Here is a 57,671-nt window from a genome sequence, read left to right on the forward strand (position 1 = left end):
TTATTATTAGGGGTCAAGTAGTCGATGCCTTGACACCCCCGAATCATACCAAGGGGACTTTTCTATTTCAATAGGGCTCCACTAACCAAACAGGAATGCTCTGGGAGGATCAGCCCGATCAGGTAAGACCACTAAAGGCGCGCAGCGACTAGGGGGCTTACCGCGGGCCCTCCAGAACGCGTCCCCTCCGAAGTGCCAATCCCCTACCGCAACACCTCGTCAGCCTATTCTATATAATGCTGGCTATTGTTACGGAGAGAATCAGCCCGAATAATTGAGACAACTATAGGAACGAGATCCGTCACGAAGAACTGTTTTTGCGAGTAAAAATGAAGCGTCAGGAGCATATCTTTGCACTAGCGAACAGTAGGCTTACCGCGTCCCCTCCGAAGCGTAAATCCCCACCCCAACACTACTGCCAGCCTATCCATTCCATAAAAAAACCACACCATATAAAACGGTGTGGTTGATGTATTCTATTAACGTACGCCTAGTGCAATCTTGGCATAACGTGACATGTTATCGCGGGACCATGGTGGATTCCAAATGATATCTACCACTGTATCCTTGACCTCTGGAAGTTCCATTAGCTCTTGTTCAATATTCGCTACAATTTGTGGACCCATTGGGCAACCCATTGATGTCAGCGTCATTGTCACTTTCGCGACTCCTTCGTCGAGCAACTCTGCATTGTAAACCAATCCAAGATTGACGATATCAATACCTAATTCAGGGTCGATGACGTTTTCCAACGCACCAAATAAATACTGCTTGATTTCTTCTTCTGTGTTCATCGGAATGCTCCTCTCTGCTGTGTAGTAATCTTATCTTACCAACATACTACCTTGCACGCAAATGGTGTGCAAGCCAATCGACTGATGCAAGCATTCCTGGACGTGAAACGGAGTGGCCTGCATTTTCGTCAGGCATCCACTTCAAAAGCTCTGGCTGCTCTACGTAATCCTTTTGAATTTCCTCGTGAAATTCTTTCGTAAACTCAAACGGTACCATCGAATCTTGTTCTCCGTGCCAAATGAAAAGTGGACGCTGATGTAGTCTGCCTGGATTTTGTGATAGATCTACTTGATCAAGCGCTGCGAATAGTTGCTCGCGTTCTTCTTGAGACACCGGGATTTCCCTACCGCCACGCTCTGCGTAAGAAATTTGTCCTTTCGCTAAGCGCGTGAATGCAGGTGAACCCATCATGACGGAAGCTGCGTCGATCCAATCATAATTCGCGAGGCAGCCGAATGTCGTGATTCCACCCATTGAAGTACCACCCATGCCGATTAATGTTTCGTCATCGATCAATTCTCTTTTATATAGTTCATCATGTAAAACATCTGCTTCTTTAATAGAAGTTAACACGATGTCCCAAAAGCTTAAGGCTAGTTGAAACTCATCGAGTGATTTTGAACGTTCCCCATGCAGTTTAGCTTCGGGTAATATCACACGAATTCCTTGTTTTGCTAGATTATAGGCGTAGTGTAAATTATGTTCTTTCGCACTAGTAAATCCATGAAAAAATAGTACAACAGGAATGCGTTCTTTCTCTTTTGACTCTTCCACGATATGAAGTACCGGGATCTCTTGCCATTTTTCTGAACGAATAATCATGACGATTCCTCTTTTCCTACAATCATTTACTGTTATGTTAGAATAGCAACATGTAACAGATAAGACAATACCTTCGCCTTATCACTCATTTTTTTGACTTACTTACACCGTTAACGATAAACTATAAAGACATAACAATCTGAAAGTATTAGCACTAGTAGGAGAGGATTTTTTTGAAACCACATTTGATTGTTTTAGATTTAGATGGAACATTATTGACGGATGAAAAAATCATTTCACCCAAAACAGAACAGACACTTCGTAAGGCTGTTTCGCAAGGCCACCACGTCATGATTGCGACTGGTCGACCATACCGCGCTAGTGAAGTCTATTACCAGCAGCTTGATCTGACCACACCCATCGTCAACTTTAACGGTGCCTTTGTTCACCACCCTACCGATCGTTCATGGCAAACTATTCACGAAACGATTGCGTTACCAGTTGTCAATGAAGTAGTAGATGCCATGCAGAACTTCCCAGTTAAAAATATCATAGCGGAAGTCATGGATGACGTCTATGCGCAGTATCATGATGAACGATTTTTAGACATTTTAAACTTTGGTAATCCACTCATCACTGCTGGTGATATTCGGAATTCATTAAGAACCGATCCAACTAGCTTGTTAATTCAAGCCGACCCGTTAACAGTTGATCCGATTCGACAGCATCTTGAAGACTTGCATGCAGAAGTCATCGATCATCGGCGTTGGGGGACTCCATTTAACATCGTGGAAATAGTTCGTCACGGCCTCAATAAAGCAGTAGGCATTGACGCGGTTGCGAAATGGATGAACGTACCGGTTGACCGAATCATCGCATTTGGAGACGAAGACAACGACCTCGAAATGATCGACTATGCGGGGGTAGGTGTCGCAATGGGGAATGCGATCGACCGTTTGAAATCCATTGCAGACGAAATAACCGATACGAATAATGAAGACGGAATTTCACGCATACTAGAAGAGCGATTATCCTTACAGAAAAACATCGTCATATAAGGGGGAAAAGAAATGAAAATTTTTGCGGATAGCGCTTGTGATTTACCTTTAGACTTCTTTACAGATAACGAAGTAGAACTATTCCCGTTAAGCGTTCTTCTAGACGGGAAAGAATACGAAGATATCGTCGAGATCAACTCCAAGGAAGTTTTCGATGCGATTCGCGAGGGACAACAACCAAAGACATCCCAAGCTTCACCCGATAAAATGATGACCAGCTGGAAAGACCTTGCAGCGTCCGGTGAAGACGGTATGTACATCGCCTTCTCCTCCCAGCTGTCAGGAACATACCAAACAGCCGTTATGACGAGTGACCTAGTAAAAGGTGACAACCCTTCCATGAACTTGGCAGTCATCGACACACACTGCGCTTCACTTGGCATTGGTCTACTTGTAAAAGAAGCGGTCCGTCTGCGCAACGAAGGCCTCGGCATGCGAGAAATTGAACAAGAAATTCGCACCATGGCGATGCATATGGAACATCTATTCACAGTAGAAGACCTGGACTACTTGGCAAAAGGTGGTCGTGTATCTAAAGCGAGCGCATTTTTCGGCGGACTGCTCAACATTAAACCACTGCTTCACGTAGAAGACGGAAAACTCGTCCCAATCGAAAAACATCGGGGACGCAAAAAAGTCCTACGTCGTATGATTGAAGTGATGGAAGAACGCGGCAGTAATCTTCAACAACAAACCATCGCCATCAGCCACGGGGATGACCTGACCACTGCCAAAGAGTTTCAGGAAATGATCCAAGAAGTCATTCAACCAAAAGCAATCGAAATCCACCAAATAGGCTCCGTCATCGGTTCACACGCCGGTCCCGGAACCATCGCCCTATTCTTCCTCAATCACACAAAAAACGAATAAAAAAACAGCCTGCATACACCGCAGACTGTCTAGAACCCAAGATGAATTCCAAACTAGGAACTGATCTTGGGTTTTCTTCTTTATGAATTAACGCATTAAGTTTAATGTGCTAGCCTAGTTGATCGTAAGTGCAGGGCGGTGACCGATGGATCAGCCCGATCAGGTGAGACAACTGAAGGAACGTAGTGACTAGTTGGCTCACCGCGGGCCCATGGGATAGCGTCCGCCCGGAACGTCGATCAACGGTGCCTTACCCCTTACTTCTTCTCTCTAACAGCTTCCTCAGTCCGACCCTGCTTACCCTTGCGTATAACCATATACAAGAACAAGACAAACAGAACAACGACCATAATCGAAGCAATCAGATAAGGCGTATTAAACCCTTTATCCTCCTCGACGATATATACCTCCGCCAACTCACGATCAAGGACCACGTGATACTTATTATCCTTCGTCTCTTTAATCAAATCTTGACCAAGCACGCCACGAAGTTTCTTATTCTCTCCAAGCTCAGCAGGATCAAGCTCCAAGCTTTGCACTTTCGACGTATTATTGAGCGCAATGATCCACTTCTCATCTTCAGAAGATCGTTCAAATACGACAAATCCGTCTTTATTATGCAAAATCTTGAAATCACCTGTACGAAGTGTTTCCGAATCATTTCGAAGAGTGTTTAGATCACCAATCCACTCATGTAACTCCATATCGGTTTTAAAATTAAAGAACGGATGAGATTCCGGTGCTTCTTTACCATTCACGGCTATTTCCGTTGCGTAAGGAACTAGTGGAACTCCAGGAAGCATGAATTGTGCAACCGTTGCGACTTTCCAACGTGTCGGCGGGAATTGACGAAGTTCCACCATTTTATATGTAAAACGCGGTCCAGTTAAATCATCAAGTTGCAGTAATTTACCTGCATCGTCATTACTAAACTGATCCAATGAAGAAGTATCTGGATCTACTTGCACGAATGATTCCTGAATGGCTGCACTTTGTTTTTCAGCCGGTACACTGTCAAATGACGCATCACTCTGTTCATTTGTAATCACGTATAACCCCTTGTTCGCATCCTTCACGGCTTCAATCATGTTGTTTAGGAACTCCGTATTCGCATGATCAAGTAATGTCAAACGAAGCCCGTCCAACTCATAATCGGAAACAAATTGTACAGCAGCATCCGTCAGTTCTTGCTGTATAGCAGGATCGCTAACATCACCTACTAAAGGAAAATCCGCCATAATTTTTAAATCATTCGCATGCATCTCTTCAATTAATGCGATGAACTCTTCCGCTGTACCGAAGTGCGGCTCAATCTCATCATAATCAAGAACTTCATTTCCATCATATGAAGCTGTTTTGAAAACCGGTCCGACAGAAATCATCGTAAAGTGCATGTCGATCAAGTGTTGTAATCGATTGCTGATTCCGGCAAAGTCGCCACCGTTAAACGCAGCTGGATCTTGTGCGTTGACTTCGATATCATTTGATTCGATCCCATTATTGAAACGGTCGACAAGTAAATCATAGATACTTTCGTCGCTGAAAGCCCGGTCAGTATCTGCAAAAGCAGGTAGTGCTATCGAAAGGGCAAGCATACACGTTGCCAGTAGTCCGATTATTCGTTTCACTTTAGTATATCCTCCTCATACAAACTCTTCTTTTAGTTTATCAAACGGCTACGGACCATGCCATTCTTTCTCAGAAAAACCTGTGACGCATTCTGTAAATACGGCAATCTTGTGAAAGTATAGTTTCTGAACCAAAAAAAACAGTGGAGGAAAGATCCCCCACTGCTTGCGCACATTAGTTATCGTCTTCAGCAAAGAAGTCCGGATCCCGTTGTTTACGCGCACTGACCAAAACGGAGACAGCAAACAGTGCCATCAGTAACAGGATCACAATCAAAAATATCCAGCCAACCTGTGTGGCCATTGGCTCATCTCCTATACTAGTCAGTAATTATTATGCGAAAAAGTTGAAACCTACCGGTAATTTGAAACCTACGAACATCGTTGCAAGTAATGCGATGATGAAGAGAATCCACATAAGACCTGTGTTCTTCCCTTTACTACCGCGAACCAGAACCATTTCCATAAATCCGATTGTCAGAATACCTAGGACAAATTTGATGCCATATAGCATAGAATCAATACTCATATGCTTAAAGAATAGCGCAGCTCCCGTGATGATGATCAATACATAGAACAGACGCAAAATCATATGTGTAATCTTTTTTCCTTTTGTTCCATTTGCCATGCTTGCTGTAACTAAAAAAAGTACAATGCCTACTACCCATGTAAAAATATGCATATGAGTTGTATCAGTTAAAAATCCCATTTCTTCCACCTCGTTATTTGTCTAGTCGATTAATATCCTACCATATCTTTCAAACTACGACTATTCTGAAGCTTATTTCATAGACCTGCCTATTATTCAAAACGGTTAACTAGTGTACCAATGCCTTCGATGGATACCTTTACCGTATCGCCCTTTTTTAAGTAGGTTGGTGGTGTCATACCTTTACCAACACCCGCTGGCGTACCTGTCAAGATGACATCACCTGGCTCTAATGTGACATACTTAGAGATTTCAGCGATCAACTCATCAATTTTGAAAATCATATTGGACGTATTGCCGTTTTGGCGCACTTCGTCATTCACTTTCGTAACGACTGATAAATTTTGCGGATTGGGAATTTCGTCTTTCGTCACCACATAAGGACCCATCGGACAAGAATCGTCTAAACTCTTTCCTAGGAAGAACTGTTTGTGCTCTGTTTGAATATTGCGCGCAGTAATATCATTACCAATTGTGTAACCAAACACGTAATCATACGCCAGCTGCTTAGGAATATTTTTGCCTGTCTTACTAATAACGACAGCCAATTCCCCTTCATAATCCAATGAATCCGTCACGTCACTATGGATCGATAATGTTTGCTCGTCTCCTGCGATTGCTGTTGGAGACTTAGTGAATAGCATTAATTTCTCAGGTACTTTGGATCCAAGTTCCTCTGCATGGTCAAGATAGTTCTTACCAACACACAAGACATTTTTCGGTGTGCGTGGAATTGGAGACAACCATTCGATGTCAGTGAACGCATGCTTGAACTGCTCTACATTGCCTTCAACTTCAGTTTTCTCTACCAATTTACGAACTTCCTCCACAAAATCCATCCCATGTGAAACGCCTTCAATCATCGTTTTGGGGAAATCAGTTTGTTCCAAAGCTTCCGCCATAGCGAGTAGATCCCATACAGCTTCCTCACGTTTAACTTTTGGTCCGAATAAAGTCTGTCCCTCGTAACGGAATGACAATAATTTCATTTGAATACCCAACCCTTTCCATGTGAATTCACATATTCCTATGTTACGACAAAATCTACTTTTTTTCCTCTTTAACGACGAAATTCTTTCCGTAAGACCACTTCCGCCACACAGCTTCTAGTGGCCCCATTCGGAATTTCGCCAACCATACCTGCGCTATAATGAGCTGAATCGCAAAAATCCCGAGTGCCAGCCACGTGCCGGTCACTATATCTACTTTACCATACAGACCTACTCCATATGAATAAAATATCATCGTCGCAATGATTGACTGCATAATATACGTCGTAAACGCCATTCTGCCTACATTCGCAAACGGTTGTGTCATTCTTTTCAAAAACGGAACTTGAAACAGCAATAAAAATAATGCTGCGTAGCCAAGCGTCAGAACGGGGCCACCCACTATGGATTGAATGAGTAAGATATTCTCAAATTTCGGCCCGTCCCAGCTTGGAATGTTTTTCAAGGTTATGCCAATCGGAATGAATACTAGCATCGCAAGAAATAACTTTCCTTTCAACGCATACATACGCTCAATCATCTTGAATTTCGATAATGCTGCACCGAACATAATCAAAGGCAATATGATAAAGACTGCTGTGATCGAACCGACGATTTCAAAAGTAATGAATTCATTCAAACGGAAAGCTAGGATTTCTCTGAACGTTCCGTTTCCATAGGAGGAAATCGCACGTTCGATCTGTTGTGTATCCACGAATCCATCCAACATACTCGAAGTGGACTTACTGCGAGTCAGCGCCAATATACCGTACAACAATAGCGTGGGCACAAAATAAATCACGAGTGAAAGTGTCAATAACCACTTTTTTGGAATACGGATCACCGCAATCATGATGAATCCCATCAACGCATAGGTGAACAAAATATCCCCTGACCAAATGAGCAACGCATGCAGCACACCAAAAATCAGTAAAATCCCCATACGGCGTGCCATGAATGGCGCGAACTGTGTATGATTTCTCCATGATTTCTCATACTGCATATTCACGCCATAGCCAAATAACATGGCGAATAGCGGATAGAAACTAGCTTCTATAAACACATCGATAAAATGAAACATCGACTGCTCATGCGGAGTGGTATACCACGAATACGGATCCATATACGCATACGGTGAGTGGAAATGAAGCATATTTGCAATCAATATCCCGAGTAACGCAATACCTCTCAAATAATCAAGTGCTTCCACTCGTTCTGTTAAAGATGTAGGAGTCAACTTCAAACATATTCCTCCTGTAAGCGAATCATTTTTGCTCCACTGAATAAGTACAGCACCATTTCTTTAATTTCGATGGAAAGAATGGATTCCAACACATTCTTATACAAATTTAACTGAGTGCCATACCGAACTTGCATTTCTTTGGCAATTGCCGCATCAGAACGAAACTTACTGACATCGTCCGTTTTATAATCCACGAGTACCCACTCGCCGTTTTCATGAAATAGACAATCGGCAATACCTTGTAGCAACTGAAATTCACCTTCAACAGCTGGCAGCGCATAAGTAAACGGCATTTCACGCAACACCTCATCGGCTTGCTTCATCCGTTTGCCTAGTGACGTCTCGAAAAATGCTACAATCGCCTGAACGTCAATCGCAGCTGCTTCTTCTTTTGTCAGCAGTTCACGTGTTTCAAGCTGCTTGACAAATTTTTTGGCACTCGTTTGATCGAGTCTCTCTTTCAAATCCAGATGCTGCATGACGGTATGCATCGCGGTTCCAATTTCCGCAGTCGTCAATGAACGTTTCTGTAAAAACGATGGTCGTGCATGAAGGTTGGAGATGCGTTTCGTGGCGCCTTGTTCCATTTTTTCAAACGGATCCGCGTCTCCTCGTTCTAACTCAAGCAACGCAATCCGCTTTAACTCACTGACAGATTGTTTCGAAGATAATTCCACCGCAAATTCAAACGGATAATGCGCATCAAAACGGCTTCGCACTTCTTCCACCAACTCGGGATCCGCCATGGCATTTTCCTGATCGACAGGTATCCAGTCCTCGATCTCCACTTCATTCGTATGATGAAAAGCAGAAAATGGCAAAGCATTGACTTCCCATGATGAAGAATCCGCGATTAGTTCCCCGCCTGTCGTCTTACCAAACTTACCAAAATCCATATGACGCGCAACGGCTGGTCCTATCCAGTCGAGGTAACCGGTTGCCCGTGAACGTGTGTATTCCGGCAAAGGATCCTCTTCATCCAATAACTGTGCTTCTTGCCACTTGTTTATCGTCTTTTCGATATCTTTAACAGAGGCAATCAATTCCAAATGCTCTTTAGCACGTGTCATGGCTACGTAGAGTACGCGCATTTCCTCTGCTCGCATCTCTAGCTCCTTTTTCTCTTTAATCGCTAGAAACGGTAGTGACGTGAACATGATCCGTTTATCCGGATCGATCGCTTTGACGGCGAGTCCGAAATGCTGATCAAACAAATACGGATTATGGAAATCCATTTTATTAAACGGACGTCCCATTCCCGCTAAAAATACATACGGGAATTCTAGACCTTTCGATGAATGAATGGTCATGATCCGCACGACGTTTTCCTTTTCGCTCAAGAACCGCGCTTCCCCAAGATCATCTCCGCGTTTACGCATGCGGTCGATAAATCGAAGGAAACGGAACAATCCACGGAACGACGTCTTCTCGTAGGCCATCGCCCGGTCATGTAATGCACGCAGATTGGCTTGGCGCTGTTTACCGTTTGGCAAAATCCCGACCATTTCGTAGTAATGCGTATCTTGATAAACTTGCCAGATCAATTCGGATAACGAACCGTGCCGCGCCATATTCCGCCAATCTTCAAGTAATAGGAAAAACCGTTGAAGCTTTTGCTGTGTAGCTGGATTCACTCCCGCACCACCTGTCTGCATGAATACTTGCAGTGCTTCATAAAACGTCGCATTGCGATTGACGAGGCGAATTTGCGCGAGTTCATTTTCAGTCATGCCAACAAATGGCGCACGCAACACCGACACGAGCGGAATGTCTTGGTATGGATTATCAATGACACGCAATGTATTAAGCATAATCATCACTTCAATCGCGTCAAAATAGCCCGAAGATAAAGATACATAGACAGGAATCCCAGCGGCTTTTAGTTCATCCGCAATTTCACTCGACCACGTCATCGACCGCATGAGTATGACAATATCCCGGTATTCGAGCGGACGTTGTGTACCACTAAATGCATCCGCTACTTGCGCCTGTTGATCTTTCCACGCCTTGATCTTCTGTGCAATACACCGCGCTTCCACTTGGGATTTCTTCAGCTCTTGCTGGGCTTCTTCCTCTTGCGACTTGTCATCTTCTTCATTCTCATACAAAATCGTCAAGCCCGCAGATACGTCTTTTTCGGGATATTGCGCACCGTATTTTAACGCGGCCGCGTCATCATACTCTATTTCTCCCACACGCGTTCCCATGATTTGCCTAAAAATATAGTTCGTTGCATCGAGCACTTCTTTACGGCTCCGGAAGTTGGCATTCAAGTCAATTTTCAATCCTTGATCTCCTACTTCAGATGTAAAGCGATCATACTTCCCTAAAAATAAACCTGGTTCTGCCAAACGGAATCGATATATTGATTGTTTGACGTCCCCTACCATAAATAAATTGCCATCTACTTCTCCGCCTTGCTTCACTAACTGCAAAATAGCTTCTTGTAAGAAGTTTGTATCTTGATACTCGTCTACCAATACTTCCGCAAATCGATTTCGGTAATCGTTCGCAATATCAGAAGGTACTCGCTCCCCGTCGACTTCTTCGGATAAGATCTGTAACGCATAATGTTCGAGATCCGAGAAATCCACTAAGCCGCGTTCTTCTTTCAACGTTTGGTAACGCGCCGCAAAATCCTCTACCAATCCGACGAGCGTGTGCATAAGTGGTGCCATCAAACGAATTTCTTCTAATAATCTGGCAGGTGTGCGAGTAAAGTACGTATCTTTTAATGCAGTGACCATTTTCTTCACTTGATCACGCATCGTCTTACCACGTGCAGCCAAGTCTTCATCACATGTACCTTTACGAATCGTACCTGCTTTGACCCACTTCAACGTCTGGAAATACGCAAAGGCATCTTCCCACTTCCCGTGAAGCATATAGTCGAGCGCTCCGTCAATCCATGCTTCATCAGCTTTCGCGGTTTCAAGCAAAGGTGCCGGTCCATCACTCATGTCTGCTACTCGCTGCAAATCGCGCGCAACCGTCTTAGCTTCTTCAAGCGTATGCTGAATCGATACTTTCAGCGATTCGATGAACGACAATTCGTCAATCGTCGCATCCTCACCAATTTCATATTGCTGTGGAATGAGTTCTAGCCACTGCGATGGGTTCGGATGTACACGGGAATAATCATAGAGTTTATCAATCAGCGTCTCGATCGCCTGATCATTCCGGTCTGCTGTGAAACTATCACTCAAACGATAAATGGCTTCCGGATCGGGCTGACTGTAGGCATCTTCCAACACAAGGGCAATCGTGTCATCACGTAAAATCGCCGCCTCTGTTGCATCGGCAATACGGAATCCGGGGTCTATATCCAATACATATGAATACTGCCGAACGACTTGCAGACAAAATGAATGCAACGATGAAATCTGTGCTTTATTCAGTAAATTCAACTGTCTGCGCAAATGGACGGAAGAAGGATCCTTGACGATTGCTTCTTCGAGTGCACTAGCCATACGGTGACGCATTTCGGCAGCCGCCGCATTTGTGAATGTCACAACGAGTAGCTGATCCACGTCTATCGGGTGTTCCGTGTTCAATACTTTTTCAATCATCCGCGTGATGAGGACTTTCGTTTTCCCTGAACCTGCTGCGGCAGATACGAGAATATCTTTACCGGATGCATGGATTGCTTTCCATTGATCGTCCGTAAATGTCTCATGTGGCGGCTTATCTGGAATTCGCATCTATATCGATCTCCTTCCTCATCATTTCTAGTGATTCTTCCGGCTTATAGGCCGAATAGTTCCGTGTAGGCTGTGTCGGATCTGTACTATCAAACTGACAAATTGACTGATACGAACAGAACGTGCACGGCATATGTTCTTTTAGGCGGTACGGATAGACACGTGTATCACCTGACAGCATGCCGTCTCCTGCCTGCTGATGTTTCTTGCGGACAAATGAACGTAAGATATTAATATCTTCAGGAGGCACGACTTTCGAATTCGAATAAAACGAGCCGTCTTTCTTTAATCGTGCTGGAATAATTAACGACTCACTTTCAATATGGTCATCCATCGCCAGTGCAACGTCCGCATCTTCCACTATATAGCCTTGCATTTTATAGGATTTCAATAACTCTTTTTCCACAGCCTCTTCGTTTAACTCTTTTGTCAAACGCAACATCGGATTGTGAACATACATATAGAGCACACCTGCGGGATTTGCGTAAACACCGAGCCAATCTTCCGCATGCTCGAGTGCAACATCTAAATACGTCAGCATTTGTAGCGATAAGCCATAATACACTTCGGTCAAATCAAGCGCACGAGCTGACGATTTGTAATCGACTACTCGCAAATACGTCTGATCGTCTTTTTTCATCGTATCAATTCGGTCGATTCGTCCTCTAATATGCATCTGTTGACCATTTTTCAAATTGATTTCAAGCGGTGCGATTTCTTCATCCGGACCAAAACCTGCCTCAATCGCAATCGGCGTAAAGCTTGAATTACGCGCCTGCGACTGTAGTGCACGGATCGTCCGTTGAATAATTTGCATCAACTTTCGTTGAATATACGCATAGCGTGGACTCGACAATAAAATTCTATGGAAGAACTTCGGCGCTAGTGCATCGATCGCTTCACGACCTAACTGCCAGCACTGTTCTTTCGTCAACGCAGCCCAGGACAAACCTTGGCGCATCACTTCGTCAGATACCCATTTCAATGCCGCATGGAATAAATCCCCGATATCCGGTGCTTCCAGCTGGAATTCAAAACGCTCTTGCAAATTCAGACCATATGTCGTGAAATGTTGGAACGGACAACTGTAATACGATTCTATCCTGGATACACTCGTTGTAAAGGACGAACCATACAAGCCCGTCGTCAATTCGGTATCGAGCAACTCGGTCTTCTGTCGCTTCAATGCGGGTTGAACGATGGACTCTATAACTGAAGACCACAGTGGATCTTCCTTATAATACGCTAGAACCGCTTGCCATTCAGGTGCGATTTCTTCCTGTGTTGAAGCTTGTCGCATCATACGAATCGCATAGGACAGCGACACGTCCGGGTGTTCGATATACGTAAGCTTGTCTTCAACCTCGGATAATTCCGTTGGTTCCATAACGGCGATCTCCGTTGGTATATTCGATACGATTTGCTGTAATCTAGGAATGTAAAGTGATGGAATTAACGCTTTCCCTTCTTCATCCGCAATGGGATAGCTGACAGTCAAATGCGCACTCGCTCCGGTAAACGCTCGATACACCATATACGATTCCCGCATGAGCTGAAGCTTGGTGGTAGGTGCGAGAGTCATGCCGATTTCACTAAACAACTCACGGTCACTGTCCGATAGCAACCCTTCATGATCATTACGCAAAGGCAATATCCCTTCATTCGCACCGAGTACAAACACCGCTTCAACATCCATCGCATTGAATAACTCTATCGTCGTCACAGTGACTTGATCGAGCGAAGGCGGAATCAATTTGAATTCTAGCGTATCGAATCCTTCATCCAATATTTTAATAGCTTCTGCAATCGGCAGTTCTTTCTCCCCGAACATCAGTACAAACTGTTCCAGCACATTAATCCAACTCGTCCACGCTTGTTCATGTTCCGCTGCTGCTTGCAAACGATTTGTTGTATGTTCCGTTTGCTGCAATTCTATTATTTTATCGTAAATACGAAGAGATTCTATTGTGTAAAACAGCGCTTCTGCCACGTCTTGACCGGTACGAGCAGACGTTAACTTCTGCTGTAACTGCTCAATTGGTTCGCGAATCCTATCGCGGGTCTCAGCAAACTCTGCTTGAGTCGCGAGTTCTTCATCCGTCTGTACGGTACGGACTTTTTCCAGACCTCTATAGCGACTGACCTTCCAACGCTCTTCATCTTGCCAGCGAGATTTACCATGGATTCCTTTAGCCAGTACGAAATTCTCCAAACGGTCTGCCCGCTCTCTCCACACTTGTTTGCTTTCATTGATCGGAAAAAACAAATCCGTCTTCACTGCCCTAAACACCGCTTCATACGACCAATCTGTCCGCACCGCTTCAAGCAATGAACGCACAAATTCAATCAACGGATGATGAAGCATCGGTTTCTTTTGACTAATGAACACAGGAATATCATATTGCGTGAAGATGTTCTGGATCAATTCGTTATAGACATCCGGTTGACGATTGACAACCGTCATCCCTCGGTAACGCTTGCCTTCACGCATCATCTTGCGAATCGAACGCGCCACTGCATGAACTTCCGCGCGGCGATTCGACGCTTCAATTAGTTGGATTGCGCCTTCCGATTCAAACGATTCAGGAGGATAGTGATCAAACTGCTCTTCCAAATGCGCCAATTCTTTACTGGAAAAGCGTTTCAACTCTGTCAAATGAATACGTTCTTCACGATCGACTGATTCACTATAAGCCAGCTGCTGAAGCGTTTCGTACTGTTGCTGTGCTGTATGGAATAATTCATGCTCGCTGTTATGCACTTTTTCTTCCATTGGTAACACGACCGTAACGCGTTTCGTATATTTCATTAATTGCGTAATAATCGTGTATTCCTGTGTCGTGAAATCGCCGAATCCATCGATGTAGATCGACGCATCCTGCAGCCACTCCGAATGCGCTAACTGTTCAGCTAACGCATTTAGTTGCCCTTCACTGTCCATATAGGTCGTTCCGAGACGTTCTTCTATTTTCTCAAGCAACAAGTGCAAGTCATGCGCTTTATCTTGCAAAATTCGAGGAGCTTGCTGATCGGCAAGCGAAGTCATCAATTCGGAAAATGCTTGCTGATCGATACAATATTTACTAAATTCCTTCATGATGTCACTAATTTGCTCAGCGAACCCGTGCTTCGAAGCAGCTTGCTTAAATAGCTTGAACGATTCCTTATTGTCTTCTAGCACACTGCGTACGAGCATGCGATAGCCGAAACTATCTACCTCTTCACGTGTAATGCCGCCGACTTCCTGCAGGACCCGCCATGCAAGACGCTTGAATGTAAGTACTTGCGCACGGATCATACCAGTCAATCCAGATTTGACGGATAAGCTATATTCCATCGAGTACGATAGCTGATCGGGTACGATGACGATAATAGGCGCTCCCATCGGCCGTTCTTTCAATTCTTGTGCAATTTCTCGTTCAATAAAAGTAGTCTTTCCTGTTCCAGAGCGACCTGTAACAAAGCGCAGTGACATAGTACTCTCCCCTTTCGTTGGAAGTTGGATTTATATAAGGTAAGTTACGTTGTAGGATCGTTTTTAATATAGTGCCTACTGAATTACGGCTCTGGTAGGAGTGCGTAATAAACAGCGTTGAGTTGCCATTCTTGCACGTGCTTTTTACTGTTAGCGTTTGGGCATAAGATTGTGGATTTGCTGACAATGTAAGTGGGATGCTCATTGGCTCCACTCCGGCGCTGGTGGATGGCTTTCGCAAGGAGCCTACCACAGCAGGCGCCTTCGTTAGGTGATGTGTAGAGCAATTCATACACTTCACTCGCAAGAAATAAGTGATAGGTACCACAATTCCGCTGGTTTTCTTTCCGTTAGAAACACAAACTAATTTATTTCCCCACAGTAGCGCAGGCACAACTGCGGGGTAGGCCGTGGCCATGAGACAACTGGCAGCCCTATCGCCAGCTGGCTCAGGGCTGGAGGCAATCCCCCACGTGCCTGCGCGGGTCCGGAAAGCATACACTCGCTGATTTTAGTACCCGACAATCCGTCGAGCCACGACCCAACACATTTTTATCTAACACTTAAAAATTTTGACAGTAAGTTTTATTCACGTCACAACAATCAGAACCACAAACTAGTTGATCGGAGTGGAAGGCGGCGACTCCCGATGGATCAGCCCGATCAGGTGAGACAACCAAAAGAGAGCGTAGCGAACTGGTTGGCTCACCGCGGGCCCATGGGAAAGCGTCCGCCTGGAACGCAGATCAACGGTGCCCTCCCCATCACCTCTCTCTATTTTAGAAAGAAAAAAATCCTATCGCTCTTTCTTCCATTGTACCGAAAGAAAAGAGAGACAGGAACCGTTAACCTTTATTCTTTTTTACGATCACCATGGACACTAGAAAAACTCCTGAAATCCTCTTCGACTTTCCGCGTCAACCTGCGCTCAAACCATTTCCCCACCAACCACAGCAAGAAAATAACGACAAACATAATCAACGTCCGAATCGGCTGCGTAACGAGCGCTCGCACATCATACCCAATAAACGTAATCATCATAATCATCACCAACTTACCAAGCATCAGCACAAACAAATAATTCTTCTTATTCATATTCGACAAGCCCGCCACAAGATTCACCAAAGCAGAAGGCGTAAACGGAAAACAAATTAAGACAAACAACGGACCAAAACCATTACGCTCGACCCATTGAATTAACTGTTGCACCTTTTTAGGACGGGTCAGGAACGAGAAAAACTTGTTGCCGCCAAATCTACGGACGAGCAAGAACACCACATACGAACCCGCTACCGTTCCAGCCCAAGAAAGCAGAAAGCCTAGCCAAAAGCCGAATGCGATGGCATTGGCGATAACAAATACGAAGAGTGGCAGAAATGGAAGGAATGCTTCCAAAAACGTTGGAATTAATCCCATGAAAAAACCTAGTGCCTCATACTGCTCTGCCAAATCCTCCACTTTATCAATTGATAGCCATTCATTCATCGCCAACACCCTCACTGATTTTCATAATTTTTAGTCATAACGCTGTGGAATTTGTTGAATTATAGTATACTAGCTTCTAGATTGGTAAAAGAAAGATGGGCTGCCTAGTGAATACAACCTTTTTTCATGGCCTGAAAGCAGGATCAAGCATTGCCATTGGCTACTTTCCCGTTGCGCTGACATTCGGACTGCTCGCTAAAACGACTGGCCTCTCGATTATCGAAGCAACCGCAATGAGTTTATTCGTCTACGCGGGAGCCGCTCAATATATGTCACTTAGCTTACTTGCGACCGGTGTTGCACCGTGGCTCATCGTGACGAATACATTTATCGTCAATATTAGGCACTTTCTCATGACGGCTGCGCTAAGTGAAAAAGTGGAGCCTGCGCCAAAATGGAAGAAAGCCATCTATGCATTTGGAATCACGGATGAAACCTTTTCCGTTCTTGCTACGCAGAAGAATCGGCAAGTCACGACCGCCTTTACGTTTGGCGTTGCCTTGATTGCCTATAGTAGTTGGGTGATCTTTACAGCAGTTGGTCACGTCATCGGAGCCAACTTACCACAATTTCTGCAAAAAGCGATGTCCGTTGCGCTCTATGCGATGTTCATCGGCCTGCTTGTCCCGTCCATGAAAGGCAATCGCAAAGTGGTGTTGCTCGCCGTGATTGCAGCAGCCATTCACTGCGCACTGTTTTACACGCAGTTACTATCTACTGGATGGTCGATCTTGGTCGCGACGCTCGCCTCCGCTATATTTGTTGAGATTCTTTATGTAAAGAGTAATAAGAACGTCGAACGCTTTATTAAACGGAAGGAGGCAAACTGATGGGATCTATGTATTGGTGGATGTTGCTTGGCATGGCCGTTGCTACATATGTACCCCGAATGATTCCGTTGACCATTCTTGACGGCAAGGAATTACCGCCAATCGTCAGTGGTGTGTTGCGCAATATTCCATATGCAGTGCTCGGTGCACTTATTTTCCCGGCTATTTTACATATCCAAGATGATATTCTTTTCGGTGTAATAGGTGCGATCACAGCGTTTACACTAGCTTTCCTCGGCTTCGACGTAATGTTTGTCGTGATTGGTACCATTGCAGCGCTCGCCGTGTACAGTTTATTTTAACTCTTAGTCTCACTATTCCCCACTGTGGATACAATTAAAACAGGTACTAGCTAGTATTCGAGACAAAAAAGCGGTTTTCAAAGCATATACGCTCTTTGAAAACCGCTTTTTCACTCCTCGGTTTGATTCAGTCGTGCATTCTTCACCATGCGCGATGCAAACCAAAAACCTACTGTCAAAGACACCGCATCCGCTACATACAACATCCAGTTATGCGTATAGCCCGCATAGACCGATGCTGCGATAAGCGACAATGTCAAAATTAATCCAACGACGTGATGAAATGTCACGCGCGTAAAAAATACAACTAAAATCCCTGGCAACAACATCGCAAATAGTAACTTCGTATCGAAATCATGCATATTGTTCTCCCCTTTTAACGCACAACCACAATACCTAGACGGAAGTGGTCATGACGGAACAGCACTTGTTGCTTTAAACGGACCTCTTGATCACGGCCGATTACTTGTAAACGACAGTGTGCGGCATTGACTTGGATCGCATCGTATAATTCATCTTCATTATGAATCGAGATCCCGTTTACCGACTTGATCAAATCACCCGGCACTATGCCCATTTTCTCTGCTGGTGAATCGCTAAGAACCGCTACTACATACACACCTTCTGATTGAGGCACTAACAACACTTGCTTATTGCGTTCTGATAGTGAAATCATAGCACTCAACAAGATACGGCATAGAACCCCGGCGAGCAATGCTGCCCAACCAAGTACCGGCATCCAAATTGCACCAATACCTACCACCGCGACAGCTACACCGAGCCAAGCGATCGCTTTTCCCATTTTAGGAAGTAGCACGTCCGGGAACGTAGAACGAATCCATTGCGAGAATCCGATGACTACAGGAACCGGAATGAATGAAAATTGTTCTGAGCCTAGTGTGAATTGCGGCCAGTATGGAGCAAATTCCGCTACCATATGTCCAGGTACTATAAATACCACCGGCACGAGCCATAGTAACTTCGACTGATAAATTGCACCACGCATTCCGCGCTGAGTCGGAACGAACGATGGAGACGTATGACGCGCCGCGTGACGACGAACCAACAAGCCTTCTGAAATTAACAACAATCCTGCAATAATCGGTACCGTAATCGCTAATGTACCGAAGAAGTCTAGGTCTTCCTGAACGAACCACGTGCCGATTGAAAAATCTCCTGCAAAACGATCCAATGCCCACAGCGCAAAAAATGCGAGAGTTACATAGTAGATCGGTGAGGCTAGTTTATAGGAGAAGGATACGATAACGAGCAACATGATAACGGATAAAACAATGATCCAGTTAAAATCGACGATCAATCCAACGCCGGCGATTAAAATCGATAGAACTAGACCGTGCAACCAACCTACTGAAATAGCATGTTTCATTTCAGTTGAACTTTTGTTTATGCCCACATTGAAATCTGTTCGCTCGCGGCTTACGCGTTTACTGCCAAGCATATAGGCAGCCACTAAAGCGATTAGCCAGACCGGATTCAGAAAAAAGTACAGTACTGCATCTTTTAAATTAAGTAATAGTTCGCTAGACATCTTCTGTCACCTTTCTCGCTTGTCTTTATAGCTCTTTTCTTCATTGTACAAAAAAAGAAGGAAAATAGCGAGAGAGTTCTGAAGGAAGTTCCAATTTAAGCTAAATTGCATAAAAAAAGAGGCTGTTCGCGCGTGTCCTGTTTTTTCAAGACCTTGCCGAACCGCCTCAGCTATTATTTTTCCAGTTTATTGACGAGGAAATCGACCGCCATACGCAACTGTTTGTCGTTCTTTGGCTCAGCCCGATATTCTTCTGCAGCCGTTTTTAATGCCGTGAAGAATTCTCTGTCCATATCATAGCCTTCTTTGATTTCATACTCCGCGCGGAATGCATGTACCGCTTCTGCCGTTTCGCGATCGAAATAGCCATCCGTTCTACCTGGACGATGATCAAATGCTTTGAGCATGCGTTGCGCATAAGCAACTTGGTCATTGAAATGCCCTTCTTTCATAGTATCCGTCACCATCTGCAAATGCTCTGTGAATAAAGCATTCTGTTTTACTTCAATATCTGCTGTGACCCCTTTGCCATGAATCCACTTTTCTTTAGGCGTCAACCATTTACTCGTCGATAGCTTCAATTCTCCACCGTTAGATAATTCCATCGTTTCTTGTACGGTTCCTTTACCAAAACTTGTCGTGCCGATAATCTCACCACGTTTCAAATCTTTGATCGCTGCACTCAACACTTCACTTGCAGATGCGCTACCTACATCCTGTACGATAACAATCGGGACGTGTTTCAAGCGTTCATTAAATGAAAGCTTATCGTCCTTCTCCGTTGACACTGGTGTTAAATTCCCTGTTGCATCTTGCATTACGACGAACGTTCGATCTTCTTCCAATAGACTACTGGAAATTTCGGATACAGCCGTCAAATAGCCGCCCGGATTACCGCGCACATCGATGATGATAGCTTGGGCACCTTTTTTGAGGACGTCAGACGTAGCCTTTTGCCACTCTTTTGCTGTCTCTTCACCAAACATGCTTAGCGCTATGTACCCGAGCTTAGCATCCCGTTCTTTAATCAGCTGATGCGACACAGACTGCACGGGCATATGATCGCGTGTGATCGTGTATTCCATATGCTTATCCGCTTCAGGTCGGTAAATGGTCAACTTCACTTCCGTCCCTTTTTCGCCCCGTATCATATTGACTACGTCACGTAATGTTTCATTGGCCAAACGTTCCCCGTTGACACGCACAATTTCATCATAAGGCTGTAATCCCGCCTTTTCAGCTGGACCTCCTTTAATTGGCGCTACGACAATATATTTGCCGTTCGTCCGTGTCATTTCCGCACCAATCCCTACACGTGATCCTGCAAGTGATTCCCGGTGAGACTCCGCTTCTTGCCCCGTCAGATACGTCGAATACGGGTCACCGATTGTATCGGTCATCCCACGCAACGCCCCTTCAATCAGCTCGTCCTTCTTGACTGGGTATACGGCTCGCTCTTGAATCTTTTCAAATACCTCATCTACTACAGGTAACTTACTGATCGACTCATTCTTTGCAGCTTCCTGCTTCCCGCAGCCATTTAGCCATATGGCGCCGATCAGTAATAACACCCCCACCAAAAAAAGCCTGCTCTTACGCATTCATAACCTCCTCCTCTCTTCACTATATGAAGAAAGACAAGGAGTTACGACACGAGAACAGACTCTTTTTTCAGTCCATGGAATCGACTAATTCATTCAATGTTTTTTCATCTAATGGGCCAATGACTTTTTGTGCAATGCGCCCTTCTGTATCAATCATATACGTTGTCGGCATCGAGAACACACCATACGTATGTGTGACTTCCGCCGTCTTGTCTAGCGGAATCGGGAAGCTTAATTCATAGGAAGCCACAAACTTTTCCACTTCACCTATACCACGTCGCTCAGATTCTGTGACGTTGACAGCGATAAGTTCTACTTGGTCTTCATCCGTAAGTTTTGAATAATAACTTTCCATATGCGGCATTTCTGCTTTACATGGAGGACACCATGTAGCCCAGAAGTTCAAAATAACTTTCTTCCCTTTTAACTCGGAAAGCGTCACCGTTTCGCCTGCAAGTGTTTCAAGTGTAAAGTCCGGGGCAAGTGAATATTGCTCCAAACCTTCCTCTTCTTCTTGCAATGCATCTGCCTGGCTTGCTTGTGTAATCGGTGTTTCCACCGGTTTTTTCTGGCCAGTAGAATTTTCTACCATGATAAAGATCAATGCACCGACGAGCAATGCGGTAATAATATATCCGATCATTTTCTTACTCACTTTACCTCTTCCTTTCCACTAATCGGTTGGGCGGAAGATTTCTCTACCCCCCACATTAACAAACCAATAAAAATGGTCGTGATGAATGCTGTGTTCAATAGATTTCCTTGAATGGCGGATACGAGAAAATGAACCGCTAGCAAGACACCTGCAAGTTCGCTCACTGTATTGACTTTCTTTTGTTGACACCACCATGACAGCACAAAGACGGTGACAAACAATAAAATTGTTGCGCTTTTTACAACCAGACTGCCTTCATTTAGAAACGTCATAGCGATTTGATAGACAGCTTGCCAGCAAATTAACGCAAGCAATAGTGACCATTTATCGATACGCTTCCACTTCTCTTTATATACTCGCCGGAGCATCAATAAACCTGCTACGACTAGCCCGAGTATCCAGCCAAACTTTCCCCCGTGGAAATAAAGAATAGACAGTGGATTTTTCATGACCATAGTGAAATCTGTTACAATCACTGATAATTTCCAAATGATCACGACATAGAAAAACAGATCTCCGATTCGTTCGCCATGCACTTTACCAAAGTATAATCGAATGAAAAGATAGGTCACTAGGAAACCCGCAATGAAGGCAATCCAAGAAGACGGCATCGTAATAGAACCGATTGGATAATACTGCGTAACCGGCATTGTCCATCCTCCTAATCTTTCTATGAACGTATGAAAACCCACCTTTTTAGGCAGGTTTTCAATTTATGCTATATTAAAAAGAAACGTAATGCAAAGGATTGACTGCACTTGGCCCTGTGGCGGAGAAGTTTCCTACATGCATTTCAAAATGTAAATGCGGACCTGTAGAGAACCCTGTCGAACCGACCGCTCCAATGAGTTGACCTTTATCGACAGATTGTCCTGAGCTTGTACCAATCGTTGATAAGTGACCATAAACCGTTGTCAAAATCTGACCTTTCATGGAATGCGTGATCATAATCACGTTACCGAACCCTTCCATACTGCCCGCATACGATACTACACCATCTCCTGCTGCTACAACGGGAGTTCCTGTAGGTGCGCTAATATCCATTCCACGGTGTTGTTTTCTCACTTTCGATATCGGATGAATTCGCCAGCCAAATCCTGAACTGAAACTACCCGTTGTCGGTTTTGTCCACGTACCACTTGAGACAGGCGGAGCGGCATTGGAACTAGAACTTGAACTTGAACTTGAAGATGCACTTGAACGACTATTTGCCGCAGCCGCTGCTGCTTCTGCTGCCAATCTTTCTTGCTGCAACTTTTGCTTTCTCGCCTGTTCTTTACGAGCGACTTCTGCTAAACGATTTTGTTCCGCGATAATTTTCTTTTCTAGTTTAGAACTGAATGCTACCGTTTCGCTATATTCTTCTTCTAACGCGCCTTTTTCACTTGAAAGTTTTTCTTGACTCTTTTCGAGCTGATTGACCACTTCTCTTTTTTCAAGCTTTTTGTTATGCAATTCGTCTTTCAATGCTTGAATTTTTTGCTTGCGCTCTTCTTGTTCCGCTAATTTCTGCTCAACAAGTTTCTTTTCTTCCTCAAGCAACGCTATATCATCTTCTTGCTGTTGAATGATTTTTCGATCTGCATCCATCAATGTAGATACTGCCGAGAAACGGTCAATGAAATCCGCGAAACTGTTAGCGCCAAGAAGCACGTCCAAATAACTGACTTGATTCCCCTTGACTTGCATAACGCGAACGCGCTCACGCAAAACTTCGTCCCGTTGTTTGATTCGAATCTCTAATTCTTTAATAGATGATTGAAGTTCCTCAATTTCAATTTGAGTCTGATTCATTTCTGCAATGATCCGATCCATATTTTGATTGGTTTCTTCAATTTTGTCATTTAGTTTTTTAATTTGAGAGACCAGTACATCGACTTTCGCCTGTTTCTCCTGTATCTGAATTTCTTTTTTCTGAATAGTAGAATCTAAACTTTTCTTCTTGATGTCTGCTGCATTTTTTTCATTCTGCAAATCTTTCAAAGAGTCCGCGAAGACGTCTGCGCTGCCAACCGTTGTGGTAAGCAGACAAATCGCTAGGACACTTGAAATGATTCTATGTCTTTTTATCAAATTCTATTTCTCTCCTTAGTAAAACTTACGATTTCAAGAATTTCCTGACGGACATGAAACTGCCCCAGACGCCAATAAAGACGGCGACGAATAGTAGTAAAAAGTTTAATTGTAATAGGAATGGGTTAGGATCTAGCAAATGGAATAATTGATTTTGCAAACGACCTTCCCAGAAACTATACAACTTCGAATAAAATGTCGTCATAAGAGCCATCGGAAGAATCGCACCGAAAATTCCAAGCCACACGCCTTCGAGCATGAAAGGAATCCGTACGAAACTATCTGTTGCACCGACCAGTTTCATAATATCGATTTCTGTACGTCTCGCCACGATGGTAAGTCGGATCGTATTCGATATGAGGAACATAGCGGTAAACAGCAAGGCTACTATTAAGCCGAGTCCGATGTTTCGTCCTATTTTTAAGACATGGAAAAGTTTTTCTACCTTGCCTTCTCCGTACTCCACGTCGAAAGTATGCGGGTACGTTGCGATTTCATTTGCGATGGATGCGGTGTTTTTCGGATCATCGGCTTTAACATATAATGCATCACCGAGGGGATTGTCCTGTTTGTAGAGCGCTAACTCATCACCGAATGATTGAATCATGCTCTCCAATTCCTGTTTTCGTGAGGAATACTGGACTTCGGCAACACCTGGGGTTTCTTTGACTTCCTGCAATAGTTCCTGGACTTCATCTTTACTAGCGCCTGGTTCCGCGACTACTTTGATTTCCACATCATTTTCGATGTTATCCGCCAGTTGATTCAAGTTCATCATGATGACGATGAATACGCCAATCAATAATAAAGTCACGGTCACAGCGCTCACTGAAGCAAAGGTCATCCAGCCGTTTCGACTAAGACTTTTGAAACTTTCCCGAATGTGACGTCGTACTGTTCTAGATTTCATTGGAGTATTCTCCTTCGTTCTCATCCCGTGTGATGAGTCCGCCTTCGATCTGTATCACGCGATGTGGTTGATTATCCACAATATCTTTATTATGTGTAGCCATAATAATTGTGGTGCCTTGTGCATTTATCCGTTCAAAAATCTTCATGATCTCCCATGAAGTCTCTGGATCTAAATTCCCTGTCGGTTCGTCTGCAATAACGAGCTTCGGTTGATTGACGATAGATCGTGCAATCGACACCCGTTGCTGTTCTCCACCTGACAGTTCATTTGGAAACATTCTAATTTTCTTGGTGAGCCCTACTAATTTCAGCACTTCTGTCACTTTTTGACGTATGACGCTTGGTGATTCTTCAATTACCTCTAGCGCATACGCGATATTTTCGTAGACAGTCAGTTTTGGCAGAAGTTTAAAGTCTTGAAATACTACGCCAATTTGTCTTCTCAAATAAGGGACATCTTTTCTTTGCATTTTTGTTAGTTCCGTATTGTTGAAGTAAATCAAGCCACTAGATGGGACTTCTTCACGATACATCATTTTAATGAACGTGGATTTACCTGCGCCACTCGGTCCAACAACATATACAAATTCCCCTTTTTCGATTTCGACATGAATTCCGTTAGACGCTACAACGCCATTCGGGTACTTTTTGTATACATTTTTCATTACAATCATACATCATAACCACCTGAATTTTGTTTTTCTCTCATATTCGCCATTTTTATTATAGCATGGCCTTCATCTTACTATGTATTACAGTTATGTATCAATTAATCAAGCAAGCGAAATGGTAAGAAAGTGTTCTTTATGGATGTACAAAAAAAATCGCCACCAAGAAAATCTTGGAGACGATTGAGTATTTATTATTTCTTTTCAGCTAACCAAGCAGCAACTGCGTCTGCTTCTTCGCCTTGAATAATACCAGGAGGCATAGCGCCTTTACCGTTTACGATCACGTCGTGGATTTCTTCTTCAGAAAGTGTTGCACCAATTTTATCAAGTGCTGGGCCTGCTCCACCTTCTAAGTTTCCTCCGTGACATGACGCACAGCTTTGTTGTACAACTGCTTCTGCATCTACTTCAGAAGTAGCTGCGCCGTTGTCTTTTGTCGCGTCATTATTTGGTTCTGAAGCGTTGTCGTTGCCTCCACCACAAGCACCGAGAACTAGTGCTGCTCCGAAGAGTGTAGCCAATAGTTTGTTCTTCATGTAATATCCTCCCTTTTACTTAAATTTTTCTAACATATAGTAGTATACCAAATCTCGATCGATTTATGGTGAATAGAGAGGATAAAGTTACAAATTATCGAGGATAATCGTGTTTTTCGTCTCTTTCATCCCATAAAAGACGCTTTGGTAGTAAGTACATATATAGTATTAACCAAATTGATAGTTCTTAAACATAACATTTTGTCATGTGGGTAAAATTACGAGTAAATGCGGCGTCTACTATGGAATTGGAGATAAATAAAGATAACTCTTTGTCACAATCTGTAATATTGTAACGTCTTTGTAATATTCAAAAGAAAAATGTGACAAGAGTTCACAAACATAATCAATTACAAGATGATTTTTCATTTACTATGGTCTGCTTTCAGTTTAAACGGTGAAAATTAACAGCCAAGCCAATTTACGGTGAACTATACTAATTGTCACCCACTTACATTGTAGGGAGTTGCGCGTAGGAGGGGCGACAGGTGAGACAACCAAAAGGGAGTTTGCGACCTGGTTGGCTCACCGCGAGCCCTCAGAAAGCGTCCCCTCCGAAGCGCAAATCCCCCACCCCAACAACCATTCCAGTCTATCTACCTCAAAACTCATAATGAAACTACTCCCATTTTTCAAAAAAACAGCCGCAACAAGTCATGTAGAAATGACTTGCCCGGCTGCCTCTTTATAATTAAGAAATTCTTGAACGCAAATACGCATTGATAAACTGGTCGATCTCGCCGTCCATCACAGAACTAACGTTACCTGTCTCTTCATTCGTACGGTGATCCTTCACCATAGAATACGGATGGAAAACATACGAACGGATCTGACTGCCCCATCCGATTTCCTTCTGCTCGCCACGGATATCCGCCAAACGCGCTTCCTCTTCCTCCACGCGAATCTGGTAAATCTTCGCTTTCAAAAGATTCATCGCACGCTCACGGTTCTTAATTTGTGAACGTTCCGTCTGACACGTAACAATCGCACCTGTTGGAATGTGAGTCATACGAACAGCGGAGTCCGTCGTGTTAACGTGCTGTCCGCCGGCACCGCTTGAACGGTACGTATCAATTTTGATGTCTTCCATCTTCAGATCTAATTCGATATCGCCGTCAAACTCTGGCATGACTTCAATAGAAGAGAATGATGTATGACGTCTGCCTGAAGAGTCGAATGGGGAGATCCGAACGAGTCGGTGTACACCTTTTTCCGCTTTTAAGTAGCCGTATGCATTATGCCCTTTAATTCCAAGTGTGACAGATTTCACGCCCGCTTCGTCACCTGCTTGATAATCGAGTGTTTCGACTTTAAAGCCATGGTGCTCCGCCCAGCGCGTGTACATGCGAAGCAACATCGATGCCCAGTCTTGGGACTCGGTGCCGCCTGCGCCGGAGTGTATTTCAACTACTGCATTATTTTTATCAAATTCATCGCTCAATAACATTTGAAGATCGAATTGCTCCATCTTCTTTTTGAACTCTTTTAATTCGGCTATCAGATCTTCTTGTAACTCTGCGTCTGCTTCTTCCCGTAGAAGTTCAAGCGTCATTTCCAAATTTTCTTGTATTTCGTTCAATTCGTTATATTCACCGACAATGTCTTTCAATGCATTCGATTGTGAAATAACCTTTTGCGCCGCGTCCTGGTCATCCCAGAATCCTGGCTCCAACATCATTTCATCTAACTCCTGCATGCTAGCCTCTTTGTTTTCTAAGTCAAAGAGACCCCCTAAAGTCCGCTAATTTCTTAGCTGTTTTGTCGAGATCGTTGCGAACATCGGATAATTCTATCATAATGGTTTCCTCCTGAGTGGTTGTTTCTCTTTATGCTTTGCCGTGGCAGTTCTTGTACTTCTTGCCGCTACCACACGGACAAGGTTCGTTACGTCCGATATTGACAGTACGTCGGATAGGCTTTTTAGCAACCGGTGCACCGTCTTCTTTCGGATTGTTCGCTTGACCTTTTGCTACTTCTTCGCGCTCCAAGTTATTGCGAATTTCTGCCTTCATGACATACTTCGTCGCATCGTTTTCGATGGCCATTAGCATATCTTCAAACATGGCAAATCCTTCTGCCTGGTATTCACGAAGCGGGTCACTCTGTCCATATGCACGTAAATGAATTCCATTACGAAGCTGATCCATCGCATCGATATGATCCATCCACTTGGTATCAATCGCGCGCAACAAAACGACCTTCTCAAATTCACGCATACGCTCTTCGGACATTTCCTGCTCTTTCTCATTATAGCGCGCAATCACCAATTCGTGAATAAATGTTTGCAACTCTTCTGGTGTTTTACCTTCTAAGTCTTCTATTGTCACAGTATCTTCAGCCAATAAGTTTGCTTCCAAATAGTCTTTCAAGCCTTTGGAATATACAGTATTGTCTGCAGTGTGAATCGCCACGACACGTTCAATAACCGAATTCAACATATTCTCAAGAACCGGGCGAATATTTTCTGAACCAAGTACTTCATTACGCTCTTTGTATATCACTTCACGCTGCTGACGAAGTACATCATCATATTGTAATAAACGTTTACGTGAATCAAAGTTATTACCCTCTACTCGTTTCTGAGCAGATTCAACTGAACGTGACACCATTTTCGACTGGATCGGTGTTTCATCGTCCATACCGAGTTTGGTCATCATCGATTTCATTTGTTCAGAACCGAAACGACGCATTAATTCATCTTCTAATGATAGATAGAATTGCGTAACCCCTGGGTCACCTTGACGCCCTGAACGTCCTCGGAGCTGATTATCAATTCGCCGTGACTCGTGTCGCTCCGTACCGATGACTGCTAAACCGCCAACGTCTTGGATTTGATCACCCAGTTTAATATCCGTACCACGACCAGCCATATTGGTTGCGATCGTTACAGCACCTTTTTTACCAGCGTCTTGAATGATTTCGGCTTCGCGCTCATGATTCTTCGCGTTCAAGACATTATGCGGAATGCCGTACTTTTTCAAGAATGCCGAAATGATTTCAGACGTTTCAATCGCTACTGTACCGACTAGCACTGGTTGGCCCTTTTCGTGTCGTTCTCTAATATCTTCCGCTACCGCTTTATACTTTCCATCCATCGAGGCGAAGATCAAGTCCGGACGGTCATCACGAGCAATCGGTTGATTGGTCGGAATCGCAATCACGTTCATATTGTAGATGTTGCGGAACTCTTCCTCCTCTGTTTTCGCTGTACCCGTCATTCCAGACAGTTTTTCATACATACGGAAATAGTTCTGGAACGTAATGGTCGCCAGTGTCATCGACTCGTTCTGAACTTCAAGACCTTCCTTCGCTTCAATCGCTTGGTGCAAACCATCGCTATACCGACGGCCTTTCATCAAACGTCCCGTGAAGGAGTCAACGATGACCACTTCGCCTTCTTCCACCACATAGTCTACGTCATTATGCATACTTACATGCGCTTTCAATGACTGATTGATGGCGTGGTTTAGCGTCACGTGTTGCAGATCGAATAAGTTATCGATACTAAATGCTTTCTCCGCCGCTTCAATCCCTTGCTCTGTTAAAACCACACCTTTAGTCGACTCATCAAATGAGTAATCTTCTTCTTTTTTCAGCGTGATCACAAAGCGATTGGCTAAGCGATATAATTCCTGCGCTTTCGCTGCTTGACCGGAAATGATCAGCGGTGTACGTGCTTCATCGACCAAAATGGAGTCCACTTCATCAATTACGGCGAAATGAAGCGGGCGCTGTACTTTATGTTCATTATAAAGCACCATGTTGTCACGCAAATAGTCAAAACCGAGTTCGTTGTTCGTGCTATAGGTGATGTCAGCTTCATACGCTTCACGCTTTTCTTCTTTGCTGAGACTGTTCAAATTCAAGCCTACGGTCATGCCGAGGAATGAATACAACTGCCCCATCTCTCCCGCGTCACGGCTAGCCAAGTATTCGTTAACGGTTACTACGTGGACGCCTTTGGAAGTCAGCGCATTTAAATAAACGGCGAGTGTAGAAGTCAACGTCTTCCCCTCACCGGTCTTCATCTCTGCGATATTCCCTTCGTTCAGCGCTGCAGCACCCATGATTTGCACGCGGAACGGATATAACCCGAGCACGCGGCGAGAAGCCTCACGAACGACAGCAAACGCTTCAGGTTGCAAATCTTCAATGGTTTCGCCTTGCTGATAGCGCTCTTTAAATTCATCTGTTTTCGCTGTCAATTGTTCGTCTGACAGTTTTTCCATATCCTCAGCCAATAATTCTACTTGATCGGCAATTTTCTCAAGTCGTTTTAAGTCACGTTTGTTTGGGTCGAACATTTTATTCAATACGCCAAGCATTTATCGTCACATCCTCATAGCTTCATCAATTAGCAGGACGCACCTGCCAGTTGTAAGTTCGTTGTCTAAGTATATTTAAGCCACACTCCATTTTAACATTGTAAAAAGCTAGGTGCAAATGGTGCGCTGTATCTTTTTTCCTAAGTTTGTATGGGTTAGGGTTGACGGGGTGTGGGGGTAGGGATTGGCGCTTCGGAGGGGACGCGTTTGGAGGGCCCGCGGTGAGCCAACTAGTCGCTAAGCTCCTTTAGTTGTCTCACCTGATCGGGCTGATCCTCCCAGAGTCGCCCCTCCTACGCGCCAATCCCTTGCAAGGTGAGCGGATGTTACTTTTTGTTGTGCATTAAAATTAGTGTTGTAATGGGTGTTGAATTTCTGTACTTGAACTGAAATAAGTCCAGACACAACAATAATTCACACACCACCTCCAGTAAGTAATTCAAGTCCCCCCACTATCCACGTAGGATGGAAGCGGAAGTTGGGGGCGACTCCCGATGGATCAGCTCGAAAGGAGAGACAACCAAAAGAGAGCGCAGCGAACTGGTTGGCTCACCGAGAGCCCATGGGAAAGCGTCCCCCAACTGGAGCTTCCATCCCCTCACACTCACCAATTAACCTGCCTAGCTTAAAGTATATATTCTTTTATTTAGAATAAAAAACAAGCCCAGCATAAGCTGGACTTGTCTCGTTGCGTATTAGTTTGTTTCGATTAAGCCATACTTGCCGTCTTTACGCTTGTAGACAATATGCGTGCCGTCGGAATCTGCATCCGTAAAGATGAAGAAACTGTGACCTAACATGTTCATCTGAAGGATCGCTTCTTCTTGATCCATCGGCTTCAAATCGAACTGCTTCGTACGTACTACGTCGAACTCCACGTCGTCTTCGATCTCTTGAGTATTATTGCCATCAACCGACTGGAAGAAAGCTGCTACACCTTCACGCTCACGTGACTTACGATTAACACGTGTTTTATATTTACGAATTTGACGCTCTAGCTTGTCGACGATTAAATCCACAGCTGCGTACATATCATTGTGACGCTCCTCTGCGCGAAGTGTCAAATTCTTCATTGGAATTGTAATTTCCACTTTTGTTTGTTTATCACTATACACTTTCAAGTTAACATTAGCTGTAGCGTTTACACCTTCTGTAAAGTAACGCTCCAGTTTCTCAACTTTCTTTTCAACGTACTCTCTGATCGCCGGAGTTACCTCGACGTTTTCACCGCGAATATTGAAGTCTAACATATGAACTCCTCCTTTGTTTAAACCCTCATTACCTTACTTCTTCATAGTACCCTTAATATCCTTTATAAAACTTAAGAAATATGCAGAATTGTAAAGAAACTTCTGATTCATGTTAATTTATTCTGTTTCCTTCACTTTACGGGCATGATGTTTTAATTCTTCGGTGATCAGCGCATCCATTTTTTGCTCTTCATCAAACTCGAATCCATACTCAAAGCCATATTCTGTTTCCTTCTTCCAAGCCACATTACCTAAAATTTCAAAAGGATGCTGATGGATTGTAAACTCTAATTGCAGTGCAAAAATTTCTAAACGAACAGGCAGATCCAGATGCGTCACGAACTTCACTCCGCCTGTGCTAATATCTAAAATTTCACAATTTCCTTCATTAGACATGCTTCTCTCTTCATTATTTAGTTGAATGCGGAATGTGGCCGGTATGTATGGATTGAATGTGTACCGAAAGTAGTCATGGCGATTATAACGCATAGGATTAGTCCTTTCTTTTGAATACGTATATGTAAAAAAACCGAAAGAGATTCCTCTCTTCCGGTTATCAGTGCTTCGAATCGAAATAGGCACCGTCTGGGGACATCTTACCATATGGATTTACATAGCTATTCATGTTTTCTTTTTTTGCTTGGGATTGTGAAATGTCTGTGCGAATCGCATGTGTGAAGCGTTCCAGACTCGTTTGTACATCTTTCTCCAAACGAATTAATTCCTCACCAAATTCATCTTCTTCTGCTGTGAAAGGCTGGGCTATTTGTGATTGCAACAGATCACGTTCATTCAGTATCTTGTTGATTTGCTCGATGACTTCATCACGCTTTTCTTCATCTATTACCTGTACAAGCGCAATCAATCGAAGAGAACGGTCACGCCACATCGTCATGGCAGGTCGGATCATATCTCGCTCACGTTGGAGTATTGTTTCGTACGATTAATCTGGATTACTTGTTTCCACGTATCGCGGAATTCCGTAATGATTCCTGCTGCTTCTTCAAACATCGCCGGATCATTTTGGATATTGCCATCAATCAAGCGGCTGTTCACGAATTCGTACAGGACCAGCATGTTTTTGGATACGTCATAGGATGTATCCAATGTCAGCATCAATTCCGTCACAATCGCTTGTGCTTTTTGAATTGCAATATTTTTTTGCTCCAAATTACCTTTAGCCAGCTCCATCTTCCCTTGCTGAATAAATTTAAGGCATCCGTTATAAAGCATTAAAGTTAGCTCACCGGGCGTTGAAGTCGTCACCGTATTCGTTTGATATGCTGCATAAGGGTTGTTAGTAGCCATGTATGTCATTCTCCTTTTTCTAGCTAAGTTGCGTTACATGCCGCCGCCAAGTGAACTCATCAACTGAGCAGACTGTGAATTCGCACGTTGGATAGCTTGCTCCATTGCGTTAAACTGTTTCCAGTAACGACTTTCCATCATTTTTAACTTACTTTCAAAGCGCTCGATTTGTTTGTCCATGCTTTTGAGGGAGCGACCAAGGGCAAACGTGTCGTTTACCGCTGTTGAACTACCCGCTTTAACGGTAATCTTTTTTTGAGCGTCTTGTAATTCAGTTCGGTATTGTTGTGCAATTCCTCCCTTTTTAGGATCCGTATTGCTTTTACCGATTAAATCATAGATTGCGTTTGGATTTTCCGAAATTTTCGCACGAAGCGTATCTTCATTGATTGTCAATTTACCGTTGTCTAAATAATTACTCGTTGTTCCAATGCCTAAATCTTTCAGGCTAATATTGATTTTTTTTCCATCTTTATCAGTAGTGGCAACAGTGCTACTCATAATAGAACGTAAATTATTTAACATCGAAGTAAGTGCTGGATCACCTTTTAAAGTACCGCTCTTGGCTTTTTCTTCCCAAAGTTCAATTTCCTTTTCTTTCATATCGGCTTTTTGTTCATCGGAAAGCGGGTGGAAAGACTTGAATTGTTTTTCTTTAATTTTGCTGTTCAGTTTTTCGATCATTTCGTTATAGTCATTGACGAATTCTACTACTGATTTTAAGATTTGATCCGTGTCTGTAGATGAACTGAATGTCACTGGGGAATCTGTTTTTTGCTTTAGCGATATTTCAAAGCCATTTATAGTGAAAGTATTAGATGCTCGTGTTGTTTCTAGACCATTAAAGGTAAACTTTGCATTTAAACCATACGATGCTTTAGGTCCACTAGAATCAATCGTAGGAGCTGTAGCACTTGGGTCATCTGGATCTGGCGGTGTCGGAGCATTTAGCTTCAGATGCTCTATTAGGTTTGGTGCACCTGATATTTCAATCAGTCCTCTACCGCTCTCCTTAGCACTCATCGCAATTTTTCCAGTTCCAGAGTCAAAAAATGCGCTTACTCCTGATTTCTCATTAATCTTAGCTAAGAGAGACTCAATGGTATCTGTATTAAGTACTTCAATATCGACTGCTTCTTTGCCTGGTGCTGTAATTTTTAATGTAGCTTTGTCTGAAATCAGAGGGCTATTATCTGCATTCTTGAAATCTTTAAATTCTAAGGTCTTTGCCTGTGCATCTGAAATCATTTCAGTGCCATGCATCAGCACACCACTCTGTAACGTAGCCTGCGTAGCCAATCGTTCTACTTCAATTGTCCCCGAAAAGTCCGAAGTAGAGCCTTTTGCCGTAATACTAACCGCTTGATTATTGGATACGTTGACGCTTTTCTTCATATACGTACTCTGCTTCATAACCGTGTCAAACAACTTATCACTCGATTTTCTCAAGTCACGGTTGGTGGAACGATAATCGTCTAGTTGCCATTGTGTGTATTGTTTCTTTTGTGTAATTTTATCAAGAGGAATCCGATGCGCTTTCATCATGTCTCTGATAATGGATTCTGTATCGATTCCGGATGCCAATCCGCCGATTCTCATCGTGCCTCACACCTTTTTAGTTATATTTTATGATCGATTAGTAATCCAATGAAGTCTCTCATGGCTGCATGTATGTCGAGCAATTTTTTTGGCGGTATTTCACGCACTACCTCTTCTGTTTCAGGGTCCACGATCGTTACGTAATATTCATTCAGCTGTTCGTGAAATTTAAATCGTAACTGGACATTCGCACTTTCGAGGAATTTATTCATACCATCCGTTAATTCTTTCGCCTCACTCTTTGACAACTCCACTTGTAGTTCTGGTGTCATCCGTTGAGTTGGTTGACCAATGGGCTGAATACTTGGAACTTCACTTCTGTTTTCAACAGTCCCACTCGCATATGATGTTTGCACTGGTTGGGTTGCGGGGCCTTCGCCAATTCGGTTGACCATGCTGGTTCCCCCCCGTCTGTAATGAACAATCGTTACGTATAGTATCGGATTGAAATACGCGATGTTGAGCGTATCCCCTGTTTTTCTTCTATAGATTCATAGCCATTGTATTTTTACGTTGCGGATGATGTATGGAAATTCTTGCCACTTCTATTCTTATGCAAATAAATATTTACCCCCGTTATGAAAAACAGACTATTAGATTAGTCGAAAGTACTGTATGATAAGAATAATCTATAAGAGTAAAGGAGCATACATCCATGTTTCATTCCATCAAAACGAAAATGATCTTTCTTGTCCTCGTGCTAGTTGCTGGCGGGATCCTGACAATGACAGGAATTAGTAGCTGGTTAGTCAAAGAACGGACAGAGAAAAATCTAACAGAATCGAGCAGTACGTTGCTAAATGAAATGAGTGCATCGATTGAAGCGGATTTGCGGCAATACAGTAAAGGGTTAGACTTGCTGACCAATTCATCAGACTATACGAATGCGACCGCCACAAGCGGTGAGGCAGAAGTTGCGAAAGCACTTACTCACACATTGGAGACGTACCCTGACGTATCTAGTACGTATCTTAGCTTTGCGACAAAAGAAACGATGATTCGTCCTTACGTGGATTTGACAGACTTCGATCCGTCTACACGTGAATGGTATCAAAAGGCAGTGGCAGAAACGGATCGCGTACACTGGACCAAACCGTATATTGACGCAGCGACCGGTAACTTCATTATTAGTGCTTCAAAAGCCGTGATGAACGGCAATCAACTAGTTGGTGTTGTAGGCATTGATATTCAATTATCCACCATGTCAGAAGATATCTCGGCGACAGCTATCCCCCATGGCGGTTATGCATTCATTCTCGATTCGGAAGGGACAGCTATCGCCCATCCTTCACTCGTCGGGGAGAATCTCATGGATCGTGAATATGTAGCCGAAATGTACAAAAAGACAGCTGGCCACCATACATTCGAGCAAGATGATGTCAAAAAGGTGGACATGTTCACGACGATTCCAAACTTTGACTGGAAACTCGGGGTCATTTACGATCAGAAAAACATGCAATCTCTCGCAGCCGGTTTACGAAACGTCATGATCATTGCGGCTATCGTGACACTGGCGATACTGGCGATCATTCTATTCATTTTCATCAGCCGAATATTGAAGCCTATTTTCCGTTTACAAGAGACCGTGCAGCAAGTAGCGGACGGTGATTTAACGGTCAGAGCCAACATCCAATCCACGGATGAAATTGGGGAACTGGCTACAGGTTTTGATAAGATGCTTGACCACATGAACAGTTTGATTACGACCGTTACGCATTCCGCATCACATGTACTGGCGAGTTCACAAAACTTGAGTGCAGTGTCCGAAGAAACCAATGCGACAAGTGAAGAAATCGCAAGTGCTTTGGCAGAAATCACGCGAGGCGTTGTGGAGTCTGCGGACAATGCAGAAACCGTGACGACTCGTGCGGAGTTATTGAATCAGCAAATTCAAGAAGCCAATGATACAGCCAGCGAAATGGCGAGTTTGGCAACAGAAGCCGTAACATTCAACGCGGATGGGCGCGCACAGATGAGTATTTTAAGCTCTTCCTTCAATAATTGGAATGAAGACTTGCAACAAATGGGCACGATGATCGGCTCATTAGAAGATAAAGTGAAAGCGATCAGTTCCGTCATTGACGCCATCACATCGATCTCTTCCCAGACCAATTTACTTGCGTTAAACGCTAGTATTGAGGCAGCGAGAGCCGGTGAACACGGTAAAGGCTTTGCAGTCGTAGCAAACGAAGTCCGTCAATTGGCAGAGCAATCTGCAAAATCTGCGGAACAAGTACGTTCTACGATTCATGAACTGCAAAATGGCACACAACATGTCATTGAGCAAATGGACAATACGCGGAATACATTTGAACGACAAAGTACAGTCGTACAAGATACGGAAGGTATTTTCGAAAGTATTTCTAGTTTCATCGGCGATATGCAATCCCGGATTAATCAATTCACTATGGCTCTTCAAGAAATGGACGTGCATAAAAACGATGTCTCTGCGCAAATTCAAATTTTACTATCCACAACAGAAGAATCTGCAGCTGCTTGTGAAGAAGTGAGTGCCTCTTCAGATGAACAACTCCACGCAATTGGTTCTGTTGCCGAAGCGGCTGAAGCACTGACTCAGTTGAGTGAAGACCTTAGTAATGCCGTGGAACGATTCAAAATCTAACAAGATCCGCCTTTCCTTCTCTAAGGATTGGCGGATTTTTTTATAAAAGCCAAGGCACTCTGAGAATCTTTGCATAGAATAAGGGTAGTTCCACATTTGGAGGTGAAATCAATATGGGAGAATCAGTTAAAGGATCCGGATACGATGGAGGCTTCGGCTTTGCAATGATCGTTGTTCTGTTTATCTTATTGATCATTGTCGGCGCAGGATTTATGGGTTACGGTTGCTAATTACTAAAAAATTGGAGGTGGAGACATGTTTGGATTCGGTGGATATGGCTACGGTGGTGGCGGTTACGGAGGATCCGGTTGTGATACTGGTGGCTCTGGTGAATCTTACCGCTCATGCGGTAACGGATTCGCATTGATTGTTGTTCTATTTATCTTACTCATTATTGTAGGCGCCGCTTGCCTATAATATGTTAAAAAGAAACCTGTCGATTTTTCGACAGGTTTCTTCGTTTTCTTAACACAACGATGAACATATAGGAAATATAGCCGATATCAAGTTAGTCACACTAACGCATTACACATCTTAGAAGGAGCTGAACACCACATGTTACGGTCAATTAAAACAAAAATCATCTTAACCGCTATCATTTTATTCATTCTCGGCATTTCATTCATGACATGGATGACGAATGAACAAGCGAAGAAACAATCTATTGCCAATGCCATTGATTCCAGTAATGCCATCGTCAATGAAATGAGTTTTGGTATTTATCATTTTATGGACAAGTATGAAAAAGGATTGGCATTGCTCGCAACGACCGATACAGTAACTAAATTTATCGGTGAAAATGGCAAGGACGTATCCGTTAAGGAATTAGAGGAACATTTGGACAATTTCTTGTCCATGTATCCAAGTACGGATGCCGTCTATTATTCATTGACATCTAAATTTACTGTCATCAAACCGAATGGTGATTTAACGGATTATGATCCAACGACTAGAAACTGGTATAAATTAGCGCAACAACATCCAGACCAAGTGCAATGGACGGAACCGTATTTTGATGATACGACCAATCAGTTTGTCATCACTGCTTCGAAAGCCATTATGCTAGACGGCACGTTTGTCGGTGCTCTCGGACTGGATCTGGAACTAGCCGCTCTAACAGACGAAATAGCGAGTCGCGATATCGGCTATACCGGGTATCCTGTGTTGCTCGATGATCAAGGACTGGCTATCGTGCACCCTTCCAAATCAGGAACCGATGTAACAAACGAAGCGCACTACAAAAAAATGTATGATGCAGACCATGGTGTCATCCAATACACCGATGATCACGGCATCGACAAGCGCAATATCTATACGACAATTCCCGACTTTAACTGGAAAGTTGGAGCAGTTTTTGAAGAACGCAATCTGAGCGCGATGGCGCATTCATTACGCAACTCCATGCTTCTTATTGCACTCCTTACGTTGCTTCTGACATTCGTTGGTCTATTTATCGCCATCAGCCGTATGTTGAAGCCGCTCGATACGGTCAAAGAATTGATGGCTAAAGTGTCTGGCGGGGATCTGACAGTACGTTCAGATAACCAAAGTGTAGATGAAATTGGTGAACTGAGTCGTGACTTCAATCATATGGTGCAAAATATGAACACTATCATCACAGTCGTCCATACATCAGCAGACCATGTCCGTTCGAATTCCGAAAGCCTAAGTGCTGTCTCGGAAGAAACCAGTGCCGCAAGCAATGAAGTCGCCATGGCGGTCGGAGAAATTGCACAAGGTGCCGCAAAATCTGCAGAAGACGCAGAAATTGTGACAGAACGCATCGACCTTCTCAGCCAGGAAATCAATGAAATTCAAGAAAAATCGCAAGTGATGCTGGATATCGCAACACAAACTGGGATTCAAAACACCAATGGCCAACAACAAATGCATGCACTGAAGACTTCCTTTACGACTACGAGTGAAACGCTAGAAGGGATGTCCTACGACATGAATTCACTCGCAAGTAAAGTACAAGCAATCGGTAGTGTCATGGAAACGATTATGAACATTTCAAAACAAACCAACCTCTTGGCATTAAACGCAAGCATTGAAGCAGCTAGGGCCGGCGAGCACGGAAAAGGATTCGCAGTCGTAGCAGAAGAAGTCCGCACACTGGCTGAACAATCCGCACGTGCCACAGACGATGTCAAAGTAACAATAGAAGAATTACAAAAAGAATCACATATCGTATCTGAACAAATGCAACAAACCATCCACACATTCCGCGACCAAGGCGTAGTCGTCGAAGATACGGAAAATACGTTTGAAGAACTGTCTTCACTCATGGATACGATGCAAGAATCTATCCATATTGTATCCAATGAAATTCGCTTGATCGCTACGCACAAAGACGACGTGTCTTTAACCGTGGAAACCATGTCCGCCACATCACAAGAAACCGCAGCGGCCTGCGAAGAAGTCAGCGCGTCCTCAGAAGAACAACTTCGCGCCATCCAGTCGGTGACAGAAGCTGCCGAAACATTGACTGAACTCAGCGAGCAGCTAACAGAAGTCATTGCACAATTTAAAATGTAAATGATTTTAGAGAAGATCCCTGGTATGTGGGATCTTCTTTTTTTCGTGTGAGTGCTCTGTTAAACGTGGTATCTGATCATACACAACGCGCGAGCGCTCTATCAAACGGGGTACGCGCTCATACTCTACGCGTGGGCGCTCTATTAAACGTGGTATCCGATCATACACAATGCGCGGGCGCTCTATCAAACGGGGTATCCGATCATACACAATGCGCGGGCGCTCTATTAAACGGGGTATCCGATCATACACAATGCGCGGGCGCTCTATCAAACGTGGTACGCGCTCATACTCTACGCGCGAGCGCTCTATTAAACGTGGTATCCGATCATACACAACGCGTGAGCGCTCTATCAAACGGGGTATCCGATCATACCCAATGCGCGGGCGCTCTATTAAACGTGGTATCCGATCATACCCTAAGCGTGAGCGCTCTATCAAACACCGCGTCCAATCATACTCAGCGCGTTCGCTTTATCAAACATGGCATTCGATCATACGCAATGCGCGGGCTCTCTATCAAACATGGTATCCGATCATACACAATGCGCGGGCGCTCTATCAAACATGGTATCCGATCATACACAATGCGCGGGCGCTCTATCAAACGGGGTATCCGATCATACACAATGCGCGGGCGCTCTATTAAACGTGGTATCCGATCATACACAACGCGCGAGCGCTCTATCAAACACCGCGTCCAATCATACACAAAGCGCGAACGCTCTATCAACCATGGTATCCGATCATACACAATGCGCGAACGTTCTATCAAACGGGGTATCCGATCATACCCAACGCGCAAACGCTCTATCCAACACCGGATCCGCTCATACACAACGTCCAAACGCTCTATCAACCCCCAAATCCAATCCTTCCACTATTATCCAAAAATAACCAAATCTATTCAACTTCATTCAATAAAAGCATTTGCTTTCCCCTAACCAAAGCATACGCTTCACCCCAGACATAACTACAACATGACGATTCGATATCCCCTTCAAAACTTCCTATTATATAAATACCCAGGGAATCCAATGTGTCGTGCACGGCCTGAAGAGGTCGCTTTTATGGAAAATAGTCCGAATGAAAACTTTGAACAACTAATGGAACAATACGAACCTATGATTTCAGCCGTCATCAGAAAACTAAACATTTACCGGGATTTCGACAACTTCCGTCAAACCGGACGCATCGCACTGTTTCATGCGTGGACACGCTTTGATGAAACGAAAGGAAATTTCACGCCCTTCGCCTATCGTTCCATCTATGGCGCCATGCTCGACGACCTAAAAAAGGAAAGCCGATTCAGCGAAGTCAACACATCAGTCGAAACCGAAACTTTAGAACACTTAACACAACACCACTTCACCGAAGATCCTGACAACGAACTACATGAAATCATTACCGCACTCCCGACAAGCGAGCGCGAACTTCTCATCCATCTTTACGTAGAAAACAAAACCCAAGCTGAATGCGCCATTCACTTCAGCATTTCAGTTTCCGGAATCAAAAAACGTCGGGAAAAACTACTAAAGAAATTAAAAGACCAACTAACTACTAAAAGAAATATTGACGTATAAACAAAAGCAAGAGCACCCTATGCGGGTAGCTCTTGCTTTTGTTTGCTCTATTGATCGTGCTTTTGTCACTTTTTATGTTAATTGACGATTCCAGTTCAACTTAAGTGAAAGGCGGCACCTCACCCTACGTCAGCCCTTCCACTTCCGAAACCCACGGCGTTGCGCAAAACGCGCACAAGACGAACAAACTTTTATCTTCTTATCATTCGGCAAATAATATCCCTGATAGACAGACGTTCGTTTCTTGCAATATTCACACTTCGGCTTAAAGAAATCAAACAACATACTCTTCCCTCCTGACCGCTCATGAATAGAGTCCCTAACCAAACGATTCATTATTACACTGATTATACCACCCCGCCTACCAAAACAGTGAACATTTCACAAAACCATTCGACAAAAAAAGCGCCCCTCCCATGAGGAACGCTATGTATAACTTTATTTACTCGTCCGTGATCTCATAATTCCCGCGCTTGTGATTCTTTCGGATCAAATACGTTTTGTACCCCTTCTTCTCACCGAGCGCCATTTGCGTGAACCTGGCCGTCAATCCATTCTTTAACATGCATGTCCGCTGGTATCTTTTCTGGAACACTGAAAAACTACAGTTCACAGTGAACACATTGCCATCACGGAATATCACTTTTGTATGTTCTTTATCGAACGGTAAGAACGTCAATATGTGTGACAATGAAAACCACACGCATTCAGTACTTGAAGGCGAATTACTTGGAAACCAATACATATCCAATCGCTCATTGACCATCACAGGTGTCATATGTATTCTGCCCATCAACGCCTTACCACCATCGATTCCGCCACGCAAACTCGTCCCGTAAAACTGCATACTCAAGTCCACTACCTCAGTTGGACTTTGATCCACCCGTACAAAATCACCGCTTTTTAGTAACACCGCACATAACTTTCCCTCATCGTCATAATACGGATATACCATACTCGTCCCTGGTGAAATCACTGACTTTGTTTCTTCATCCATACCCCATTATCCCCCTTTTAATAGAAACTCCTTTCGGTTAGTGGAATAAAGGGGTATACTAACGATATGTTGGTATAACCAGCTAGTAAATCCTCGAGTCTGTCTCCCATGACATGAAACACTCGAGGATTTTCTCTATCCACTACGTGACGCAATCATTTCTCACCTCCTTTCAGACGTATACGTTTACGCACTAAAAACAGACCAATAAATATAGCTTTAGTTATCGACCTGCATTCATTCATTTTTAAAGATAGTAAGCGTTTACATAGATGGTTATGCATAAAGTACCTGTCTTAAGAACAAGTATATAGTACTATAATGTTTTCGTCTACATTAATTCCCATTATTCTGATTTTATTGTTGAACTACTGTATCATTTGCCATATTGTGTATGTAAATGATGAAGTCTGTAGAAGCATTGCATATAAGTTCGGTGGAAAATAAAATATGACAGGATGGTGTATATTTTTGAATCGCTTAATCACTACTCTCCCTGAATATGTACTGAATCAAATATTAGAAAATGCATTTCAATGGTTCGTTGTAGTGGACCAAGATGCCAGAATTATCTATATGAATCAAGACTATTGTAAATTTCTTCACATGGAACAGCGAGATACTATAGGCCGCCCCGTACATGAAGTGATTGAAAACACCCGTATGCACGAAGTTCTGAAATCTGGTGAAGATCATATTGCCTCTCCTCATTATATTAAAGGAACGTATATGCTCGCGAATCGAATACCAATCAGGGTGGATGGCGATGTGGTCGGCGCATTCGGTAGCGTAGTGTTCCGGGATCTGCACGACTGGCATCATCTAAGTTCTCATGTGAAGCAGACGTTAGAGAAAATTAACATGGGGGTAATGGCACAAGAGCCGAACGCTTACCCAATGACGGATATTAAAGGATCTTCAGCAAGTATTCTTTCAATTAAAGAGACTATTCATATGATCGCCCCGAGTGACTTGCCTGTGCTTATCCAAGGTGAAAGCGGAACGGGGAAAACATTGTTCGCTCATAGTATTCACCAACTATCGAATCGTTCAGATGAGCCGTTCATTACAGTCAACTGTGCTGCCATTCCGCCCGATTTATTGGAAGCCGAACTGTTTGGACGAGGAAGTAAGAGTGATCGAAAAAGCAGAATTCAACTAGCTGACGGAGGCACCTTGTTTATAGATGATATCGGTAGCCTGCCCTTACCTGTTCAAGTGAAGCTTCTTCGATTATTAAATGACGGTGTAGTCGAATCATTGAATTCACACCAGGCAGAACCCGTAAACGTTCGGATTATCGCTTCTTCTAGTCAGCCATTAACTGAACTCATCGAAATGAATCGATTCCGAACTGATCTCTACTACCGTATACAAGCGATTACCTTGAATGTACCGCCACTGCGTGAACGGATGGAAGATTTCTCTGAGATTATCAGTTTCATATTGCATAAGACCATTAGTCAGACTGGAAAGAGAAGCTTGGAGTTTTCCAAAGAGACGTTGGACTACTTGAACTCGTACCGATGGCCAGGCAATATACGTGAACTTCAACACGTCATTCAGGCGGCTGTTTATTTAACAAGCGGTGATACGATTACACCGGATGCCCTGCCGCCACAAGTTAAACAGCGCAAAATTAACTATTCCCCTAGCTCAAGAACACTGGCTGAATCACTAGAAGAAGTGGAACGAACGATTCTTCTTGATACGTTAGCACAATTTCCGAATAAAAAAGAAGCCGCAGTTGTACTCGGAGTAAGTAAAAGTACGTTATATGAGAAATTAAAAAAATATGAGATATGACCTATTTTCCGACGAATCGGAATTCATTCCAAAATTCCGGACTAGCATCCTATTATTTTACTTCTGGAATTCCGAAAAACCGGAATTATTTTTAGTGAAAAACATGTAAACCTTGCTATTTAGCGGTTTGCATGTTTTTTTATTATCTGTTTTAATACTTGAAAGCGCTTTACTTGTAACAATTTAGACAAACTTTAAAAAATGGGGGGATACGAATGGGTATATTAGGGATGATTGGACTGATTGGTGGTTTGGCATTACTCATTGTATTAACGATGAGAGGTGTGAACATTTTAATCGCCGGACCGGTCTCCGCTTTATTTGTTGCATTATTGAGTGGCATGACATTATTTCCACAACTAGCTGGCGAAGGTGAAGAAAACTTCGTCACTAGCTATATGACAGGATTTACAAGTTTCATCATGTCGTGGTATTTAATGTTCCTACTCGGGGCCATTTTCGGTAAAGTAATGGAAGACAGTGGTGCGGCAGATGCCGTTGCGAAATGGTTCGTAGAAAAGCTAGGCATGAAGTTCGCGGTACTTGCAATTGTTATGGCTTGTGCGATTCTGACGTATGGCGGAGTGAGCTTGTTCGTCGTTGCGTTCTCTGTGTATCCCATGGCGATCTCGCTATTCAAGCAAGCAAATCTACCAAGACGTTTCATACCTGCCACACTTGGACTCGGCTCCGTCACGTTTACGATGACGTCTGCGGGATCACCTGAAATCCAGAACTGGATCCCCATTGAATTCCTTGGAACGAATGCTTATGCCGGCTGGGAAGTTAGTCTCGTAGTCGCATTGTTCATGGCCTTCTTTGGTTACTGGTGGCTTAAACGCATCATCACAAAGGCTGTAAAGAAAGGCGAACGTTTTATTGACAGAGCATCAGATCCTACATTCGATACGACGCGCGCATTGCCGAATCCTTTCCTATCTATGATTCCATTGGCAATCGTCTTGATCATTTCCTATGTATTCCATGACAAACTAGCACAATCTGCATTAATTCTCGCTTTACTAGGCGGAATCGTCTCCACGTATTTCGTAGGCAGAAAATACTCACAAAACTACGGTGCAGCTGTTTCAGCAGGTACACTCGGTGCAATGGTCGCAATCGGAAACACAGCAGCTGTCGTTGGATTCGGTGGCGTAGCAAAAGCAGTCCCTGCATTCCAAGATGCTGTCGCAGTGATGACAAATATCCCTGGCTCTCCGCTAATCGGCGCAGCTATCGCGGTATCCGTTATTGCGGGTATGACAGGATCCGCTTCAGGCGGGCAGGCAATCGCTTTACCATTACTCGCACCACATTATATGGATATGGGTGTCGATCCGGAAGCACTTCACCGTGTCGTTGCAATTTCATCCGGTGCTCTGGATTCATTGCCACATAATGGCTACGTTGTCACGACGATTCAGTCTATCGCTGGTGAAACGCATCGTGCAGCTTACGGTGCAATGGCAGCCGTTACGGTTATTGTACCTACCATCGGTGTCATCATCGCAATCGTTTTATTCTCTCTAGGATTCGGTATTTAATAGGTCAAGGAGGAAATCCATATGGTACAAGATAAAGTATTGCTCATCACGGGAGCAGCTCAAGGAATAGGATTCGAAATATCGAAAGCATTCGCAGAAGCTGGCGCTATTGTCGTGTTGACCGATTTGAATGAAGAAAAAGTAAAGGAAGCGGCTGGCGTATTGGGTGGCAGCGCAATGGGCTTAGCGTGCGACGTAACGAAAGAAGAAGATATTCAGCATGCAATCGATGAAGCGATTGCGCGCTTTGGCAGAATCGACATTTTGATTAACAACGCAGGCTTGCAGCACGTCGCAAAGCTCGAAGACTTCCCTACTGCAAGGTTTGAATTACTCGTGCAAGTGATGCTTACTGCGCCTTTCATTGCGACAAAGCTTGTATTGCCACATATGAAGCAACAGAAATTCGGTCGAATCTTAAATATGGCATCTATTAACGGACTCGTAGGATTCGCAGGCAAAGCGGCCTACAACTCTTCTAAACACGGCGTCATTGGGTTGACGAAAGTAGCCGCTCTTGAAACGGCGGCTGACGGCATTACCGTTAATGCGATTTGCCCTGGCTACGTCGATACACCACTCGTCCGCAATCAGTTTGAAGACTTAGCAGAAGTTCGAGGTGTGCCACTCGAATCGGTACTGGAAGAGATTATTTATCCCCTAGTTCCACAAAAACGTCTACTGGGTGTGGAAGAAATAGCCGATCTCGCATTGTATCTTTCAAGTGATAGTGCGAAAGGGATTACCGGCCAGGCCGTTGTGCTCGACGGTGGATATACCGTGCAGTAAGGTTTAATTCATTTGCGGATAAGTGGAGGTTAGCTTGTAGAACCGCGCTATTCATCTGTATGACCGCGCTAAAGTGTAGCCCAACCGCGCTATTAACACCGAACACCGCGCATTAACCCTTGCGAACCGCGCTATTCACTAATCAAATTGCGCCATACCGCTCCAACACCGCGCCATTCCACAAATATCCACAATCAAAAAAGTTCTCAACCGACAACTAGTCGAGTTGAGAACTTGTTTCCTTACAAAACACTAAGCTCTGAATCCTTCCTATCACTAATGAACATACAACCTGGAGAATGCGTGATCATAATAGCAGGCTTACTTTGCATAGCTACGGCTTGCGGAGTGACGCCACACGCCCAGAATACAGGGATTTCGCCTTCATTGATCGTCACCGCATCTCCAAAGTCCGGCGCGGAAATATCGTCTATTCCAATCAAGCTAGGATCACCAAGATGAATGGGTGCTCCGTGAACGTCTGGGAAACGAGTCGTAATTTGAATCGCACGAATCGCGTCCTGCGCGTTCATCGGTCGCATGCTGACTACGGTCGGGCCTTCAAAAATACCCGACTTAGTGCATGCAATAGACGTCTTATACATCGGGACATTGCGATTTTCTTCGATATGCCGTATAGGAATTCCGCCCGCAAGTAACGGTGCTTCAAACGTGAAACTACAGCCGATTAAAAAACCGACCATATCGTCTTCCCAGTACTCTGTAATATCGTTCACTTCTTCGGTCAACACACCGTCTCTATAGATGCGGTAACTCGGTAGATCACTGCGAATGTCTGCATCTTCCGCAATCTTAGCCGGACGATACGAACCAGGTTCTGTGACATCTAGAAGCGGACAAGACTTAGGATTGCGTTGGCAAAACAGTAGGAAATCAAGCGCATGCTCTTGTTTTAATATGACCAAATTCGCTTGCGTAAAGCCTGTGGCCATTCCAGACGTCTGCCCTGTAATTTTTTGCTCTCGAATCAACTTCCGAACTTCTTGCGCATTCATGGAACGATACGCTTCCATCAATCAAACCTCCTATCTATCAGTCAAAAAGTAGTGGAATCTGTTCAATCAACGTCATAACACTTAACACACCCATTATGCCAACAACAACCGCTCCGCCAATCGTGAGCCATAGTGGATGCTTGTATTCACCGACAATATCTTTCTTATACGCCGCAACGAGCAACGTACCGAGTGCTAGCGGCAGAATCAGTGCATTCAATGCCCCAACCAACAAGAGAATCGTGACGGGCTTTCCAACAAATGCGAACGTCGCAGTCGAAATGACAATGAATAAAATAATGATCCAGTTGTGATACTTTTCAATGAGTGGGTGGAAGGATCGGATGAACGAAACTGAAGTATACGCTGCACCCACAACAGACGTGATAGCTGCTACCCACATGATGACTCCGAATAATCGTAACCCAAGTTCTCCTGCTCCAAGCTGGAACACAGATGCCGGTGGATTGTCTGGATCAATCTGCAATCCTTGTGCAACGATGCCGAGTACTGCTAAGAATAATGCCACTCGAATGATTCCGGTGACTGCAATACCTGTAATGGAACTTCTCGTGACTAACGGAACAGAATCAATTCCTTTAATCCCCGCATCTAGCAAACGGTGTCCACCTGCAAACGTAATGTAGCCCCCAACTGTCCCTCCAACCAACGTGACGATCGCAAAGAAGCTAATTTCAGACGGATTAAACGTTCGAACGATAGCTTCCCCGACTGGTGGAGATGTCTTGAACGCGACGAATACGACCAAAATAATCATGATCACACCCGCAACCGCAACGACTTTGTCCATCACCTTACCCGCTTCTTTTACCACGAAGATCAAAATCGCAAAGATCGCACTGATGACCGCGCCCATAATAGGATCAATGCCAACCATCGCGTTAAGCCCTAAACCTGCACCCGCCACGTTTCCAATATTGAACGCAAGCCCCCCTGCGACAATGAGGAAAGCGAGGACGAAACCTAGACCTGGTAGCACTTTATTGGCAATTTCTTGTCCACGTAAGCCGGACACCGCGATAACTCTCCAAATATTCATTTGAGCAAAGACATCTAAAATTAATGAAATTAAAATAACGAAACCGAAACTTGCCGCAAGCTGCTCTGTAAATACAGTGGTCTGTGTTAAAAAACCGGGTCCGACAGACGAAGTCGCCATCAGGAAGGCGGCGCCAAGTAAGACGCCACGCGTTACCTTTTTCTGTTCCTGCTCATGAGTAAGTCCTAACTTCTCATTTTTCATAAGGAATCCTCCCTGTCAGTAATAGCGCTAATAGAGATCCCTTCACCGCTTAGCCGGTCTGTAATGTATTTCGCAAACTCCACTGCGTGCTCACCATCTCCATGAATGCAAATCGTATCTGCTCGTAGCGCGACATCAATCTGTTGCTGCGAACGTACTTTTCCTTCTTTCACCATCCTGATGACTTGCTCAGCAGACTTTTCTTGATCGGTAATCATCGCATCCTCTTGCGAACGCGAAGTGAGCATGCCGTTTGATTGATACGTACGATCAGCAAATACTTCATGCGCCGTCACAAGTCCAATCGCTTCCCCAGCTCTCGACAATTCACTATCCGCAAGCGCAAACAGTACAAGGTCTGGCGACACATCATAGACGGCCTTTGCGATCGCTTCGGCAATGCCTTGATCTCTTGACGCCATCTGATAAAGTGCGCCATGCGGCTTAACATGCTGCATCGGTTCTTGATGTACAGCTAAAAATGCTTGTAGCGCTCCAATTTGATAGACCACCATGTCATACGCCTCTTGAGGAGTAATGTTCATATCTCTTCTCCCGAATCCAACTAAATCGGGTAACCCTGGATGCGCACCGATTCGTACTCCATTATCGATCGCAAGCTGTACCGTTTCCCGCATCACGGAAGGATCTCCCGCGTGGAATCCGCACGCTATATTAGCAGACGTTACATATTTCAAAATTTCTTTTTGTTCTCCCAATGTATAGCGGCCAAAACTTTCCCCTAAATCACTATTCAAATCTACTTTTACCATATAGATGACCTCCTTTAGTTTTCACCATGAACGAATCCGCCAACAAGAAGTAAGCGTTTGCATATCGCCTAGTTCCGAAATTCGAAACTTAGGTTTTGAACTTGAAACTTAGTCTATCACAAAAATCTTTTGTTGAATAGACCATTGTCGAAATATGGTGAGTATTTTTATAAACTGAATAATACGCTTGTATTTTCTCTTTAGAAATCTATAATAGAACTACGATTCGTTTTTCAGAATAACGGTTTCGAATTTCGGAATTTGAAGGAGATGTTACGATGAGTGAGCAGAAATCTCTTGATATTAAAGCACTTGGCGATTCTGCCATTATGATAAAATTAGGCGAAGGCATCCAACCTTCCGTCCATCAGCAAGTAAAAAATCTGTCTTTCCTTTTAGATGAATATCCATTTGACGGATTCATTGAGTCGGTTCCGGCTTATAATAGCTTGGCGGTATACTACTCTCCATATTTGGTGTATCAATCAACACATGGATTTCAAATAGACGGCACGCCTTTAGAAAAAGTCATTGATTATATGAATAAACTAGCTATCCAAATGTCTGATCTTCCCGTTACAGAAGGAAGATTAGTAGAGATTCCCGTTCTGTACGGCGGAGAATTCGGTCCTGATCTACAAATCGTGGCGGAAACGCATACTATGTCGATTGAAGAAGTCATTGAGATTCATACGACACCAGAATATCTCGTGTACATGATCGGCTTCGCACCAGGATTTCCGTTTCTAGGTGGCCTCGATGAACGAATTGCGACACCACGAAAATTAACACCACGGACATCGATTCCTCCAGGCTCTGTAGGAATTGCAGGCAAACAAACAGGTGTCTATCCACTTGAAACACCTGGTGGCTGGCAGATTATCGGACGTACACCAACCGATCTATTCGTACCGGACATGTCTCCCCCCTCTTTATTGCAGTCGGGAGATAAAATAAAGTTTTATCCGATAACACAAAAAGAGTATGATGAACAAAAGAAGGTGACGACATGTCAGTAAACGTATTGAATGCCGGGCTTTTGACTACTATACAAGATATCGGGCGGACGGGTTCACAAAAATTCGGTGTGCTTGTAAGCGGTGCCATGGATAGTTATTCGATGCGAGTCGCGAACCTCCTTGTGGGCAATGAGGAACGAGAAGGCGTTTTCGAAATCACGTTATTTGGAACGATGCTACAGTTTGAAGAAGATACATTGATCGCCATTACGGGTGGAGATCTTCAAACGACGATTGACGGGATACCGGTTGCGAATTGGCGGCCTCTCATTGTCAAAAAAGGCTCCATACTGAAATTCGGCTTTGCGATTGAAGGGTGCCGTGCGTATTTGGCCATTGCCGGAGGAATTGACATACCGGTTGTGATGGGAAGTAAAAGTACATATCTAGTGGCGGGAATTGGTGGATTTAAAGGAAGAGCACTGCAGCAAAACGACCATCTTTCATTCGGGCAGTTGACGGAATCAAACGATAAAGTCTTTACACGGATTGAACAAGTTGGCACGCCAGACTGGGCTGTCCCTCATCATCCGTTAATTAGTCTGGCCTCCACACAAACTATTCGAATGATTGAAGGCACTGAATATCAGCATTTTGACGATGCCAGTAAACAACGACTGGTAAGTGAGCCGTATGTCGTCACGCCGCAATCTAATCGAATGGGCTTACGACTCGAAGGACAAGCGCTTTCGTTAACCGAGAAACTCGAACTTCTATCGGAAGGCGTGACGTTTGGAACGATTCAAATCCCCCCTAACGGCAAGCCGATTATTTTAATGGCGGACAGACAAACTGCTGGCGGCTATCCGAAAATCGGACAAGTCATCACGGCAGACTTAGGTAGTTTGTCGCAAGTGAAACCTAACGCGAAACTTCATTTCAAGCTCATCACCCAAGCAGAAGCAGAGCGTGAGCTTATCGCGAAAGAAGAACTGATTCATCAAATCAAAATCGGCATACAGCAGAAACTTCAGTAGTAAAGCAAAAAACCTTGCATTTCAGTATCACTCTACTAAAATGCAAGGTTTCATTCATCCTGTATATCCAAGCTGCCTGGAAATTTCCAAGGCAGCTTCTTTTACTTTGGGTACGAGTATCTCCAAATTCTCTTCTTGATAATTCGCTTCAATACCCGCGATACTGATCCCCGCAATGACATCACCGCTAAAATCAAAGATCGGCGCCGCCACAGCAGAAGTGAAATTCTCAAGCTCTGAATGACTAAGCGTATAGCCATTTTGTCGCGTTTCGTTAATGGACGCAAGCAGCAATTCCCGATCCGTTAATGTCCCATTCGCGAACGGTTGTAATTCCGTTTTATCCAAATACTCGGCGATATAGCGATCAGACAGGTTAGATAAAATAATTCTCGAACAAGCGCCTGCATAAAGCGGACTACTTCTACCAATCGCTGTATACAAACGGACTTTCTGATAGGTATCGATCTTCTCCACATAAATCGCCTGGTCCCCCTGGCGGACAATCAAATTAATCGCTTCCTTCACATCATTGTGAAGCTCTTCCATAATCGGATAGGCGATCTTCCGAATATCCAACCGTTTCGATACTAAACTACCGTATTTCAATAGCAATAGACCGAGACGATAATTCGAATCCGCACCCTTCTCGAGGAACTTCATTTCTTCGAGCGAAGACAACATGCGATAGACGGACGATTTCGGGATGCCCGATAGGTCGATGATTTCTTGGAATGTTAGCGCTGGGTGATCAACGAAAAGGTTAAGTATGTCTAAGGATCGGACGACTGTTTTGTTGTTTGTGCTCATGTTGGCTCCTTTCTGATTGATAATTCAGACCCATTTCTATATTTTGAATGAAAACTCGTATGGTTGATTATAGCATTGAAGTGAAATGTTGCCTAGACGGGATCGATAATGCGTTTAAAATTAAAAACTATCCTAAAAATCATCTATTAATGATTTTAAGATAGTTTCAATGGTAATAAGGATTTAGTTAAAATTCTTCATTTTGAAATAGTTTTTGTACGTTTATAGTAGGCAATAAAAAATGATTCTTTGTCGAATCATATCCACTTACCATAGATACAATATTACGAACATAAGGCATCAATATAGTTGTACCATTTAATTTGATGAATTGTTCAATCTCCTCAGTAGAATTGCTAGGAAAATCAAACATACCCTCTAATGTCACTTCAATTTCCATTTTGCTGTTCTCACGAAACTGATCAATATAACAGGATACTAACAGGTGACCCTTCTTTAGCTCTTCTATCTCTTCACTAACACCATATCCAATATTAAACTTTACACTCGTATCTTTTTTGCCGCTTTGATTTTTCTCATTTTTTATTTCATAGTTCAGCTTTTTAATGCTGAATCCTTTAAACTCCATATACTCGTTCAAATTCCCACCTCATTCATGCACTAAGTAACAAATTATTTTCAAGTTTGTTCAATACCATATTATCAAAATCAATAGTAACAGAATAATTTTCAGTTGCTGGTATATAGAAAGTCATTTCATCGAGTGTTTCTTCAGGATCTAGAGTTTCATAACTCATAGTAAGTTGAGCCAACATATCGTCATCAGAATAAAAATCGTAATGCTCAATACCTTGCTGGTCTAATCTTTCATACAAAGTATTACTCACTTTGCGAGCGAAGTCATCGTCACTAAAAATTTGATTGAAGAAATTGTGGATAATTAAGTATCGCCCCTCTTCAGGATCGAAGTAAAAGGCGATATCGGTTATTTTTGCATTTATTTGATGTATAATTTCTTTCACTGCTTTATCTACCATAGCGAATTCTATTTCTTTCATACGTATCACTCCTCTAGTTTTCTGAATGAACTGTATCCCGCATTAAATTTCTCATAGTTATCTGAAAAGGTTTTCATCTCTTTTTCATCGATACACTTTTCTAAGTAATCTGCCTGCACACGCAGTTTCTTTAATGCTCTAAAAGAACCAGTAACTTGTTTCGCTTTCATAGCATCCATACGAAGATCTTCATCTTTTGCACATTCACTGATTTTATTTGATACAAACCCTATAAGCGCTTGATGGGAAGATCCTTCGGTACTATCATATGCATATTTCCACTTTTCAGAAGCGGCATTATGCAACTTTTGAAAAACGGAATAATAAAAGCGATTAACAGCTGCATTGTATTCACCATCATCTCTAAGTGCATGTGCTAACCTAGCATTCACCTTAGACTTCTCTTTTAACCCCATTTTATCAATTCCATTTCTACGCATACCATTTCAATATCCTTTTAGGTTAAATCTATTATAGCACAGGTTTATCCTAAACTTTAGAATCGTTGCTATAAGTAATTACTTTAATGACAGAATGAACGTCACTATTCTCTAAATAGACTATTTAACGAAAAAGTATACATTTTATCAAATTAATTGTACTGACTCTTATTTAAACTTCCCAATCCTCTGCTACTATTCTACCAGTGTGTATTATAGTTTACTATTAAAAAAATACTTTTACTTACATTGCATATTAAAAGAGGTACAAATCTTATTCTATGCTTATAATCTTAAGCAGGTTGAATGTTCCACATCATACACCTGTTTACCTATTGCCTATTTCCCATGGTATACTAGTACTTATTGTTTTTAAAAAGGAGTCCCTCTATATGCCATACGATGTACTATTATTCGATCTAGACGATACTTTATTCGACTTTGCCGAAACAGAAAAACACGCACTCGGCAATACATTTAACACATTCGGACTACCAAACGGCTTGGAAGCGTACCGTGACACATACCGCGCGATCAGCTCCGTCATCTGGGACGATCTCGAGCAAGGACGCATCACACTGAAAGAATTAAAGGTAGAACGTTTCCGTCGGTTATTCACACAGCACGAACTACAAGTAGATGCTTCCCATTTCGGAGAGCTATACATCGAAAATCTAGGCTACGAATCACATTTGATTGACGGTGTGGAAGAAATGATTTCAAAGCTATCTGATTACCGGTTGGCGATCTTAACAAACGGGTTCACCCTCGCCCAACACGCTCGCATTGCCGGCTCTCCATTACGCGATACGTTCGAAGCGATTATCGCTTCTGAAGAAACTGGCTACAAAAAGCCGCAGCCTGAAATTTTTGACTATACCTTTCAGAAACTAGGTATTACAGATCCTTCACGTGTACTGATGATTGGTGATTCGTTGACTTCCGATATACAAGGTGGAATCAACGCAGGTATTGACACGTGCTGGTTCAATCCAGACCGACGCGAAAACAACATAGGAATTCAGCCGACGTATGAAATTCATTCATGGGCTGAATTCAGCTTGGGACGTAAGACAGTACTAAACAACTGATCTATAACTAATCACAGCTAAACCCTCCAACACCTTTCGTTGGAGGGTTTATTCATGTATTGAACGGAGTATTGCTATAAAAGAATTTTTGATGCCTTGCAACCGTTGAAAGACAAGGGCTTGGCATGATGAAATGTATTCCTATCCCCACTATGTTTTTATGATTATTGTTTATAGCACCAAACATCTATTTGAAAGCGCATACATATCCAACTTACATATTGCATTATATGGAAGTAATCCACCACCTACTCAATCCGTAACCGTTACTGTAAACAGTTTTCTTTCACCACATCTTCTTCCGGCACAATAATCTTATATGGAATAGGCGACGACAAGACAATAGAAGTCGTTAGCGAACCGAATGGGATGAGCCGATCGATCAACTCGCTCATTTTGGCCATGCTAGACGTAGCAGCTTTTAAGATATAATTTGTCGTTCCGGTCACACGGTGACATTCAAGGATCGAAGTTTCTCCTTTTATTTGTTCCTCAAAATCAGCGGGCTTCTTTTTCAACTCACTCACCTGGATGAAGAGTAATGTGTCCAGTCCGAGTGCTTGCAATGAGAGTCGCGCAGTGAAATCTTCTATAATACCTTTTTCCTGCAGACGCGCGATACGCTCTGAAACACTTGGGCGGCTAAGAGATAATTGTTTGGACAGGTCGCTGATGGTTACACGACTGTTTTCCTGCAATAGTGCCAATAATTTAATGTCCGTACTGTTCAAAAACCACACCTCTTTTCAAAATGAAGGATAAATGCATCAAAGTCATTCAAAATTGTGTCTTTTTAGTGAAATTCACTTTTTTCTGATATGTAATTAAAGTATATCCTACTCTATTATTAAGTCAAAGGGAATCTAACAGAAGAAGGAGGTACAGAATGGACCACATGTATCCCAAAAACATACGTATAAATAAATTTTTTTTGCTCACGAATGTAAGCGATTTCAAAGACTCGATATTCATCAAATGACAGCAAAAATCATAAAACTAAAGGAACGTGACGCATGCATACTAATAATCAGTGGTCTTCTAAATTAGGATTTATTTTAGCAGCGGCAGGCTCAGCTATCGGTTTAGGCGCAATATGGAAATTCCCTTATGTAGCAGGCACTAGTGGCGGTGGAGCTTTTTTATTGATCTTTTTACTTTTCACTTTTCTGATTGGACTTCCGCTCCTAATGGGTGAATTCATTATTGGACGGAGCACGCAAAAAGACGCGATTGATTCCTATAAAACCGTCGCACCGGGTACATCTTGGCACTTGATTGGAAGACTAGGAATTGTGACGTGTTTCATCCTTCTATCTTTTTACAGCGTGGTGGGCGGTTGGGTGCTCATCTACATCTGGAAAGCTGCAACTGGCAGTCTAAGCGGTCTAACGCAGACGGACTATGGAGATTTATTTGGCAACATCGTATCCAGTCCGTACACAAGTGTAGGCGCGCAGCTTCTGTTCATGGTGATGACAACATTCGTTATCGCAAAAGGCGTGACAAGCGGTATAGAAAAGGCCAGTAAATACATGATGCCCGCACTGTTCGTACTGTTTATCATCTTGACGATACGTTCATTCACTCTCGACGGAGCGATGGCGGGAGTCAGCTTCTTCCTAAAACCGAACTTCGGAAATATTACTTCTGAAACCATCTTGTTTGCGATGGGGCAATCATTCTTCGCGCTTAGTATCGGTGTTTCTGTAATGGTGACGTATAGTTCGTATTTATCTAAAAAGGAAAGTTTGCCGCAGTCTGCTATTTCGATCGTATTGATGAACTTGCTCGTAGCCATTCTAGCCGGATTGGTTATTTTCCCAGCGGTCTTTGCATTCGGTCTTGAACCGGACGCGGGTCCCACATTACTCTTTAACGTGATGCCTACCATTTTCGGGCAACTTCCGTTTGGCACATTGTTCTTTCTAGCATTCCTGATTCTGTTCCTGTTTGCTGCGCTGACTTCCGCATTTTCTATGCTAGAAATTATTGTGTCAGCCACTTCCAAAGGGGATGACAAGAAGCGGAAAAAGTACGCGTGGATGATTGGGGCGGCCATTTTTATTGTCGGCATTCCATCCGCCTTATCGTATGGTTTACTATCAGACTTTACGATTTTCGGTATGATTCTGTTCGATGCGTTCGATTATTTAGTAAGTAATATTCTCATGCCGCTCGGTGCGTTGTTAATCGCTATATTCATTCCATTAAAAATACCGAAAGAGCGGCTCTATGAGGAATTGAAAGCCGGCTCCAACATCAGCAAAAAAATCTTTTCTGGCTGGTTTTTATTAATCCGTTACCTCGCACCGGTAGCTATTCTCATTGTCTTCGCAGACGTGCTCGGACTACTAGACTTCTTGAAATAAATAGATCGATTGCTAATACTTTTTACGAGTTGACAGCAATAAAATAGAGGGGGAATTTATTTTGGTAACTTTAGAACAAACTTTACAAGACGACAAAGCAAGTGTATTGGATAAAATGGTCGAGCACGAACAAATTCTATTTTGTCATGATAAAGCAACCGGTCTTCAGGCTATCATAGCCGTCCACGATACAACCATGGGACCTGCACTTGGCGGATGCCGCATGGCGCCGTATAAAACGATGGATCTTGCATTACAGGATGTTCTCCGCCTATCTAAAGGCATGACATATAAATGCGCGGCAGCTGATGTAGACTTCGGCGGCGGTAAATCTGTCATCATCGGAGATCCGTTAAAAGATAAAACGCCTGAGAAATTCCGTGCTTTCGGACAATTCATCGAATCATTGAACGGACGCTTCTATACAGGGACAGACATGGGCACAACGCTTGAGGACTTCGTGCACGCAATGAGAGAAACAAACTACATCGTCGGCAAGCCCGTTGAATACGGTGGTGGCGGAGACTCGTCCATCCCTACTGCACTAGGCGTCTTTTATGGTATTAAAGCGACAAACCAGACGTTGTTTGGTGACGACAAAGTAGAAGGCAGAACGTACAGTATTCAAGGTCTTGGAAAAGTAGGTTACAAAGTAGCTGAACATATTATCCATGAAGGCGGAAA

53 protein-coding genes (1 of these 53 running past the window's edge) are annotated in these 57,671 nt (G+C 43.5%); 17 read left to right on the forward strand and 36 right to left on the reverse strand.

Annotated features, from left to right (window positions below; all coding sequences use genetic code 11):
- Nucleotides 1-479: 479 nt before the first annotated feature.
- Both CSV77_RS13515 and CSV77_RS13520 read right to left on the reverse strand, forming a co-directional pair.
- Nucleotides 480-794, reverse strand: coding sequence for a metal-sulfur cluster assembly factor (locus tag CSV77_RS13515; protein WP_029052483.1), 315 nt, complete (start codon nt 792-794; stop codon nt 480-482).
- A 46-nt stretch (nt 795-840) separates the two neighbouring features.
- The gene (locus CSV77_RS13520; protein WP_099673798.1) at nt 841-1,617 is read right to left on the reverse strand and encodes a prolyl oligopeptidase family serine peptidase; all 777 of its coding nucleotides are present in this window, start codon (nt 1,615-1,617) and stop codon (nt 841-843) included.
- 173 nt (nt 1,618-1,790) lie between these two features.
- Here CSV77_RS13520 and CSV77_RS13525 point away from each other — a divergent pair, with 173 nt between their 5' ends.
- Both CSV77_RS13525 and CSV77_RS13530 read left to right on the forward strand, forming a co-directional pair.
- Nucleotides 1,791-2,615, forward strand: coding sequence for a Cof-type HAD-IIB family hydrolase (locus CSV77_RS13525; protein ID WP_099673799.1), 825 nt, complete (start codon nt 1,791-1,793; stop codon nt 2,613-2,615).
- Between the two features lie 12 nt (nt 2,616-2,627).
- Nucleotides 2,628-3,485 carry a DegV family protein gene (locus tag CSV77_RS13530; protein ID WP_099631045.1) on the forward strand — a complete coding sequence of 286 codons (858 nt, stop codon included), beginning with the start codon at nt 2,628-2,630 and terminating at the stop codon, nt 3,483-3,485.
- A gap of 257 nt (nt 3,486-3,742) precedes the next feature.
- Here the strand turns inward: CSV77_RS13530 and CSV77_RS13535 are convergent, their stop codons facing one another.
- From CSV77_RS13535 to CSV77_RS13565, 8 genes are all read right to left on the reverse strand, one after another.
- Nucleotides 3,743-5,113: an alpha-amylase family glycosyl hydrolase gene (locus CSV77_RS13535; protein ID WP_099673800.1), complete on the reverse strand. Its 1,371-nt coding sequence runs from the start codon at nt 5,111-5,113 to the stop codon at nt 3,743-3,745.
- Nucleotides 5,114-5,288: 175 nt separating this feature from the next.
- Nucleotides 5,289-5,417: a hypothetical protein gene (locus CSV77_RS17295; protein ID WP_255407104.1), complete on the reverse strand. Its 129-nt coding sequence runs from the start codon at nt 5,415-5,417 to the stop codon at nt 5,289-5,291.
- 30 nt (nt 5,418-5,447) lie between these two features.
- A complete protein-coding gene (locus CSV77_RS13540; RefSeq protein ID WP_099673801.1) occupies nt 5,448-5,822 on the reverse strand; it encodes a YisL family protein in 375 nt (124 codons plus the stop codon).
- Between the two features lie 92 nt (nt 5,823-5,914).
- The gene (locus CSV77_RS13545; RefSeq protein WP_099673802.1) at nt 5,915-6,811 is read right to left on the reverse strand and encodes a fumarylacetoacetate hydrolase family protein; all 897 of its coding nucleotides are present in this window, start codon (nt 6,809-6,811) and stop codon (nt 5,915-5,917) included.
- 55 nt (nt 6,812-6,866) lie between these two features.
- Nucleotides 6,867-8,054, reverse strand: a complete 1,188-nt coding sequence (locus CSV77_RS13550; protein WP_099673803.1) for a DUF418 domain-containing protein — start codon at nt 8,052-8,054, stop codon at nt 6,867-6,869.
- Entirely contained in the window at nt 8,051-11,755 is a 3,705-nt protein-coding gene (gene addA / locus CSV77_RS13555; RefSeq protein ID WP_099673804.1) for a helicase-exonuclease AddAB subunit AddA, read from the reverse strand. The genes CSV77_RS13550 and addA overlap by 4 nt, the downstream gene beginning before the upstream one ends.
- Nucleotides 11,739-15,230, reverse strand: a complete 3,492-nt coding sequence (gene addB / locus CSV77_RS13560) for a helicase-exonuclease AddAB subunit AddB (RefSeq protein WP_099673805.1) — start codon at nt 15,228-15,230, stop codon at nt 11,739-11,741. The genes addA and addB overlap by 17 nt, the downstream gene beginning before the upstream one ends.
- An 852-nt stretch (nt 15,231-16,082) precedes the next feature.
- Entirely contained in the window at nt 16,083-16,715 is a 633-nt protein-coding gene (locus CSV77_RS13565) for a TVP38/TMEM64 family protein (protein ID WP_099631053.1), read from the reverse strand.
- 107 nt (nt 16,716-16,822) lie between these two features.
- Here CSV77_RS13565 and CSV77_RS13570 point away from each other — a divergent pair, with 107 nt between their 5' ends.
- Both CSV77_RS13570 and CSV77_RS13575 read left to right on the forward strand, forming a co-directional pair.
- Nucleotides 16,823-17,545: an AzlC family ABC transporter permease gene (locus CSV77_RS13570; protein ID WP_233212251.1), complete on the forward strand. Its 723-nt coding sequence runs from the start codon at nt 16,823-16,825 to the stop codon at nt 17,543-17,545.
- On the forward strand, nt 17,545-17,847 hold the full coding sequence (locus CSV77_RS13575) for an AzlD domain-containing protein (protein WP_099673807.1): 303 nt from the start codon (nt 17,545-17,547) through the stop codon (nt 17,845-17,847). The genes CSV77_RS13570 and CSV77_RS13575 overlap by 1 nt, the downstream gene beginning before the upstream one ends.
- A gap of 110 nt (nt 17,848-17,957) precedes the next feature.
- Here CSV77_RS13575 and CSV77_RS13580 read toward each other — a convergent pair whose 3' ends face one another.
- From CSV77_RS13580 to flaG, 17 genes are all read right to left on the reverse strand, one after another.
- The gene (locus tag CSV77_RS13580; RefSeq protein ID WP_099631056.1) at nt 17,958-18,209 is read right to left on the reverse strand and encodes a CsbA family protein; all 252 of its coding nucleotides are present in this window, start codon (nt 18,207-18,209) and stop codon (nt 17,958-17,960) included.
- A 14-nt stretch (nt 18,210-18,223) separates the two neighbouring features.
- A complete protein-coding gene (locus tag CSV77_RS13585) occupies nt 18,224-19,396 on the reverse strand; it encodes a PDZ domain-containing protein (protein WP_099631057.1) in 1,173 nt (390 codons plus the stop codon).
- Between the two features lie 173 nt (nt 19,397-19,569).
- On the reverse strand, nt 19,570-20,997 hold the full coding sequence (locus CSV77_RS13590) for a S41 family peptidase (protein WP_099673808.1): 1,428 nt from the start codon (nt 20,995-20,997) through the stop codon (nt 19,570-19,572).
- A gap of 70 nt (nt 20,998-21,067) precedes the next feature.
- On the reverse strand, nt 21,068-21,655 hold the full coding sequence (locus tag CSV77_RS13595) for a peroxiredoxin family protein (protein WP_099673809.1): 588 nt from the start codon (nt 21,653-21,655) through the stop codon (nt 21,068-21,070).
- Nucleotides 21,652-22,305 carry a hypothetical protein gene (locus CSV77_RS13600; protein WP_099673810.1) on the reverse strand — a complete coding sequence of 218 codons (654 nt, stop codon included), beginning with the start codon at nt 22,303-22,305 and terminating at the stop codon, nt 21,652-21,654. Before CSV77_RS13600 ends, CSV77_RS13595 begins: the two co-directional genes overlap by 4 nt.
- Nucleotides 22,306-22,378: 73 nt before the next feature.
- A complete protein-coding gene (locus tag CSV77_RS13605) occupies nt 22,379-23,728 on the reverse strand; it encodes a murein hydrolase activator EnvC family protein (RefSeq protein WP_233212252.1) in 1,350 nt (449 codons plus the stop codon).
- Between the two features lie 25 nt (nt 23,729-23,753).
- Nucleotides 23,754-24,638, reverse strand: coding sequence for a permease-like cell division protein FtsX (gene ftsX, locus CSV77_RS13610; RefSeq protein ID WP_099673811.1), 885 nt, complete (start codon nt 24,636-24,638; stop codon nt 23,754-23,756).
- The gene (gene ftsE / locus CSV77_RS13615; protein ID WP_099673812.1) at nt 24,628-25,314 is read right to left on the reverse strand and encodes a cell division ATP-binding protein FtsE; all 687 of its coding nucleotides are present in this window, start codon (nt 25,312-25,314) and stop codon (nt 24,628-24,630) included. The genes ftsX and ftsE overlap by 11 nt, the downstream gene beginning before the upstream one ends.
- 188 nt (nt 25,315-25,502) lie before the next feature.
- Entirely contained in the window at nt 25,503-25,847 is a 345-nt protein-coding gene (cccB, locus tag CSV77_RS13620) for a cytochrome c551 (protein ID WP_099637506.1), read from the reverse strand.
- A 691-nt stretch (nt 25,848-26,538) separates the two neighbouring features.
- Nucleotides 26,539-27,640 (reverse strand): peptide chain release factor 2 gene (gene prfB / locus CSV77_RS13625; RefSeq protein WP_099673841.1). Its coding sequence is split into 2 segments (ribosomal slippage): nt 26,539-27,567 and nt 27,569-27,640, totalling 1,101 coding nucleotides; the frame shifts between segments, so codons are not numbered across the junction.
- 33 nt (nt 27,641-27,673) lie between these two features.
- Complete coding sequence (secA, locus tag CSV77_RS13630; protein ID WP_099673813.1) at nt 27,674-30,172, reverse strand: preprotein translocase subunit SecA; 2,499 nt, start codon at nt 30,170-30,172, stop codon at nt 27,674-27,676.
- A 695-nt stretch (nt 30,173-30,867) separates the two neighbouring features.
- Complete coding sequence (gene hpf, locus CSV77_RS13635) at nt 30,868-31,422, reverse strand: ribosome hibernation-promoting factor, HPF/YfiA family (protein WP_099637602.1); 555 nt, start codon at nt 31,420-31,422, stop codon at nt 30,868-30,870.
- Nucleotides 31,423-31,539: 117 nt separating this feature from the next.
- Nucleotides 31,540-31,911, reverse strand: coding sequence for a PilZ domain-containing protein (locus tag CSV77_RS13640; RefSeq protein ID WP_158232079.1), 372 nt, complete (start codon nt 31,909-31,911; stop codon nt 31,540-31,542).
- A 67-nt stretch (nt 31,912-31,978) separates the two neighbouring features.
- Nucleotides 31,979-32,332, reverse strand: coding sequence for a flagellar protein FliT (gene fliT, locus CSV77_RS13645; protein WP_099673815.1), 354 nt, complete (start codon nt 32,330-32,332; stop codon nt 31,979-31,981).
- Nucleotides 32,329-32,730, reverse strand: a complete 402-nt coding sequence (gene fliS / locus CSV77_RS13650; RefSeq protein WP_099631068.1) for a flagellar export chaperone FliS — start codon at nt 32,728-32,730, stop codon at nt 32,329-32,331. The genes fliT and fliS overlap by 4 nt, the downstream gene beginning before the upstream one ends.
- A gap of 33 nt (nt 32,731-32,763) precedes the next feature.
- Entirely contained in the window at nt 32,764-34,329 is a 1,566-nt protein-coding gene (locus tag CSV77_RS13655; protein WP_099673816.1) for a flagellar hook-associated protein 2, read from the reverse strand.
- A 20-nt stretch (nt 34,330-34,349) separates the two neighbouring features.
- Nucleotides 34,350-34,724 carry a flagellar protein FlaG gene (flaG, locus tag CSV77_RS13660; protein ID WP_099673817.1) on the reverse strand — a complete coding sequence of 125 codons (375 nt, stop codon included), beginning with the start codon at nt 34,722-34,724 and terminating at the stop codon, nt 34,350-34,352.
- Between the two features lie 260 nt (nt 34,725-34,984).
- Here flaG and CSV77_RS13665 point away from each other — a divergent pair, with 260 nt between their 5' ends.
- The 5 genes from CSV77_RS13665 to CSV77_RS13685 all read left to right on the forward strand — a co-directional run bounded on the left by CSV77_RS13665 (nt 34,985) and on the right by CSV77_RS13685 (nt 41,073).
- Nucleotides 34,985-36,952: a methyl-accepting chemotaxis protein gene (locus CSV77_RS13665; protein ID WP_099673818.1), complete on the forward strand. Its 1,968-nt coding sequence runs from the start codon at nt 34,985-34,987 to the stop codon at nt 36,950-36,952.
- Between the two features lie 113 nt (nt 36,953-37,065).
- Nucleotides 37,066-37,182, forward strand: a complete 117-nt coding sequence (locus tag CSV77_RS13670) for a YjcZ family sporulation protein (protein ID WP_099631072.1) — start codon at nt 37,066-37,068, stop codon at nt 37,180-37,182.
- A gap of 25 nt (nt 37,183-37,207) precedes the next feature.
- A complete protein-coding gene (locus tag CSV77_RS13675; RefSeq protein WP_099673819.1) occupies nt 37,208-37,369 on the forward strand; it encodes a YjcZ family sporulation protein in 162 nt (53 codons plus the stop codon).
- Nucleotides 37,370-37,507: 138 nt separating this feature from the next.
- Nucleotides 37,508-39,490 carry a methyl-accepting chemotaxis protein gene (locus tag CSV77_RS13680; RefSeq protein ID WP_099673820.1) on the forward strand — a complete coding sequence of 661 codons (1,983 nt, stop codon included), beginning with the start codon at nt 37,508-37,510 and terminating at the stop codon, nt 39,488-39,490.
- A gap of 1,070 nt (nt 39,491-40,560) precedes the next feature.
- Nucleotides 40,561-41,073 carry a sigma-70 family RNA polymerase sigma factor gene (locus CSV77_RS13685; protein WP_099673821.1) on the forward strand — a complete coding sequence of 171 codons (513 nt, stop codon included), beginning with the start codon at nt 40,561-40,563 and terminating at the stop codon, nt 41,071-41,073.
- Nucleotides 41,074-41,515: 442 nt separating this feature from the next.
- Here CSV77_RS13685 and CSV77_RS13690 read toward each other — a convergent pair whose 3' ends face one another.
- Complete coding sequence (locus CSV77_RS13690) at nt 41,516-42,070, reverse strand: competence protein ComK (protein WP_099673822.1); 555 nt, start codon at nt 42,068-42,070, stop codon at nt 41,516-41,518.
- A gap of 471 nt (nt 42,071-42,541) precedes the next feature.
- Between CSV77_RS13690 and CSV77_RS13695 the strand changes: the two genes are divergently transcribed.
- The 3 genes from CSV77_RS13695 (at nt 42,542) to CSV77_RS13705 (ending at nt 46,209) form a co-directional block, all read left to right on the forward strand.
- Nucleotides 42,542-43,876 (forward strand): sigma-54 interaction domain-containing protein, encoded by a 1,335-nt coding sequence (locus CSV77_RS13695; protein WP_233212253.1) that lies wholly within the window; start codon nt 42,542-42,544, stop codon nt 43,874-43,876.
- 221 nt (nt 43,877-44,097) lie between these two features.
- Complete coding sequence (locus tag CSV77_RS13700) at nt 44,098-45,420, forward strand: GntP family permease (protein ID WP_233212255.1); 1,323 nt, start codon at nt 44,098-44,100, stop codon at nt 45,418-45,420.
- Nucleotides 45,421-45,441: 21 nt separating this feature from the next.
- A complete protein-coding gene (locus CSV77_RS13705) occupies nt 45,442-46,209 on the forward strand; it encodes a 3-hydroxybutyrate dehydrogenase (RefSeq protein ID WP_099673824.1) in 768 nt (255 codons plus the stop codon).
- A gap of 242 nt (nt 46,210-46,451) precedes the next feature.
- Here CSV77_RS13705 and CSV77_RS13710 read toward each other — a convergent pair whose 3' ends face one another.
- The 3 genes from CSV77_RS13710 to CSV77_RS13720 are packed head-to-tail and all read right to left on the reverse strand — an operon-like array spanning nt 46,452 to nt 49,262.
- Entirely contained in the window at nt 46,452-47,243 is a 792-nt protein-coding gene (locus tag CSV77_RS13710; protein ID WP_099673825.1) for a putative hydro-lyase, read from the reverse strand.
- Nucleotides 47,244-47,262: 19 nt separating this feature from the next.
- Nucleotides 47,263-48,489, reverse strand: coding sequence for an NRAMP family divalent metal transporter (locus CSV77_RS13715; protein ID WP_099637557.1), 1,227 nt, complete (start codon nt 48,487-48,489; stop codon nt 47,263-47,265).
- Nucleotides 48,486-49,262 carry a LamB/YcsF family protein gene (locus CSV77_RS13720; RefSeq protein ID WP_099673826.1) on the reverse strand — a complete coding sequence of 259 codons (777 nt, stop codon included), beginning with the start codon at nt 49,260-49,262 and terminating at the stop codon, nt 48,486-48,488. The genes CSV77_RS13715 and CSV77_RS13720 overlap by 4 nt, the downstream gene beginning before the upstream one ends.
- A gap of 278 nt (nt 49,263-49,540) precedes the next feature.
- Between CSV77_RS13720 and pxpB the strand changes: the two genes are divergently transcribed.
- Together pxpB and CSV77_RS13730 are read left to right on the forward strand one after the other, a co-directional pair.
- Nucleotides 49,541-50,281, forward strand: a complete 741-nt coding sequence (pxpB, locus tag CSV77_RS13725; protein WP_099673827.1) for a 5-oxoprolinase subunit PxpB — start codon at nt 49,541-49,543, stop codon at nt 50,279-50,281.
- Entirely contained in the window at nt 50,272-51,258 is a 987-nt protein-coding gene (locus tag CSV77_RS13730) for a 5-oxoprolinase subunit C family protein (protein ID WP_099673828.1), read from the forward strand. Before pxpB ends, CSV77_RS13730 begins: the two co-directional genes overlap by 10 nt.
- A gap of 54 nt (nt 51,259-51,312) precedes the next feature.
- Here CSV77_RS13730 and CSV77_RS13735 read toward each other — a convergent pair whose 3' ends face one another.
- The 4 genes from CSV77_RS13735 to CSV77_RS13750 form a co-directional block, all read right to left on the reverse strand.
- Nucleotides 51,313-52,068, reverse strand: a complete 756-nt coding sequence (locus CSV77_RS13735) for an IclR family transcriptional regulator (protein ID WP_099673829.1) — start codon at nt 52,066-52,068, stop codon at nt 51,313-51,315.
- Nucleotides 52,069-52,255: 187 nt separating this feature from the next.
- Entirely contained in the window at nt 52,256-52,669 is a 414-nt protein-coding gene (locus CSV77_RS13740; RefSeq protein ID WP_199203756.1) for a protein-export chaperone SecB, read from the reverse strand.
- Between the two features lie 13 nt (nt 52,670-52,682).
- On the reverse strand, nt 52,683-53,087 hold the full coding sequence (locus CSV77_RS13745; protein WP_099673830.1) for a hypothetical protein: 405 nt from the start codon (nt 53,085-53,087) through the stop codon (nt 52,683-52,685).
- A 5-nt stretch (nt 53,088-53,092) separates the two neighbouring features.
- The gene (locus tag CSV77_RS13750) at nt 53,093-53,527 is read right to left on the reverse strand and encodes a hypothetical protein (RefSeq protein WP_099673831.1); all 435 of its coding nucleotides are present in this window, start codon (nt 53,525-53,527) and stop codon (nt 53,093-53,095) included.
- Nucleotides 53,528-53,919: 392 nt separating this feature from the next.
- On the opposite strand from CSV77_RS13750, the gene CSV77_RS13755 reads away from it, so the two are divergent.
- Complete coding sequence (locus CSV77_RS13755; protein ID WP_099673832.1) at nt 53,920-54,618, forward strand: YjjG family noncanonical pyrimidine nucleotidase; 699 nt, start codon at nt 53,920-53,922, stop codon at nt 54,616-54,618.
- A 266-nt stretch (nt 54,619-54,884) separates the two neighbouring features.
- Here CSV77_RS13755 and CSV77_RS13760 read toward each other — a convergent pair whose 3' ends face one another.
- A complete protein-coding gene (locus CSV77_RS13760) occupies nt 54,885-55,349 on the reverse strand; it encodes an Lrp/AsnC family transcriptional regulator (RefSeq protein WP_099637550.1) in 465 nt (154 codons plus the stop codon).
- Between the two features lie 282 nt (nt 55,350-55,631).
- On the opposite strand from CSV77_RS13760, the gene CSV77_RS13765 reads away from it, so the two are divergent.
- Entirely contained in the window at nt 55,632-56,987 is a 1,356-nt protein-coding gene (locus CSV77_RS13765) for a sodium-dependent transporter (protein ID WP_099673833.1), read from the forward strand.
- 115 nt (nt 56,988-57,102) lie between these two features.
- Nucleotides 57,103-57,671: the 5' portion of a Glu/Leu/Phe/Val dehydrogenase dimerization domain-containing protein gene (locus tag CSV77_RS13770; RefSeq protein ID WP_099673844.1), read on the forward strand. The gene runs 511 nt beyond the window's last position; 569 of the gene's 1,080 nt are visible here — the first part of the coding sequence; the start codon lies at nt 57,103-57,105; its stop codon lies off the right edge, out of view.

Source organism: Sporosarcina sp. P16b, from assembly GCF_002743065.1.
Taxonomy (GTDB): domain Bacteria; phylum Bacillota; class Bacilli; order Bacillales_A; family Planococcaceae; genus Sporosarcina.

What these genes read in the sequence shown, in the direction of transcription:
- CSV77_RS13565 (WP_099631053.1), bottom strand. Translation starts at nt 16,715, where the DNA reads ATGAATGAATGGCTATCAATTGATAAAGTGGAGGATTTGGCAGAGCAG.
- CSV77_RS13715 (WP_099637557.1), bottom strand. Translation starts at nt 48,489, where the DNA reads ATGAAAAATGAGAAGTTAGGACTTACTCATGAGCAGGAACAGAAAAAG.
- addB (WP_099673805.1), bottom strand. Translation starts at nt 15,230, where the DNA reads ATGTCACTGCGCTTTGTTACAGGTCGCTCTGGAACAGGAAAGACTACT.
- CSV77_RS13705 (WP_099673824.1), top strand. Translation starts at nt 45,442, where the DNA reads ATGGTACAAGATAAAGTATTGCTCATCACGGGAGCAGCTCAAGGAATA.
- ftsE (WP_099673812.1), bottom strand. Translation starts at nt 25,314, where the DNA reads ATGATTGTAATGAAAAATGTATACAAAAAGTACCCGAATGGCGTTGTA.
- CSV77_RS13690 (WP_099673822.1), bottom strand. Translation starts at nt 42,070, where the DNA reads ATGGATGAAGAAACAAAGTCAGTGATTTCACCAGGGACGAGTATGGTA.
- hpf (WP_099637602.1), bottom strand. Translation starts at nt 31,422, where the DNA reads ATGTTAGACTTCAATATTCGCGGTGAAAACGTCGAGGTAACTCCGGCG.
- CSV77_RS13745 (WP_099673830.1), bottom strand. Translation starts at nt 53,087, where the DNA reads ATGAAAGAAATAGAATTCGCTATGGTAGATAAAGCAGTGAAAGAAATT.
- CSV77_RS13720 (WP_099673826.1), bottom strand. Translation starts at nt 49,262, where the DNA reads ATGGTAAAAGTAGATTTGAATAGTGATTTAGGGGAAAGTTTTGGCCGC.
- CSV77_RS13750 (WP_099673831.1), bottom strand. Translation starts at nt 53,527, where the DNA reads ATGCGTAGAAATGGAATTGATAAAATGGGGTTAAAAGAGAAGTCTAAG.
- cccB (WP_099637506.1), bottom strand. Translation starts at nt 25,847, where the DNA reads ATGAAGAACAAACTATTGGCTACACTCTTCGGAGCAGCACTAGTTCTC.
- CSV77_RS13675 (WP_099673819.1), top strand. Translation starts at nt 37,208, where the DNA reads ATGTTTGGATTCGGTGGATATGGCTACGGTGGTGGCGGTTACGGAGGA.
- fliT (WP_099673815.1), bottom strand. Translation starts at nt 32,332, where the DNA reads ATGATCCGACCTGCCATGACGATGTGGCGTGACCGTTCTCTTCGATTG.
- CSV77_RS13540 (WP_099673801.1), bottom strand. Translation starts at nt 5,822, where the DNA reads ATGGGATTTTTAACTGATACAACTCATATGCATATTTTTACATGGGTA.
- secA (WP_099673813.1), bottom strand. Translation starts at nt 30,172, where the DNA reads ATGCTTGGCGTATTGAATAAAATGTTCGACCCAAACAAACGTGACTTA.
- CSV77_RS17295 (WP_255407104.1), bottom strand. Translation starts at nt 5,417, where the DNA reads ATGGCCACACAGGTTGGCTGGATATTTTTGATTGTGATCCTGTTACTG.
- CSV77_RS13515 (WP_029052483.1), bottom strand. Translation starts at nt 794, where the DNA reads ATGAACACAGAAGAAGAAATCAAGCAGTATTTATTTGGTGCGTTGGAA.
- CSV77_RS13765 (WP_099673833.1), top strand. Translation starts at nt 55,632, where the DNA reads ATGCATACTAATAATCAGTGGTCTTCTAAATTAGGATTTATTTTAGCA.
- CSV77_RS13755 (WP_099673832.1), top strand. Translation starts at nt 53,920, where the DNA reads ATGCCATACGATGTACTATTATTCGATCTAGACGATACTTTATTCGAC.
- CSV77_RS13580 (WP_099631056.1), bottom strand. Translation starts at nt 18,209, where the DNA reads ATGCATGATTTCGATACGAAGTTACTATTTGCGATGTTGTTGCCAGGG.
- CSV77_RS13655 (WP_099673816.1), bottom strand. Translation starts at nt 34,329, where the DNA reads ATGAGAATCGGCGGATTGGCATCCGGAATCGATACAGAATCCATTATC.
- CSV77_RS13600 (WP_099673810.1), bottom strand. Translation starts at nt 22,305, where the DNA reads ATGCCGGTTACGCAGTATTATCCAATCGGTTCTATTACGATGCCGTCT.
- CSV77_RS13735 (WP_099673829.1), bottom strand. Translation starts at nt 52,068, where the DNA reads ATGAGCACAAACAACAAAACAGTCGTCCGATCCTTAGACATACTTAAC.
- CSV77_RS13585 (WP_099631057.1), bottom strand. Translation starts at nt 19,396, where the DNA reads ATGTCTAGCGAACTATTACTTAATTTAAAAGATGCAGTACTGTACTTT.
- CSV77_RS13670 (WP_099631072.1), top strand. Translation starts at nt 37,066, where the DNA reads ATGGGAGAATCAGTTAAAGGATCCGGATACGATGGAGGCTTCGGCTTT.
- CSV77_RS13530 (WP_099631045.1), top strand. Translation starts at nt 2,628, where the DNA reads ATGAAAATTTTTGCGGATAGCGCTTGTGATTTACCTTTAGACTTCTTT.
- CSV77_RS13685 (WP_099673821.1), top strand. Translation starts at nt 40,561, where the DNA reads ATGGAAAATAGTCCGAATGAAAACTTTGAACAACTAATGGAACAATAC.
- flaG (WP_099673817.1), bottom strand. Translation starts at nt 34,724, where the DNA reads ATGGTCAACCGAATTGGCGAAGGCCCCGCAACCCAACCAGTGCAAACA.
- CSV77_RS13710 (WP_099673825.1), bottom strand. Translation starts at nt 47,243, where the DNA reads ATGGAAGCGTATCGTTCCATGAATGCGCAAGAAGTTCGGAAGTTGATT.
- CSV77_RS13640 (WP_158232079.1), bottom strand. Translation starts at nt 31,911, where the DNA reads ATGCGTTATAATCGCCATGACTACTTTCGGTACACATTCAATCCATAC.
- CSV77_RS13575 (WP_099673807.1), top strand. Translation starts at nt 17,545, where the DNA reads ATGGGATCTATGTATTGGTGGATGTTGCTTGGCATGGCCGTTGCTACA.
- CSV77_RS13730 (WP_099673828.1), top strand. Translation starts at nt 50,272, where the DNA reads ATGTCAGTAAACGTATTGAATGCCGGGCTTTTGACTACTATACAAGAT.
- CSV77_RS13680 (WP_099673820.1), top strand. Translation starts at nt 37,508, where the DNA reads ATGTTACGGTCAATTAAAACAAAAATCATCTTAACCGCTATCATTTTA.
- CSV77_RS13665 (WP_099673818.1), top strand. Translation starts at nt 34,985, where the DNA reads ATGTTTCATTCCATCAAAACGAAAATGATCTTTCTTGTCCTCGTGCTA.
- CSV77_RS13590 (WP_099673808.1), bottom strand. Translation starts at nt 20,997, where the DNA reads ATGCGTAAGAGCAGGCTTTTTTTGGTGGGGGTGTTATTACTGATCGGC.
- fliS (WP_099631068.1), bottom strand. Translation starts at nt 32,730, where the DNA reads ATGGCTACTAACAACCCTTATGCAGCATATCAAACGAATACGGTGACG.
- pxpB (WP_099673827.1), top strand. Translation starts at nt 49,541, where the DNA reads ATGAGTGAGCAGAAATCTCTTGATATTAAAGCACTTGGCGATTCTGCC.
- ftsX (WP_099673811.1), bottom strand. Translation starts at nt 24,638, where the DNA reads ATGAAATCTAGAACAGTACGACGTCACATTCGGGAAAGTTTCAAAAGT.
- CSV77_RS13520 (WP_099673798.1), bottom strand. Translation starts at nt 1,617, where the DNA reads ATGATTATTCGTTCAGAAAAATGGCAAGAGATCCCGGTACTTCATATC.
- CSV77_RS13545 (WP_099673802.1), bottom strand. Translation starts at nt 6,811, where the DNA reads ATGAAATTATTGTCATTCCGTTACGAGGGACAGACTTTATTCGGACCA.
- addA (WP_099673804.1), bottom strand. Translation starts at nt 11,755, where the DNA reads ATGCGAATTCCAGATAAGCCGCCACATGAGACATTTACGGACGATCAA.